General features: G+C 71.2%; 52 protein-coding genes. 29 read left to right on the forward strand and 23 right to left on the reverse strand.

The window, feature by feature from the left end; all coding sequences use genetic code 11:
- The first annotated feature begins 357 nt into the window (after positions 1 to 357).
- Positions 358 to 747: a VOC family protein gene (locus tag AB0M46_RS35450; protein ID WP_363343400.1), complete on the forward strand. Its 390-nt coding sequence runs from the start codon at positions 358 to 360 to the stop codon at positions 745 to 747.
- A gap of 7 nt (positions 748 to 754) precedes the next feature.
- On the opposite strand, the gene AB0M46_RS35455 is transcribed toward AB0M46_RS35450, so the two are convergent.
- Positions 755 to 2,671: a hypothetical protein gene (locus AB0M46_RS35455; RefSeq protein WP_363343402.1), complete on the reverse strand. Its 1,917-nt coding sequence runs from the start codon at positions 2,669 to 2,671 to the stop codon at positions 755 to 757.
- Between the two features lie 186 nt (positions 2,672 to 2,857).
- On the opposite strand from AB0M46_RS35455, the gene AB0M46_RS35460 reads away from it, so the two are divergent.
- The 4 genes from AB0M46_RS35460 (at position 2,858) to AB0M46_RS35475 (ending at position 7,233) form a co-directional block, all read left to right on the forward strand.
- Entirely contained in the window at positions 2,858 to 3,517 is a 660-nt protein-coding gene (locus tag AB0M46_RS35460; RefSeq protein ID WP_363343495.1) for a class I SAM-dependent methyltransferase, read from the forward strand.
- A 254-nt stretch (positions 3,518 to 3,771) separates the two neighbouring features.
- A complete protein-coding gene (locus AB0M46_RS35465) occupies positions 3,772 to 5,526 on the forward strand; it encodes a hypothetical protein (RefSeq protein WP_363343404.1) in 1,755 nt (584 codons plus the stop codon).
- A gap of 64 nt (positions 5,527 to 5,590) precedes the next feature.
- Positions 5,591 to 6,304: a hypothetical protein gene (locus AB0M46_RS35470; RefSeq protein WP_363343406.1), complete on the forward strand. Its 714-nt coding sequence runs from the start codon at positions 5,591 to 5,593 to the stop codon at positions 6,302 to 6,304.
- Positions 6,301 to 7,233: a nucleotidyl transferase AbiEii/AbiGii toxin family protein gene (locus tag AB0M46_RS35475; protein ID WP_363343408.1), complete on the forward strand. Its 933-nt coding sequence runs from the start codon at positions 6,301 to 6,303 to the stop codon at positions 7,231 to 7,233. The genes AB0M46_RS35470 and AB0M46_RS35475 overlap by 4 nt, the downstream gene beginning before the upstream one ends.
- Positions 7,234 to 8,349: 1,116 nt before the next feature.
- Here AB0M46_RS35475 and AB0M46_RS35480 read toward each other — a convergent pair.
- Complete coding sequence (locus tag AB0M46_RS35480) at positions 8,350 to 9,327, reverse strand: hypothetical protein (RefSeq protein WP_363343410.1); 978 nt, start codon at positions 9,325 to 9,327, stop codon at positions 8,350 to 8,352.
- A gap of 310 nt (positions 9,328 to 9,637) precedes the next feature.
- On the opposite strand from AB0M46_RS35480, the gene AB0M46_RS35485 reads away from it, so the two are divergent.
- A complete protein-coding gene (locus AB0M46_RS35485; protein ID WP_363343412.1) occupies positions 9,638 to 10,897 on the forward strand; it encodes a hypothetical protein in 1,260 nt (419 codons plus the stop codon).
- A gap of 530 nt (positions 10,898 to 11,427) precedes the next feature.
- Here AB0M46_RS35485 and AB0M46_RS35490 read toward each other — a convergent pair.
- Together AB0M46_RS35490 and AB0M46_RS35495 are read right to left on the reverse strand one after the other, a co-directional pair.
- Complete coding sequence (locus AB0M46_RS35490; RefSeq protein WP_363343414.1) at positions 11,428 to 11,979, reverse strand: DUF4304 domain-containing protein; 552 nt, start codon at positions 11,977 to 11,979, stop codon at positions 11,428 to 11,430.
- A 213-nt stretch (positions 11,980 to 12,192) separates the two neighbouring features.
- On the reverse strand, positions 12,193 to 12,708 hold the full coding sequence (locus tag AB0M46_RS35495; protein WP_363343416.1) for a hypothetical protein: 516 nt from the start codon (positions 12,706 to 12,708) through the stop codon (positions 12,193 to 12,195).
- Positions 12,709 to 12,963: 255 nt separating this feature from the next.
- Between AB0M46_RS35495 and AB0M46_RS35500 the strand changes: the two genes are divergently transcribed.
- The gene (locus tag AB0M46_RS35500; RefSeq protein WP_363343418.1) at positions 12,964 to 13,479 is read left to right on the forward strand and encodes a hypothetical protein; all 516 of its coding nucleotides are present in this window, start codon (positions 12,964 to 12,966) and stop codon (positions 13,477 to 13,479) included.
- A gap of 212 nt (positions 13,480 to 13,691) precedes the next feature.
- A complete protein-coding gene (locus tag AB0M46_RS35505; protein WP_363343420.1) occupies positions 13,692 to 14,210 on the forward strand; it encodes a hypothetical protein in 519 nt (172 codons plus the stop codon).
- A 180-nt stretch (positions 14,211 to 14,390) separates the two neighbouring features.
- On the opposite strand, the gene AB0M46_RS35510 is transcribed toward AB0M46_RS35505, so the two are convergent.
- Together AB0M46_RS35510 and AB0M46_RS35515 are read right to left on the reverse strand one after the other, a co-directional pair.
- Positions 14,391 to 14,951 (reverse strand): SMI1/KNR4 family protein, encoded by a 561-nt coding sequence (locus AB0M46_RS35510; RefSeq protein ID WP_363343422.1) that lies wholly within the window; start codon positions 14,949 to 14,951, stop codon positions 14,391 to 14,393.
- Entirely contained in the window at positions 14,948 to 15,376 is a 429-nt protein-coding gene (locus AB0M46_RS35515; protein ID WP_363343424.1) for a helix-turn-helix domain-containing protein, read from the reverse strand. The genes AB0M46_RS35510 and AB0M46_RS35515 overlap by 4 nt, the downstream gene beginning before the upstream one ends.
- A 66-nt stretch (positions 15,377 to 15,442) precedes the next feature.
- Here AB0M46_RS35515 and AB0M46_RS35520 point away from each other — a divergent pair, with 66 nt between their 5' ends.
- Together AB0M46_RS35520 and AB0M46_RS35525 are read left to right on the forward strand one after the other, a co-directional pair.
- Entirely contained in the window at positions 15,443 to 16,318 is an 876-nt protein-coding gene (locus AB0M46_RS35520; RefSeq protein WP_363343426.1) for an SDR family NAD(P)-dependent oxidoreductase, read from the forward strand.
- A 415-nt stretch (positions 16,319 to 16,733) separates the two neighbouring features.
- Positions 16,734 to 17,375: an HNH endonuclease family protein gene (locus AB0M46_RS35525; protein WP_363343428.1), complete on the forward strand. Its 642-nt coding sequence runs from the start codon at positions 16,734 to 16,736 to the stop codon at positions 17,373 to 17,375.
- Here AB0M46_RS35525 and AB0M46_RS35530 read toward each other — a convergent pair.
- Positions 17,362 to 18,936, reverse strand: a complete 1,575-nt coding sequence (locus AB0M46_RS35530; protein ID WP_363343430.1) for an alkaline phosphatase D family protein — start codon at positions 18,934 to 18,936, stop codon at positions 17,362 to 17,364. The genes AB0M46_RS35525 and AB0M46_RS35530 overlap by 14 nt on opposite strands.
- A 71-nt stretch (positions 18,937 to 19,007) precedes the next feature.
- On the opposite strand from AB0M46_RS35530, the gene AB0M46_RS35535 reads away from it, so the two are divergent.
- Positions 19,008 to 19,904 (forward strand): ribonuclease Z, encoded by an 897-nt coding sequence (locus AB0M46_RS35535; RefSeq protein ID WP_363343432.1) that lies wholly within the window; start codon positions 19,008 to 19,010, stop codon positions 19,902 to 19,904.
- 12 nt (positions 19,905 to 19,916) lie between these two features.
- Here AB0M46_RS35535 and AB0M46_RS35540 read toward each other — a convergent pair whose 3' ends face one another.
- Complete coding sequence (locus AB0M46_RS35540; protein ID WP_363343497.1) at positions 19,917 to 20,210, reverse strand: DUF4193 domain-containing protein; 294 nt, start codon at positions 20,208 to 20,210, stop codon at positions 19,917 to 19,919.
- Positions 20,211 to 20,525: 315 nt separating this feature from the next.
- Between AB0M46_RS35540 and AB0M46_RS35545 the strand changes: the two genes are divergently transcribed.
- Positions 20,526 to 23,018 (forward strand): FAD-dependent oxidoreductase, encoded by a 2,493-nt coding sequence (locus AB0M46_RS35545; RefSeq protein ID WP_363343434.1) that lies wholly within the window; start codon positions 20,526 to 20,528, stop codon positions 23,016 to 23,018.
- Here AB0M46_RS35545 and AB0M46_RS35550 read toward each other — a convergent pair.
- Positions 22,946 to 24,670 (reverse strand): VanW family protein, encoded by a 1,725-nt coding sequence (locus tag AB0M46_RS35550; RefSeq protein WP_363343436.1) that lies wholly within the window; start codon positions 24,668 to 24,670, stop codon positions 22,946 to 22,948. The two genes, AB0M46_RS35545 and AB0M46_RS35550, sit on opposite strands and share 73 nt — an antisense overlap.
- 160 nt (positions 24,671 to 24,830) lie before the next feature.
- Between AB0M46_RS35550 and AB0M46_RS35555 the strand changes: the two genes are divergently transcribed.
- Genes AB0M46_RS35555 through AB0M46_RS35570 form a run of 4 tightly spaced genes read left to right on the forward strand, consistent with a single transcriptional unit; the run spans position 24,831 to position 29,662 of the window.
- Positions 24,831 to 25,658, forward strand: coding sequence for an ATP-grasp domain-containing protein (locus tag AB0M46_RS35555; RefSeq protein ID WP_363343437.1), 828 nt, complete (start codon positions 24,831 to 24,833; stop codon positions 25,656 to 25,658).
- Positions 25,651 to 26,241, forward strand: coding sequence for a phosphoribosyltransferase family protein (locus AB0M46_RS35560; protein WP_363343439.1), 591 nt, complete (start codon positions 25,651 to 25,653; stop codon positions 26,239 to 26,241). Before AB0M46_RS35555 ends, AB0M46_RS35560 begins: the two co-directional genes overlap by 8 nt.
- A gap of 50 nt (positions 26,242 to 26,291) precedes the next feature.
- Positions 26,292 to 28,682, forward strand: a complete 2,391-nt coding sequence (locus AB0M46_RS35565; RefSeq protein WP_363343441.1) for a glycoside hydrolase family 2 protein — start codon at positions 26,292 to 26,294, stop codon at positions 28,680 to 28,682.
- Between the two features lie 56 nt (positions 28,683 to 28,738).
- On the forward strand, positions 28,739 to 29,662 hold the full coding sequence (locus tag AB0M46_RS35570) for an aminoglycoside phosphotransferase family protein (RefSeq protein ID WP_363343443.1): 924 nt from the start codon (positions 28,739 to 28,741) through the stop codon (positions 29,660 to 29,662).
- A gap of 73 nt (positions 29,663 to 29,735) precedes the next feature.
- On the opposite strand, the gene AB0M46_RS35575 is transcribed toward AB0M46_RS35570, so the two are convergent.
- The 3 genes from AB0M46_RS35575 to AB0M46_RS35585 all read right to left on the reverse strand — a co-directional run bounded on the left by AB0M46_RS35575 (position 29,736) and on the right by AB0M46_RS35585 (position 31,721).
- Positions 29,736 to 30,677 (reverse strand): methyl-accepting chemotaxis protein, encoded by a 942-nt coding sequence (locus AB0M46_RS35575; protein WP_363343445.1) that lies wholly within the window; start codon positions 30,675 to 30,677, stop codon positions 29,736 to 29,738.
- A 114-nt stretch (positions 30,678 to 30,791) separates the two neighbouring features.
- Positions 30,792 to 30,995 (reverse strand): hypothetical protein, encoded by a 204-nt coding sequence (locus tag AB0M46_RS35580; protein WP_363343447.1) that lies wholly within the window; start codon positions 30,993 to 30,995, stop codon positions 30,792 to 30,794.
- A 108-nt stretch (positions 30,996 to 31,103) separates the two neighbouring features.
- Positions 31,104 to 31,721, reverse strand: coding sequence for an L-threonylcarbamoyladenylate synthase (locus AB0M46_RS35585; protein WP_363343449.1), 618 nt, complete (start codon positions 31,719 to 31,721; stop codon positions 31,104 to 31,106).
- A 28-nt stretch (positions 31,722 to 31,749) separates the two neighbouring features.
- Between AB0M46_RS35585 and AB0M46_RS35590 the strand changes: the two genes are divergently transcribed.
- Positions 31,750 to 32,103, forward strand: a complete 354-nt coding sequence (locus AB0M46_RS35590; protein ID WP_363343451.1) for a nuclear transport factor 2 family protein — start codon at positions 31,750 to 31,752, stop codon at positions 32,101 to 32,103.
- Here the strand turns inward: AB0M46_RS35590 and AB0M46_RS35595 are convergent.
- Positions 32,100 to 32,711 (reverse strand): hypothetical protein, encoded by a 612-nt coding sequence (locus tag AB0M46_RS35595; protein WP_363343453.1) that lies wholly within the window; start codon positions 32,709 to 32,711, stop codon positions 32,100 to 32,102. The genes AB0M46_RS35590 and AB0M46_RS35595 overlap by 4 nt on opposite strands.
- A gap of 214 nt (positions 32,712 to 32,925) precedes the next feature.
- Entirely contained in the window at positions 32,926 to 33,774 is an 849-nt protein-coding gene (locus tag AB0M46_RS35600; RefSeq protein ID WP_363343455.1) for an NAD(P)H-binding protein, read from the reverse strand.
- 93 nt (positions 33,775 to 33,867) lie between these two features.
- Here AB0M46_RS35600 and AB0M46_RS35605 point away from each other — a divergent pair, with 93 nt between their 5' ends.
- The 3 genes from AB0M46_RS35605 to AB0M46_RS35615 all read left to right on the forward strand — a co-directional run bounded on the left by AB0M46_RS35605 (position 33,868) and on the right by AB0M46_RS35615 (position 35,881).
- Positions 33,868 to 34,410, forward strand: a complete 543-nt coding sequence (locus tag AB0M46_RS35605; RefSeq protein WP_363343457.1) for a TetR family transcriptional regulator — start codon at positions 33,868 to 33,870, stop codon at positions 34,408 to 34,410.
- A gap of 251 nt (positions 34,411 to 34,661) precedes the next feature.
- Positions 34,662 to 35,030 (forward strand): hypothetical protein, encoded by a 369-nt coding sequence (locus tag AB0M46_RS35610; RefSeq protein WP_363343459.1) that lies wholly within the window; start codon positions 34,662 to 34,664, stop codon positions 35,028 to 35,030.
- A gap of 275 nt (positions 35,031 to 35,305) precedes the next feature.
- Positions 35,306 to 35,881: a transglutaminase family protein gene (locus AB0M46_RS35615; RefSeq protein WP_363343461.1), complete on the forward strand. Its 576-nt coding sequence runs from the start codon at positions 35,306 to 35,308 to the stop codon at positions 35,879 to 35,881.
- A gap of 59 nt (positions 35,882 to 35,940) precedes the next feature.
- Here AB0M46_RS35615 and AB0M46_RS35620 read toward each other — a convergent pair whose 3' ends face one another.
- Positions 35,941 to 36,357 (reverse strand): hypothetical protein, encoded by a 417-nt coding sequence (locus tag AB0M46_RS35620; protein ID WP_363343463.1) that lies wholly within the window; start codon positions 36,355 to 36,357, stop codon positions 35,941 to 35,943.
- Between the two features lie 90 nt (positions 36,358 to 36,447).
- Between AB0M46_RS35620 and AB0M46_RS35625 the strand changes: the two genes are divergently transcribed.
- Positions 36,448 to 37,053 carry an MBL fold metallo-hydrolase gene (locus AB0M46_RS35625; protein WP_363343465.1) on the forward strand — a complete coding sequence of 202 codons (606 nt, stop codon included), beginning with the start codon at positions 36,448 to 36,450 and terminating at the stop codon, positions 37,051 to 37,053.
- A 140-nt stretch (positions 37,054 to 37,193) separates the two neighbouring features.
- On the opposite strand, the gene AB0M46_RS35630 is transcribed toward AB0M46_RS35625, so the two are convergent.
- The 3 genes from AB0M46_RS35630 to AB0M46_RS35640 form a co-directional block, all read right to left on the reverse strand.
- Positions 37,194 to 38,420: a DUF6596 domain-containing protein gene (locus tag AB0M46_RS35630; protein ID WP_363343499.1), complete on the reverse strand. Its 1,227-nt coding sequence runs from the start codon at positions 38,418 to 38,420 to the stop codon at positions 37,194 to 37,196.
- A gap of 59 nt (positions 38,421 to 38,479) precedes the next feature.
- Entirely contained in the window at positions 38,480 to 38,815 is a 336-nt protein-coding gene (locus AB0M46_RS35635) for a YciI family protein (RefSeq protein ID WP_363343467.1), read from the reverse strand.
- A 101-nt stretch (positions 38,816 to 38,916) separates the two neighbouring features.
- Entirely contained in the window at positions 38,917 to 39,441 is a 525-nt protein-coding gene (locus AB0M46_RS35640; protein WP_363343469.1) for a phosphoribosyltransferase family protein, read from the reverse strand.
- Between the two features lie 61 nt (positions 39,442 to 39,502).
- Between AB0M46_RS35640 and AB0M46_RS35645 the strand changes: the two genes are divergently transcribed.
- Complete coding sequence (locus AB0M46_RS35645) at positions 39,503 to 39,916, forward strand: PLD nuclease N-terminal domain-containing protein (RefSeq protein ID WP_363343471.1); 414 nt, start codon at positions 39,503 to 39,505, stop codon at positions 39,914 to 39,916.
- On the opposite strand, the gene AB0M46_RS35650 is transcribed toward AB0M46_RS35645, so the two are convergent.
- Positions 39,913 to 40,803 carry a dihydrodipicolinate synthase family protein gene (locus tag AB0M46_RS35650; RefSeq protein WP_363343473.1) on the reverse strand — a complete coding sequence of 297 codons (891 nt, stop codon included), beginning with the start codon at positions 40,801 to 40,803 and terminating at the stop codon, positions 39,913 to 39,915. The genes AB0M46_RS35645 and AB0M46_RS35650 overlap by 4 nt on opposite strands.
- 70 nt (positions 40,804 to 40,873) lie before the next feature.
- Here AB0M46_RS35650 and AB0M46_RS35655 point away from each other — a divergent pair, with 70 nt between their 5' ends.
- Positions 40,874 to 41,749 (forward strand): LysR family transcriptional regulator, encoded by an 876-nt coding sequence (locus tag AB0M46_RS35655; protein ID WP_363343475.1) that lies wholly within the window; start codon positions 40,874 to 40,876, stop codon positions 41,747 to 41,749.
- Positions 41,750 to 41,852: 103 nt separating this feature from the next.
- Here the strand turns inward: AB0M46_RS35655 and AB0M46_RS35660 are convergent, their stop codons facing one another.
- On the reverse strand, positions 41,853 to 42,338 hold the full coding sequence (locus tag AB0M46_RS35660) for a pyridoxamine 5'-phosphate oxidase family protein (protein ID WP_363343477.1): 486 nt from the start codon (positions 42,336 to 42,338) through the stop codon (positions 41,853 to 41,855).
- 15 nt (positions 42,339 to 42,353) lie between these two features.
- Entirely contained in the window at positions 42,354 to 43,787 is a 1,434-nt protein-coding gene (locus AB0M46_RS35665; RefSeq protein ID WP_363343479.1) for an MFS transporter, read from the reverse strand.
- Positions 43,788 to 43,899: 112 nt separating this feature from the next.
- On the opposite strand from AB0M46_RS35665, the gene AB0M46_RS35670 reads away from it, so the two are divergent.
- On the forward strand, positions 43,900 to 44,379 hold the full coding sequence (locus AB0M46_RS35670) for a helix-turn-helix domain-containing protein (RefSeq protein ID WP_363343501.1): 480 nt from the start codon (positions 43,900 to 43,902) through the stop codon (positions 44,377 to 44,379).
- A gap of 157 nt (positions 44,380 to 44,536) precedes the next feature.
- Positions 44,537 to 44,962, forward strand: coding sequence for a hypothetical protein (locus tag AB0M46_RS35675; protein WP_363343481.1), 426 nt, complete (start codon positions 44,537 to 44,539; stop codon positions 44,960 to 44,962).
- A gap of 320 nt (positions 44,963 to 45,282) precedes the next feature.
- On the opposite strand, the gene AB0M46_RS35680 is transcribed toward AB0M46_RS35675, so the two are convergent.
- Both AB0M46_RS35680 and AB0M46_RS35685 read right to left on the reverse strand, forming a co-directional pair.
- Entirely contained in the window at positions 45,283 to 45,819 is a 537-nt protein-coding gene (locus tag AB0M46_RS35680; RefSeq protein ID WP_363343483.1) for a chaplin family protein, read from the reverse strand.
- A 262-nt stretch (positions 45,820 to 46,081) separates the two neighbouring features.
- Complete coding sequence (locus tag AB0M46_RS35685; RefSeq protein WP_363343485.1) at positions 46,082 to 46,636, reverse strand: DedA family protein; 555 nt, start codon at positions 46,634 to 46,636, stop codon at positions 46,082 to 46,084.
- Between the two features lie 35 nt (positions 46,637 to 46,671).
- Here AB0M46_RS35685 and AB0M46_RS35690 point away from each other — a divergent pair, with 35 nt between their 5' ends.
- From AB0M46_RS35690 to AB0M46_RS35705, 4 genes are all read left to right on the forward strand, one after another.
- The gene (locus tag AB0M46_RS35690; RefSeq protein WP_363343487.1) at positions 46,672 to 47,061 is read left to right on the forward strand and encodes a DUF1992 domain-containing protein; all 390 of its coding nucleotides are present in this window, start codon (positions 46,672 to 46,674) and stop codon (positions 47,059 to 47,061) included.
- A gap of 1,157 nt (positions 47,062 to 48,218) precedes the next feature.
- Positions 48,219 to 49,367, forward strand: a complete 1,149-nt coding sequence (locus tag AB0M46_RS35695; RefSeq protein WP_363343489.1) for an ROK family transcriptional regulator — start codon at positions 48,219 to 48,221, stop codon at positions 49,365 to 49,367.
- Positions 49,368 to 49,561: 194 nt separating this feature from the next.
- Positions 49,562 to 50,863, forward strand: a complete 1,302-nt coding sequence (locus AB0M46_RS35700) for an ABC transporter substrate-binding protein (RefSeq protein ID WP_363343491.1) — start codon at positions 49,562 to 49,564, stop codon at positions 50,861 to 50,863.
- Positions 50,864 to 50,869: 6 nt separating this feature from the next.
- A partial coding sequence (locus tag AB0M46_RS35705; protein WP_363343493.1) for a sugar ABC transporter permease occupies positions 50,870 to 51,363 on the forward strand: 494 nt, incomplete at its 3' end.

Raw genomic sequence — 51,363 nt, forward strand, 5'->3', positions numbered from 1 at the left:
ATCCGCGCGCACCTCCCGAACCCGACCTCGCCCCAACAACAAACGCGGGCTGACCGGCGTCACCAATCAGCCCGCGTTTAGCACCAGTCACCTAGCCGTCGTCGGGCCGGAGATGCCGGAGAGGCTGGAGGGCCGTAGGGCCTCACGATAAGTCGGGCGCTCCGCGCCACGACTTATCGGATTTTTCGCCTGGCAGAGTTTATGTCCGGAATGCCCTGTGCCTTCCCCTCTCCCTCATGCCGCCTGTCGGGGGATACATCCGACAGGCTTGCTCGGATGCCCGGGTTTGGTCTTGGGGTTGGCAGTGGGGGCGGATTCGACATACGGTGTATAGAGTTTTGGTGTGAGGGAGGGATTTTGCGGGTCAGTGCCTCTGCTGTGTCGTTCAACGTCCGGGATGTTGCGGCGTCCAGCCGGTTTCTGCAGGAGTGGTTCGGGTTTCGGGAGGAGATGGCGGCGGACGGGTTCGCGGCGCTGAGCCGGGAGGACGTCGGGCACAACGTGGTCTTCTTGCGCCAGGGGTTGGGGACGCTGCCCGAGGATCAGCGGGACGTGCACGCCGCCGGGGTCATCCTCGCGTTCGTGGTCGACGACCTCGAAGGGGAGCTCGCGCGGCTCGAGCAAGGGGGAGTGGCGATCACGATGCCGCTGACCGTGGAGGAGTGGGGGGAGCGGGCGTTCCAGGTGCGCGATCCCAACGGCGTGATCGTGCAGCTCGTGGACTGGAACGGGCAGCCGGGGCGGTGATGCCGGGTCAGACCCGCCAGATCCAGACGTCCATGACGTGCTCGGCGGGGCCGAAGAGCCGGTCGCCGGCCTGGTGGATGGCCTCGCTGTTGCCCTGGCGGTCGGGCAGGACCACGAAGTCGGCCTTCCAGTAGTCGGCGTCGGCGCGCGCCTGGGCCTGCTGCTCCGGGGTGATCTGCGGGACGTTGCCGTCGTTGCCGACGCTGCCGAGGAGGCTCAGCGTCGGGCGGCCGACGGCGCCGTACATGGCGGTGCCCTTTGGGTCGTTCGGGTCCGGGGCCAGGAAGTAGCCGCCGACGATCTTGATGTTCAGGCCGGTCTCGGTGGACCACTGCATCGCGTCCAGGGCGGTGTACCAGTCCAGCGGGACCGGCACGACCGTCGAGTTGGCGGGGATGGTCTTGCGCCAGGCGCCGCTGGTGAAGAACGCCGGCACGGCGTCGCGCTCGCTGGCCGGCTGCGGGGTCGGGATCAGCGGGAACAGGGCGACCGCCAGGGCCACGGCCCACAGCCAGCGGGCCGCGGGCGTGGTCTCCTCGTCGTCCGGCTGGGGCCGCGCCTCGAGCGTCGCCGCCGCGCCGGAGCTGTCGGAGATGGCGGCGCCCATGCCGCGAGCGTGGTGAGCGGGTTCCGGGGAGACGGGCGCGCTGCCGGCGTGGGGGAGATCGGTGGCGTCTGAGGGGTGCGTGGACGCGACCGGCGCGGCGGGGGCGGGGGCGGGGCGTGGGCCGACCACGTAGCGGTCGATGAGCAGGGCCAGGAAGACGCCCAGCAGGGGCGTGACGACGAGGGCCAGGCGGGTCGGCACGACCGAGTCGAGCAGGGGCAGCTCGTGCATCCAGCGCCACGGCCCGGTCCAGCCCGTCTCCTCGCCCTGGTACTTGACGTCCGAACCCAGGGAGAGGGCGGCGAAAGCCAGGGCGGTGATGATGACCGCGCGGGCGGCGCGGACGCGCACGAGCGCGACCGCGGCGGCGGCCAGCAGGCCGACCAGGGGCAGGCCGAGGAAGGTGTTCTCCTCCGTGCGGCCGCCCATCTTGTCGGTCCAGTCGACCTTGTCCGGCGCGAAGATGGACCGGCTGCTGAATCGGGTGAATGACGCCAGGTCGGTGCTGAAGGTATGCACGAAGTCCGGCAGGCCGTGATAGGCCTGCGGGCCGGCGAACTGGTGGTACAGCGGGTAAGCGAGCAGTACCGCGGTGAACGCCACTGCGATGCCGAGGGCGGGCGCGGCGTTGCGGATCGCCGCGGCGTAGTCGCGCGGGTGGAGGTACGCCAACAGGAAGATCAGCAGGGCGACCGCGGTGAGGAACAGGATCTCCTCGTTGATGAAGCATTGGACGAGCACCACCGCGCCGAGTGCGAGTCCTCGTCGCAGTGGGGGGCCGGGGTCGCGCAGGCGCAGGACGTTCCACACGATGAACGGGATGAGGAACTGGCCCGCGATGTTCGGGTGCGAGGTGCTCTGCGAGATCATCGATGGGGCGAAGCCGCAGAACAGGCCGCCGACGTATGCGGCGATGCGGGAACCGACCACGTGCCGGGAAAGGACGAAATACCACGCGCCGGCCGTGGCCGCGAGCGCTATGGTATCGATTAGCACAAATGTCGTACCGGCGCCGAACAATAGCGTGATCGGGGCCAGGGGCAGACCGAGCCCGAGCACGGAAGTGTTCGCCATGAGATTGACGCCCAGCGGTGCGTTGAGCTGGTCGGTGAAGAACGGGTTGTCGCCGTGCGTGAACAGTCGCGCCGCGTGGGTCAGCACCCATTCGAAGAACACCTGGTCCTGGCCGTTGTCGGCCATCAGGCGCCGTTGGGGGGCGGCCCAGAGGTGCTGGAGGACCACCACGGCGAACGCCACATAACTCAGCAGCGCGGCCGCCAGGTGGCGGCGCTCGGCGGCCTTGTCCCCAGGATTCACCGTGTCACCATAGACGCTGCTCGTGGCCGATCCCAGGAGTGGCGTGGGGACTATCGGCGCCGATACACTACGCCAGTTCCTGCCAGACACGATCGGCTTTCACGTAGGGGTGCGACAGTGCCGGACCCGAACGCGGCCATCCTAGGTGATCAGGGCATCCAGTCGGAGGTGCTCGAAGGCCTCGCGATGGCCAAGAACCACCGGAAGTGGTTCGTCGCCTTCGCGACGCCGTACCTGGGCGACGACCCCATCGAGGTCAGCGCCGGTCTGGGCGACTACGCCGCGGAGTGGCTCGAGCACACGTCCCGCATGACGCTCACCGAGGCCGACGCGGGCCGGATCGTGGCGCTCAAGGAGCGCTTCGCCGACCACCCCGGGGTCACCGTGCGTGAGCTGCTGCTGCCCGGCGAGGTCAGCGGCGAGCACAGCGCGGCCATCTCCTACAACGTGCTCGAGCACATCGACGACGACATCGGCGGCCTGCGCACCATGCGCTCCCTGGTGCGCCCCGGCGGCCACCTCGTCATCGTCGTGCCGGCCTTCCCGTTCGCGATGGGCCCGGCCGACATCGCCACCGGGCACGTGCGCCGCTACACGAAGAAGACCATGCGCGAGGCCCTCGGCGCGGCCGACCTGGAGATCGTGAAGCTGCACTACGCCAACTCGCTGGGCCTCATCGGGTACTACGTGTCGACCTGCCTGCTCAAGCAGATGCCCGGCCCGGGCGCGATGGTCAAGTTCTACGACACCACGGTCGCCCCGCTGACCCGGCTCATGGAGCGCGGCTTCCGCCCGCCGTTCGGCCAGTCGGTCATCGCGATCGCCCGCCGGCCGCTGGACTCCTGACCGACCGCACGTTGCAGGCCGTCACCCGTCGGGCCGACCCCTGTGGTTCTGGCTGATGGACCCGGGCGACCTGGCCCGCCCTCCGGAGCCGGTCGAGAGGCCATCCGCAGTCCGCGGGCGAGATGGACGGCGGGCGGGGCCATTCGCAGTCTGCGGGCGAAACGGAAGGCGGGCGGGGGCATCCGCAGTCTGCGGGCGAAATGGGCGGCGGGCGGGGCGGAGTAGTCGCCGCGTGCCGGGGTAGCAGCGGCCGCGTGAAGACTGGAGCAGATGGCCGGCCGGGCGAGGACCGCCGGCACCGGGTGAGCGTGGCCGCGCAGGCGCAGCCGGACCGCTGCTGGTTCGGCTTCGGCGAGCCGACCGAGCCGGTCGGACCCGACGGGACGTGCCGCGAGGGTGGCGTGTTGCAGACCACGCAGCAGTACATCTGGGCCTTCACCGCCGACGACCGCGGGCGCAGCGTGTGGTGGGGCACCACCTCGAACGCCACCGGCGCCGGGATGGCCACCGTCTCGCCGGACTTCGCCGCGGCCGGCCTGTCGACGCTGACCCGGCCCTTCCACGACCCGGAGCACGTGACCGTCGAGTTCGAGGGCTCCTACAACGCCGTGCACCACGTCGGGCCCGCGCAGGGCATCGTGGGCGAGGCGATGCCGGTGCAGGTTTGGCAGTACGACATCGAAACCGGCGAAAGCGTCGAGCGCACCCCGACCCGGGCCGAGTTCCCGGGCATCGACGACGTCGTCGGGCTGCGCGCGGCCGGCTCGCTGGGCGACGTGGTGTTCGTCGGGGGCATCGAGACCGCGCTGGACCAGGGCGCGCAGGCCGGCGGCACCGTGGTGCTGCTCGCCTACCGGGCCCACGACGCGAAGTTCCTGGGCTGGAAACGGTTCCCGGAGTGGGACAACCTCAAGAACTTCGTGGTGGCCGACGGCCGGCTGTACTTCGGCGTCGGCCTGGCCCACCCCGGCGACCCCGGCACCGGCTCCGGACCGAACCCTCCGACCGGCGCCGTGCAGCGCTGGACCGGCGACCCGCGCGACCCCTTCCGGTTCGAGGAGGTCGGCCGGCTGGGCAACCAGCCCGCGTACTTCACCGTCCACCATGGACGGCTCGTGACCGGCACGTGGGCGGGGACCGGCAGCGAGGAGGCGGCCGGCGTGTACGTCAGCCCGCCGCTGGAAGACCTGTCCACATCGAACAGTGCGAAGTGGACGCTCGTGTTCACCGCCGCCGGGTTCTTCCCCGACCCGATCACCGCGGGCACCATGGTCTCCTTCGCCGTCACGTCCTACGAGGGCTGGGTGTACGCCACCTTCGGCGTCCCCAGCGTCGAGCCCGCGATGACGCACCACATCGCGAAGTACCCGCAGATCCCGAAGCACACGCTGCCGCATCTGGCGCTGGCGTACCTCAAGAGCTCACCGGCCGGCGTGGTGTACCGGATCCGCCGCCCCGGCGAGGCCGACCAGGAGATCGAGCTGCTCTACGGCGAGCGCAAGTACTGGGTCTACGACCCCGCCACCGAGGGCTGGACCCGCCAGGACAACCTGCTGCACCAGGACCCGAAGTTCGGCGCGGGCGGGTTCGACGACCGCTGGAACGAGTACGTCGGCTGGGGCGCCGCCGTGTTCCGCGGCAAGCTGTACATGGGCACCTTCCACACCGCCCGCGTGCTGCGCGACCTGACCCTGAACCCCGAGACCCACCTGCTGGAGGAGGTGCTCGGCCACCAGGTGTCCAACGTGGAGCTGCAGCTGCTGCGCCGGTTCGCCTTCCCGGACGAGCGCGCCGCCGGCCAGGTATGGGTCTTCGACGACGCCGACAGCCCGGCCCACCCGCTCACCACAACCGGCTTCAACAACGCCTGCAACTGGGGCGTGCGCGGCGTACTGCCGATCGGCGACGAGTACCTCTTCTTCGGCACCAACCAGGGCTGGCAGTACCCGGCCGAGCCCCGCGACGACCCGCCCCGCCGGGCCGGCTGGCAACTGCTCAAGATGACCTGAGCACCAGCCGCCGGTAGATCTCCTCGGCCCGCCGCAGGTGGACAGGCCGCCGAGCAGGCGCAGGGTGAGCGCCACCCGGGCCTGGAGGCGGCGTACGCCGAGCCGCGCCTGGCTGTTCACCTTGTGTGGTTTGCGGGGGATGGCCGCCGGTTGGCCTGTCGAGGGGGTTAGCCTCGCTGGCGTGCTTGACGGGGACTTCGAAATCCATCTGACGCTGCTGGCCGATCCGCGGCTCGCCGGTTTCGCCGTGGCGCAGGGGCTGAAGTACACCCGTATCGTGCTCGACCGCGGTGTGACTCCCGACCAGCCGATGCTGACGCTGCGCACCCGCGGTCGGCTCGCCGTCGTGGCCGCCGAGGCGCACGGCTGGGAGGAGCGGCTGGCCGGGGACGGATTCACGGTGGTGCGGGTGAAGGTGGAGGCGTCGCCGTTCAACGTTGGTGTGCTACAGCTCGATGCGGAAGCCCCACCGGACCGATACTTCGAGCACCACGTCAAGCTGGTCGTCGATAGAGCCGGTATCGATCTGGCCCGGCGAATTAGCCTGCGGCACACCGCGCATGTGTCCCGCAACGCCCGCCGCGGTGACCCCGACGGGCACCATGAGCGGTTCGTCACCCAGCGTTGCCGCGGCTGTGGCCGCCCGGAAGCACGCCGCCGCCTCGACGCACTGCTCGCGGAACTCACCTCGGCCGGGCTCACGATCGTCGAGGTCGAACAGGAGTACGTCGTGCTGGACAGCAACCCGGCTGTGGACGCCGGCTGGATATCCGCATGAATCCGCACCGCTCGGCGATCGATCACATCCTCGCCCTCATCGGTGACTCGCCCCTGGCGGATGCGCTGATCCTGCGCGGCAGCGTCACGATGCTGGCGTGGGTGGGACCGCACGCGCGCGAACCTGCCGACCTCGACTGGATCGTGCGGCCGATAGCCGTCCAGCCCCAGGATCGCTGGTGGCCGTACCCGTATGTGGACGGGCTGCACCGCGTGCGTAGCGCGCCGGAGACCGTGCACCGCAGGCCACGAGACGAGCTGTGGGCGGCACAGGACTACGATGCCGAGGGCCACCGGCCACGCCTGCCGCCGGACGGGTTGCGCTGGCTGCGCGCCGACGATATCGAGCCCGACCGGCCGCACATGGATCTGCTCGAACTGCTGGAAGCTCATCCGCTGACACCCGACGGGGTGCGGCTCGACCCCGCACGAGCCGAGTTCGACGCCGCCTTCGGCTACAGCTATGAGACGACGGGATACGACGGGACGGGCGTGCGTGTCATGGTGCCGTTCGACGGCGGTGCGGTACAGATCGATTTCGCCTACGACGAGACGCTGCCCGAGCCCGCGGTGCTGACCGCGATCCCGCGCATCGACGGCACCCCCACCGCACTCTGGACCGCGAGCGCGGCGCTGTCACTGGCCTGGAAACTTCAATGGCTCGTCGCCGACCACGCCGATCGAGGCGACGGCGACGGCAAGGACCTCCACGACGCCGTGCTCCTGGCCGAACTGCCCGGGATCCGGCTGTCGCCACGGCTACGCCGGATGCCAGGCGTTGCAGAACTCGACCCGGCGACGGTTAGGACCTGGACCGTCACGAACCACCCCTCCATGCAGGAGGCCACCACAGACTGGCTCGACCGCCTCGCCCGCGCCCTCGAACCGCTCTTACCCGGTCGCCACGACCCCGACGCCAACCACCCCTAACGACCCCCGACTGCCCCTCCAGCCCGCAGGAGGACGCGCCACTTCGGCAACGTCGCGAGCCTTGGTCGGGAAAGACGGCCATGTATCACCGTACGTCACCGGCGGGGATGAACGCCAGAGCGCTCTCGGCGGCATGAGCGTGCACCATTTGACATTGTCGTTACCGTTCGGGGCGGTGATTCTGGGCGAGGTAGGGGATAATAAATCTCATGGGGCAGCTGTCATTCTTCAGTCGCACGGAATTGGCTGCCATGCGTGACCGGACCAGGTCTCGGCGCTATTGTCCGGCGACGGAGCAGTTCCGTCGGGAACATGAGCGGCATCGAGCGTGGGGCCTTGCTCAGAGGCACGCCGAGAAGCTACGCCGCATCCATGGTGGCGTCCCGCCGGTGACCGCGGCCGACGATCAGCGGCCCGACCCGGCCCCCACGCAGGTCCCGCCGACGCTACCGCCCGAACAGGCCGAGCGACGGCCGGATCAGGGGGTTGCCGGCGGTCACCTGGCGGCGGCCGAATGCCGCGAAGACCCCGCCGACCGGGTCGTCGCCGACCACGCCGATCCCGCACCGGGCCGCAAGGGCGGCACGGCAGCGTCCGGGCGCGCCCGCGCGGGCCGTCGCGCACCAACACCACCGCCGCCGTCACGCCGGCCCGCCGGTGCGGCAACGCGTCGCACAATCGGTCGCCATCCGCGCTCACCGGCAGCGTATCGCAGCCGGTTCTTGCATCTGCCACGTCCGGCCGGCTGTCAATTCCGCCGAAGCCTGCGAAAGGTCGAGCGCCATCCCAACGCCCCACCGGCGGAGCATTGCAGTGAATACGTGCTCATCGGCAGGACCGAGCGCCGGCGCAATCCGGCGAAAGGCACGGAGCGTGACCCCGCGGCGACCGCCGCCTCCTGCTCCGCCGTCACTCGCCGCCATTGATGGGTCGAACGTTCGATCATGGCCGACAGCGTAGGCGGCCCGCGAAGGGTCCTGGCGCCCCACACCGCGCCGGGGCGGTATCAAATGCGGGAAGGCCACGCCGACCGGAAGCACGCCAGGACGGAGCTAGCTCCAGGCCACGGCTCGCACGGACGGCGGCAGATCAGGACGCCCGGATCATGAGAGTTCATCACTGGGCAAGCTGGCGGCAGGCATCCCGGTCGCGTGGTAACCCGGCCTCCTTGAATACCAGCCCGCAGCTCCCGTTCTTCGGATCCCAGAGTTGGTCGTTGACGACCAGAGCCCGAAGGAGCGCACGCTGTGAGTCGGTCAATGGCCGGCCCGGGCCGTACGGCTCGGCAAACGCAAAGCGCACTATGGCGCCCCACCCGTCGTCGAACCCGGTCCAACTGTCCCGCCTGGCAACCTCGCAAGCGGCCGTTGCGATCCTGTCGAAGTCGGGGGCGATGCGGATCGCTGCGGCGACGAGTTCAAACTGGTGCAGGCTTGGAGGCGGCGGCCCCGCCAGTGTGGCAAGGACCAGCTGTTGGCTCCGCGGATCGTCCTCGTGGGCAAGCGCGGCCCGCAGCCGGACCGCGGGGTCTGGGTCAAAGAGCAGGTCGCGGAGATCCACGCCCAGCTGGCCGAGGCAGCGGACCCAAGGGGCTCGCGGTCCGGGGCCGCGTTGCAGCCAGTCGCTGACGACGGCAGCGAGGTCCTCGCGCCGGTCTATCAGTGGCGCCATCCGGGCGATCGCCACGAGATTTTCCGCATAGAACAGAGCGCGGTCAGGCACCGACGTTTCCAGCAGCGCAAGCACCACCGGGTATGCCGCTGCCACGGCATCGGCGACGTCTGGCAGTTCCTCGGCGAAGTGAGGGTTCCCTGCCAGGTCGGTGACGCTCGAGGCCGCGTCACCCAGAAACGCTACGAGCGAATCGACCGTGTCCGGGTGCGCCCGGCCTTCGGCGAGCAGCGCGGTCACGGCCCGGACGGCCGGCGCAGTCGCGGTCTCGGGGAAACCCTGATGCAGCACCGCGACTTGGAGGTGCCCCAGCGCCGCCTCGCGGGCCTCGGCATCGCCGAACTCCAGCGCGCGCAGATGCTCCGGGGTGTCTATCGCCCGGCCGTACGCGTGCCGCAGCTGCCACCAGTCAACCGTCATCATGGACGCTCCGCTTCACTGAGGAGACACCGATGATGGCAGGGCCCGCTTCAACCACACCACGCGATTGGCTGAGCCACATGATCGATTGCAGGCCCGGTGGGCTCGATGACGCGCAGTGATGCGTTCGGCTCCAGCTCCGCCCCGGTCTCGTCACACCAGGCGACCACCGCAGCCCAGAACAGTCCCACTGCACACCCTCGATCACGTCGACGCCCGACCCGTCACGCTCGGTCGCATGATCATGCCAGCAGCCTGGGCGGTGGCGTGTGCGGGCAGCGCGCAGCGGGCGGGTCACCTATTGTTTCCCGCCGTGACTGACGCTGCTGAACCGGCCTCGATCGACGAGCCGGTCGCGATACAGGAAAAAGAGAGGCCGGCCGCGGGCCAGGAGCCGGCCGCAGCGGCCGCGGACGAGGAGGCGTTCGCCCCCGCAGAGCGGGCCGCCCCGGGCTCCGCCGAGGAGCCGGCCGCCTCGGATGACGACGATGACGACGAGCCGGGCGGCGAGCCCGTCCCGTCCCGCGGGCGGGGGCGCCTCGCGCTGATCGCCGCGGCCGTGCTGCTCGTAAGCATCGTGACCGGCGGCGGGGCCGCCTGGTGGCTGCTGCATCCCGACCCGCGCGGCGTGGCGGAGGACTACTTCGCCCGCCTGGCCGCGGGCGACGCCTTCGGCGCCCTGCGCGACGTCGACAAGAGCTCGCTCGCCGCGGAGCTGCCCACCGCGGACCTGTTGCTCAGCGGCGCCGCCCTGGTCGACCCGGCGTCGCGGCCCCAGCACATGAAGGTGATCCACGTCGCCCAGTCCGGGGACAGGGCCACCATCACGGTGCAGTACCAGGCGAACGGCGCGACGGTAACGCAGACCCTCGACGCGCAGCGCCGCGGACGGCAGTACCAACTGGAAAATCCGCTTGTCAAGCTGTCCTTCACGAACCTGTCGGACGCGGAGAAGCTCAAGGTCAAGGTGAACGGCGTCGCGGTCGACCCGGCCAAGAACGGACCCGCGTTCCCGGGGGCGTACGCCGTCACCACCCCCGCGAACGAGCTGTTCGACGGCCGGTCCGTCACGGTCGTGCCGGCGGCGGACGACGTTGCCGTGATCACGCTGCCGGCGCCCACCATGTCGGCGGACGCCAAGCCCAAGGCCGACGCGGCGATCAACACCGCGCTGCAGACCTGCTTCGGCGCCGCCTCCCCGCAGTTCGTGGTCGCCGCCGGTACCCCGGGCACGCCCACGTCCTGCCCGGCCCTTCCCGGGACGTTGACCTCGATCGACATGATCGGGAACCCTCCGCTCGAGGCGCTCGAGGGGATGACGATGACGCCGGGGAGGATGGTCGCCACCTCCGGGGCCACGCTGACGATCACCAAGCTGCCCACCATTGCGTATACATCCGGGGCGGGCGGCGAAATGCGCTTCACCGGCAGTGACACCGTCGTGCGCTGGTCCGTCGTCTGGACGCTGTCGGACGGCCGCAAGTTCGACGGCAAGTCCGGCGACATCACCATCCAGCCGAAGGGTCACGTCGGCCTCGACGCCTCGAGCAAGATCAAGGTCACCTTCGACTGACGCGCCGCTTCCCGACGCCGCCGTCGGCACGACGGCGGCGCCCGGCGACCCGGACGGCCAACATCCTGGACGGTATCGGCTGCCGGCGCAGATCTTGACGGCGGCAGGAGTCGAGACGATGGGCGCGGCGAGGCGTGGCGGTGCGAGGCGTGGCGGTGCGAGGCGTGACGGCGGTGGGCGCCCGGCGGCGGACGCGGCGATGCCAGGTGCGGCACCGGGCGACGAGCTTCGCCAAATTCGGCACGACAGGAAGCCTTGGCCTCGTCGTGCCGGTCACCCCCTGTCACGCGCACGGCCGGCTGGCGCGCACCAACGGCGGCATGAGCGGAAACCAAGATCACCGTCCAAAGATCGGTAGGCACGACTGCGGTCCCCTACGGGCACGATCCTCGGCGCGACGGACCGGCTGCTGGGGCGCACCGCTGCACACTGCCTCCGGCAAGCTCGCCACCAGCGAGGTAATCGTCGGACCGGGTGCGGCGTCGTGACCATCGAAGCCTATGACACGCGACCCTTACAGAGCACGTCGCTTAGGGTGCCCGGCCGGCCCGCAGCCAGGCGAAGTAGTTGTCGAGGTGCTGCGGGTACATCATCCGGTTGACGACGCCGCGCCACCGCGGCGGCTCCTGGCCGGGCGTGCCACGACCGGCCGCGTCCTCGAGGGCCGCGTTGTACTCCAGGTGCGCCGCCAGCCGTGGGAACACCACCTCGTCGAAGGTCCGGCACACCCCGGCACCGTGCTCGGCCGCCGCCTCCGGCGTCCGCAGGCTCCACATGTCGGCGCCAGGAGCGAAGGCGAACTCCGGCGGCGGGTCGATGCGTCCGGACAGCTGCCCGAGGCCGTCCTCGACCCTGCCGCCGGACCACGCAATCCAGCGCTTCGTGCCCGCGCCGAAATTGATGTAGTACGGCGCAAGCCCGGGATAGTTGGAGTTCTGAAACCACAGAGAGGCCGCACCGACGCCGTCGACGACGCGCAGGAAGCGCCCCTTCTTCTGGTCCTGGAACCCGTGCCCGCGCAGAAACGGCCCGACCTGCCCAGCCATCATCTGGTTGAACGCCCGCCGCACCTCCGACACCACGCAATCACGGTATATCGAACGCAGACCGAGGACGCGGACCCTGAGGGGGCACGGCGCGTGTATCGATCTTGAGCGACCAGCGCTCACGCTCGTCGCAGGACCGAGCGCGGCAGCGTGATCGGTTCGGAAGACACGGAGGGTGACGGCGGCGGGCGAGGCCGGCGCGCGCCCTCAGCGGCAGATCAGTGCACGTGATCTTGACGGAAGTCGGCTTCAGTGGTCCCAGGCGCGGATCCGGGCGACATCGCTGTCGTCGAGAGGCCGGGCGATCCACGTGCCGTCGACTGGTTCGCCGTTCTCGTCTTGCGGTTCGTTCAGGCACGTGTACACCTCGCCGTGTCCATCGTGGACGACGACGTACGCGCCGTGGTGCAGTAGCAGGTGCTGCCGCTCGATGTCTGCCATGGTCTGCGGATGGCGAAGTCGGATGCCGCCGAACTCGTCGCGGTCGGCCAGGTCGGCGAAGATCCTGATCATCCGCTCGCACGGCACATAGGTGCGGTACTGCCCGTCACCGGCCTTGTCCCACATGATTGCTTCGCAGTTGGGGCAGGAGTACAGGCGGCTCAGCGCCGCCTGGCGCAACTGCCTTACCTCCCACTCTTCCGTTGTGGTTGCGTCCGCGTACAGCAGCTTGTCGGTTGCCCAATCGGGGAGGACCTGGAATCCGTCGTCGGGAATCGGCGACAGGTTGTGGATGTACCCGCAGCGGCAGGCCAGCTTTGGCATGGCCACATGATCGCCTCCCGGCCCGGCGTCACGCGACCTCAATGGACACTCGGTCCTGGGACCGCGGCCGTTTCGGCCACAGTTCCTGACGATCGGTGACCGCCCGCGCGCACCGGTCGCGGCATGTGCGCGCATCCGATCATGGTGTTGATGCTCGGGGTGTCCTCGGCGGCTCCACTGCCTCGACGTCGATGTCCCGCCTCGGCGAGAATGGACACCGCGAAGCCCAACTAGCCTCAAGGAACTCGCACGCTTATGATCGCACTCCTTGCTGAGGACACAGACTTCGAGCCGTCGTCTCCGTATCTGTTTGAGCCATCGCAGCGCGGGTCGGGCGACGTGCTGAGCGAAACGGACCTGCACTACACGGTCTTCCGCTCGTACGTGACGCTGGCCGTGGCCGGCACGGCTGTCATCGGTCCTCGCCGCCGCGTCCCGCTGTTCGACTTCCTCGTCTCCGTCGCCCGGCTGATCGCTGCGCTGCGCGCGGATAGGGCGTACACACTGACCTTCACCGAGGCGGCCGACGTCGTCGAGTTCCGCCCCGTGGCCGGCGAGCGAGTGGAGGTTGCTGCCATTGATCCATACCGCTGCGATGACCATGGCGTCCGACCCGCGGACCCTGAACCGGATTGCTTGGCCCAGGTGGACCGGCCCGAGTTCCTGGAAGCCCTGACAGGATTTCTTTCGTACGGCCGGCAGCAATTGCTTGACAACGTTCCCGGGCTTGATCGCAGCCCGTACGCCGGAGAGCTGTTCGTCCAGGAATAGTGTGTTCCAGCCCGGCACTGGCGGCCGAGCAGGTCATCAAGCGACACCAGTCAATGCAACTTCGGTTACCGCCAAGGAGCCGTGCACGCTCATTGGCATGTCCGGAAGCCGGGCAACCCAGTCTGCCGTGACGCTCCGTAGCGATCGGATCGCGGCATGTGAGTGCACATGATCTTGTCGGACTTGGTGGCTCCGGGCCATACCATCGTCGAGTGCGGATCGAGTTCACGTACAGCCGAAGTCGGCAGTATTTCCGGGCGCAGCTGCGGGCTGGCGCGTGGCGTTCGGTCCGCTCGGCGCTGCTGCTGTCCGGGGTGCTGGCTGTCGGCGGCGCGTTCGCCTCGCTCGGCGGCAGTGGCTCCCGGGTCACCGCCGTGGGAATCGTGGCAGTCACCGTGGCGGTACTGATGGCACTGGGGGCACGTCACCGGTTCGTCGATGCCGTGACCGTCCCAGCAGCATGGCATGCTCCCCGCACCTGGGTGATCACCGAGGATGTCCTCGAGTCCAGCACGGATCTAACCTGGCAGCGATGGACTTGGCGGGCTGTTCGCCGCGTCGAGGAGCGGCCGGAGGCGTACCTGTTCTGGCAGGACGGCCCGCCCGTGTTCGACCTGCCCCGAGCGCCGCTGACCGCCGCCCAAGAAGCCGACCTTCGAATGCGCCTTGTTCGGTGCGGGCTGTTGTGGCCGACCGACGAACCCGATCATCCGACGCTTCGGCGATCCTGAGCTGCTGCCGCGCTCGACCGCCAGCTTTACTACCTCCAGCAGTTGCGTATCATGGCCGCCGCCGTGCTCGCCAAGACGGAGGCGTAGGCGCGCGGTCGGCCATGAGCGTGCGGCATCGCTGGAGACGATGGCTCGGCGCCGCGACCTGTCGTCGATGTTCGCTGAACCGTGTGGATGGATTCAGGGAGCATCGAACCATGGTTTGCCGGCCGCCCAATGCCGGACCCACCCGAGAAATCCGGACGTGCCGGTGGTGTGACCGAATTCGGCGCCGAAGGGGACGGCTCCCTCGCCGCTGATGTTCCAGATGTGGCCGCGATGCGGGCCAGTCACGATCAGGTGCCAGTACATCCCGCAGCCATCCGTGCCGAGCACGATCGACCCGTGGTAGAAGACCGGATCGAGCAACGGTTGCAGTTCCTCGTACGGTCGGGGGTCTTCCTCCCACAACCATGCCTCGGTCAGTGGGAAGTCAAGGCTCAGGATGCGTGCCAGGCGGTCGTCGCCCCAATCGTCGGGCACCTCAGCGACGCTGAGGAGGCCGTAGTCCGGTGGCCCGGAGAAGGACCCGTCCGTGATCTCGGCGACGAGGGTGCGGTAGGGCTCCGGCAGCACGATGCCATGTTCGGCTTCGAAGGCGTAGACACCTGACCAGCCCAGCGCCGACTCGCCAGCGTCGTCCACGTCAAGGGCGACGCGAAGTTCGGCAAGCTCGTGCGGGTCGGCGTGGTCGGTGTTCATGGTGCCTCACCGTGGCCTCGCTGCTGTTCCGGCAGTTCGGCGGAGCGGGAGTCGTAGTCGGCGCGGGCGGTGAGCACGTCAACGAGGTTGTCCTGGGCCCAGTCGCGGATGGAGCCCAGCAGACCGGCCACCCGGTGACCGAGGGGGGTCAGCGCGTAGTCCACCCGGGGTGGGATGGTCGGATACTGCGTCCGGCTGACGAAGCCGTCGCGTTCCAGTTGGCGCAGCGCCTGAGTGAGGCTCTTCTGGGTGATGCCGTCGAGCCTGCGTCTGAGCTCACCGAAGCGTAGCGGACGGTCGATGAGCGCCGGGACGATAAGCACCGTCCATTTGCTACCGATCACGTCTAGCACGCCACGGGACGGGCAGGACCGCAGATAGACATCCGCGCCGCCGAACTGGCGCAGGTCAGCGATAGTATCCACGAGGTACCTATATACCCTGAAGGTGCCTGGTTGTCATCCGGTACCGCGGTCGCGAGGCTCGTAGGCATGGCAACATCATCAGCAACGACCGCGCTCGTCACGGGAGCATCCGGAGGCCTGGGCAAGGCGACAGTGCACGCTCTGGCCCGCGCCGGGGTGCGGGTGCTCGTCCACGCCCGGACCGAGGAACGCGCTGTGGCGGCAGCCCGCGAACTGCACGGTGTGCCGGTGTGGGCAGACCTCGGTTCCGTGGCCGGTGTGCGTGGCCTGGCCGAGCAGGTCACCGCCGTGGCGGAAGGTGGACTCCACGTCCTGGTCAACAACGCCGGCGGCGCGGCGGCGCGGCGGGACCTCTCGCCGGAGGGCGTGGAACGCACGATCGCGGTCCACCACGTCGCGTCGGCCGCGCTCACCGCCTTGCTGCTCCCCATGCTGCGCCGCGGCGCCATCGCTTCCGCGCGGCCGGCCCGGGTCGTCAACGTGTCGTCCACGGTGGAGCGCCTCGGCCGGCGGCTCACCGACTGGTCCTACCCGGAGCGGTTCAGCCAATGGCACGCGTACTGCGACGCGAAGCTACTCAACCTCGCGTTCACCTATGCGCTCGCGCACCGGCTCGACCATCGCGAGATCACCGTCAACGCCGCCAACCCCGGCAACGTCGCCACCGGATTCGGACGCAACGGCGGCGCGTTCCGGTTCTTCCAGGGGTCGGCCCGGTTTCTGCTGTCCAGCCCCGAACGTGGCGCCAGTACCGCCGTCAGGCTCGCCAGCGATCCCACTCTGGACACCGCGACCGGAGGCTACTACACGAAGGGCCGGCCGGTGCTCTCCTCCGCCGCATCCCGTGACCCCGCATACGGCGAACAGGTGCTGGCGATGACGGCGCGGCTGCTCGCTCGGTCGGGCGTCGGTCCCGATCCGTTCGCCGGACGCGCCGGATGAGCCCGCTGCGGCCACGAAGCAGGCTTGCTCGCGCCGTGGGCCAGTGTCTCTGACAGCAGGAACATCCGCGCGGTCATCGCCACCCCGACCGCTCGTGGCCGAGGAGTGCGAACCGGTCCTCGGCCGGGGCGGCCGGGGTCACGCCCCCGGCCGCGCACGCCCGCCGCGATCGCGAGCCCCGCCGAGCGCGGCGCCGGCGATCAAGGCATTGAGGAACCGCGCCCCCGCTGCTTGGGGACGGCGCCGCGTGGCCGCCGGCCGGGGCGCAACCGTTAACCGCGCCCCCGCTGCTTGGGGAAGGGGGAAGGCAGGGCGCACTTTACATTCTAGATCTTCAATGCCGAGTCACTCGGGCTTCCCGGGTCGTTCAACACCGAACGACAGCGTGCTCTCAACGCTTCGAAGGGAGACACGCATGTCGATCGGTCGGGTCGGGCGGGTGCTGGCCGCCGTCGTGGTGGCCGGGGCCGGGGCCCTCACACTGTCGCCGGCCGCGCCGGCCGGGGCGACGCCGCCCGGGATTCCGTCCAAGGCCACCGCGCAGACGCAGCTCGACGCGCTCACCGTGGCGGCCGAGGGGTCGATGAGCGGGTACTCGCGCGCCCTGTTCCCGCACTGGATCACCATCAGTGGCTCGTGCGACACCCGGGAGACCGTGCTCAAGCGGGACGGCACCTCCGTGGTCACCAACAGCTCCTGCGCCGCCACCTCGGGGCGCTGGTACAGCCCGTACGACGGGGCGACCTGGACAGCCGCCTCCGACGTCGACATCGACCACGTGGTGCCGCTGGCCGAGGCGTGGCGCTCCGGGGCGAGCGGCTGGACGACGGCGGAGCGGCAGAGCTTCGCCAACGACCTGAGCCACCCCCAGCTCATCGCGGTCACGGACAACGTCAATCAGGCCAAGGGCGACCAGGATCCGTCGACGTGGCGGCCGCCCTTGGCCTCGTACCGTTGCACTTACGCGAAAATGTGGATCAATGTGAAGTACACCTGGGGCCTGAAACTGCAGTCGGCCGAGAAGTCGGCGCTGCAGGGCATGCTCAACGCTTGCTGAGCGTGCTGGTCCCGGCCTCCACCACGTAGGACGCGCTCGTCGACACCGGAGCCGTGCGCTCGGCGATGGTGTCGACGGTGCGCGCGTCGGTCTGCCAGAGGTCCTTGGCCACCTCGACGCGCAGGTAGCCGCGCTTGGCGCCGTCGAAGTACTTCACGTGCGGGTTCAGCACCGGGTTGACCGCCTTCAGGGGCGCGTCGAACGCGGCCGGGAAGTCGGAGCTGACCGACGTGGCGGTGAACTCGACCGCGACCGAGGGCTGCTCCGGGCGGTCGAAGTCGAGCTTGAGCTCGCTGAACCAGCTCGAGTGGATGTCGCCGGCCAGCACCACCGGGTTGGCCACCTTGGCGTCGGCGAGGTGCTTGAGCAGCCGGGTGCGCTGCGGGGCGTAGCCGTCCCACTGGTCGAGGTTGGCCAGGATGGCCGGGAGGCCGCCGGTCGGGTTGGGCAGCTTGGTCCGGCTCATCATGACCTGCTGGGCGATGACGTTCCAGCGGGCCGGCGAGCGGTCGAGGCCGGCCAGCAGCCAGCGCTCCTGGTCCTCGCCGGTCAGGGTGCCGTTCGCGTTGCCGGTGCCGGCCTCGGGCAGGCCGAAGTCGCCGGGGAAGCCGCCGGGCTGGTCGGTGCGGTACTGCCGGGTGTCCAGCACATTGATCCGCGCCAGCCGCCCGAAGTCGAACCGGCGGAAGATCCGCAGGTCGGCGCTGCCCGGGCGCAGGTTGGCCCGGATCGGCATGTGCTCGTAGTACGCCTGGTAGGCCGCGGCCCGCTGGCGCGCGAACTGCTCGGGCGACTGGTGCTGGGCGCCGGTGTCGTCGATCTCGTCGACCAGGCCGGCGTAGTTGTTCTCGGTCTCGTGGTCGTCCCAGGTGACCACCCACGGGAAGGCGGCGTGCGCGGCCCGCAGCGCCGGGTCGCCCTTGTACTGCGCGTGCCGCGCCCGGTAGTCGTCGAGCGTCTGCAGCTGGTCCAGGCCCGGCGTCTGCGGCGTGGTGTGGTTGCGGTCGGCGAAGGCGCTGTGCGGGTCGTACTCGTAGATGTAGTCGCCCAGGTGCAGCACCACGTCGAGGTCCTCGGCGGCCAGCCCGGTGTAGGCGGGCCAGTAGCCGTTCTGGAAGTCCTGGCAGTTGACGATGCCGAAGCGCAGCCGGCCCCCGTCCAGCCACGGCGGCGGGGCGGTCTTGGTGCGCCCGACCGGGCTGATCTCGCCCAGGGCCCGGAAGCGGTAGAAGTACCCGTGGCCGGGCTGCAGGCCGCGCGCGTCCACGTGCACCGAGTGGCCCAGCTGCGGCCGGGCGACGGTGTGCCCGGCGCGCACTACCCGGTGGAACCGCTCGTCTAGGGCGACCTGCCACTCGACCTCGACCGGGCGGGCCGACAGCGGTCCGGCGGCGCGCAGCAGGCGGGTCCACAGGATGACGCCGTCGGGCAGCGGGTCGCCGCTGGCCACGCCGAGCGTGAAGGGGTTGTCGCCGCGGGGCGACCCGGCGGCGGCGGGCTCGGCCGCCGCGAGGGGGAGCGCGATGGCGCCGGCGAGCAGCAGACTACGTCGCGTAAGCATGGGGCTCACTCTCGCGGCGACGGCTGTCCGGGCGAGCAACGGCGGGCGAACAACAGGCGTAGGCTCTGCCGATGTCTCCGCGCGAGCTCGTCGTGCTCGGCACGTCCAGCCAGGTCCCGACCCGGGAGCGCAATCACAACGGGTACTTCCTGACGTGGGACGGCGAGGGCATCCTCTTCGACCCGGGCGACGGCACGCAGCGGCAGATGGTCCGCGCGGGGGTGGCGGCGAGCGACATCACCCGGATCTGCCTCACCCACTTCCACGGCGACCACTGTCTCGGGCTCCCGGGCGTGATCCAGCGGATCTCGCTGGACGGCTCGCCGCACGACGTGCAGGCCTACTTCCCCGCTTCCGGCGAGGTGTACTTCGACCGCCTCCGCCACGCGTCCCCGTTCTACGACGCCGCAGTCATCACGAAACGCCCGATTGCGTCGGACATGTTCGTGGAGCAATGCGCGCGATTCTCGCTGGAGGCTCACCGCCTCGACCACGGCATCGAGGCCTACGGCTACCGCCTCATCGAGCCCGACGGGAGACGCATGCTGCCGGACCGGCTGCGCGAGCGCGGCATCGCCGGGCCGGACATCGCGGCCCTGCAGCGGGCCGGGGAGCTGAACGGGGTACGGCTGGAGGACGTGAGCGAACCCCGCAGGGGCCAGCGGTTCGCATTCGTGATGGACACGCGGCTCTGCGGTGGCGTCGAGACGCTGGCCGACGGAGCCGACGTGCTCGTGATCGAGTCCACCTACCTCGCCGAGGACGAGGGACTGGCCGTCGCGCACGGGCACCTGACCGCTGGGCAGGCGGCGAAGGTGGCCGCGGAGTGTGGGGTCGGCACGCTCGTGCTGACCCACTTCTCGCAGCGCTACGACGACCCGTCGCGCTTCCGGCGGGAGGCGGAAGCGTTCTTCGACGGCGAGGTTGTGGTGGCCGAGGACCTGACGCGGGTCAGGATCCGCGGATAGGGGTAAGGACGGTCAGCTGCACTCGGTGCAGATCGGCGCCCCGTTGCGCTCCCGAGCCAGCTGGCTGCGGTGGTGCACGAGGAAACAACTGGAGCAACGGAACTCGTCGCCGCGCATGGGCACGACGGGAACGGTCAGTTCCTCGTCGGCCAGCTCGGCGCCGGGCAACTCGAAGCCGAGGTCGTTGTCGTCGACGTCGACCGAGGCCGACTGACCGTTCGCCCGGCGCGCCGTGAGCTCCTCGAGGCTGTCCTCCGCGAGGTCGTTCCCGGCTGGGTGGCGTGGCGCGTCGTAGTCGGTACTGATGGCCATGGCGTTCACCCTCTCTTGGTGACTTGGTTGTGTAACGAACGCCGCCGGCCTCGGATGTGTTCCCGACCGACATGAATGAATCCAGGTGTGTCCCGGCTCACGCCGGCTCACTCGAATCCAGGCCCGTTCTGCTCCACTGTGGACATATCAACAGCGGCAGCGCCCACGAGGCTACCTCGCCGAGTCGCCTGCGTGCGCCCTTTTGCCATTCTCGGCCGGCATGTTCCTATGACTTCCGTAACGCCGCAGGTCAGCGGCCCGGCGCCGACTGTTCGGGGGAACGCCCCGGTGGCGGCTACAGTGCTCGGCATGGACCTCCCCGAGCGGGCCCGCGTCGTGGTCGTGGGCGGCGGCGTCGTCGGCACCTCCGTCGCGTATCACCTGGCGAAGATGGGCGTTGCCGACGTCCTGCTGCTGGAGCGCAACCGGCTCACGGCCGGGACCACGTGGCACGCGGCCGGGTTGATGGTCACCTTCGGCTCACTCTCGGAGACCTCGACCCGGCTGCGACAGTACACCCGCGACCTGTACGCCGGTCTGGAGGCCGAGACCGGCCTGTCCACCGGCCTGCGCCAGTGCGGGTTCATCGAGCTGGCCGCCGACGAGGGGAGGCTGGAGGAGTACCGCCGGGTGGCCGCCTTCAACCGTCACCTCGGCGTCGACGTGCACGAGATCTCCCCCGCCGAGGTCAAGGCGCTCTTCCCGCCGGCCCGCACCGACGACGTGCTCGCCGGCTTCTACGTGGCCGAGGACGGGCGGGCCAACCCGGTCGATGTGACCATGTCGCTGGCCAAGGGGGCCCGGCAGCGGGGCGTGCGGATCATCGAGGGCGTCCCGGTGACCGGCACGCTGCGCAAGGGCGGCACCGTGACCGGCGTGCGCACCCCGTTCGGCGACGTCGAGGCCGAGATCGTGGTGAACTGCGCCGGCATGTGGGCCCGGCAGCTCGGCGAGGAGGCCGGGGTCAGCATCCCGCTGCAGGCGGCCGAGCACTACTACCTCATCACCGAGCCGATCGAGGGCGTCAGCGCCGACCTGCCGGTGCTGGAGGATCCGGGCGCCTACGGGTACTTCCGCGAGGAGACCGGCGGCCTCATGGTCGGGCTGTTCGAGGGCGCGGCGGCCCCGTGGAGCGTCGAGCGGGTGCCCGACGACTTCGCCTTCGGCACGCTCCCGCCGGACTGGGACCGCATGGCGCCCTACCTGGAGGCGGCGATGGCCCGCATCCCGGCGACCGCGACGGCGGGGGTGCGGACCTTCTTCTGCGGGCCGGAGAGCTTCACCCCGGACCTGGCGCCGATCTTCGGGGAGTCGCCGGAGCTGCGCAACTACTTCGTGGCCGCCGGGATGAACTCCATCGGCATCCTCACCGGGGGCGGGATCGGCCGGGCGCTGGCCGCGTGGATCGCCTCCGGGCGCCCCGACGTCGACGTGACCGGGATGAACATCGACCGGCTGCAGCCGTACCAGCGCAACCGCGCGTATCGCGCCTCCCGCACGGTCGAGGCGCTGGGGCAGGTCTACGCCACGCACTTCCCTTCCCGCGCCTTCACCTCGGCCCGGTTCGCGCGCCGCTCGCCACTGCACTCGGCGCTGTCCGATCTGCGGCCGTACCTCCGCGACGTCTCAGGCTGGGAAATGCCCGACTTCTACCACTATTCCGGAACTTTTGCCCCCTCATGGGGTAGACCGGACTGGTTCGGGCAGTGGGCGGCCGAGCACCGGGCGGCGCGCGAGGACGCCGTCCTCGTGGATATGTCCTTCATGGCCAAGTTCCTGGTCCAGGGCCGCGACGCGGCGGCCGCGCTGGAGGAGCTCTCGGCCAACCGGGTCGCCAACCCGGGGCGGGTCACCTACACCCAGTGGCTCAACGAGGCCGGCACTATCGAGGCCGACCTGACCGTCACCCAGCTCGACGAGGACCGCTTCTGGGTCGTCGCCTCCGACACCGCCCACCGCCACGCCTTCACCCGGCTGACCCGGCACCTGGACGGGAGACACGCCTTCGCCGCCGACGTCACCTCCGGCTGGGCCCAGATCAACCTGCAGGGCCCCCGCTCGCGGGAGATCCTGGCCGCCGCGGCCGACGCCGAGATCACCCTGCCCTTCCGGGGCGCCGCCGAGCTGGAGATCGGCTTCGCCCGGGTGCTCTGCCTGCGCATCACCTACGTCGGCGAGCTGGGCTACGAGCTCTACGTGCCGGCCGAGCAGGCGGTCCACGTCCACGAGCGGCTGGTCGCGGCCGGCGCCGGCCGCAGCCTGCACCACGCCGGGCTGAAGGCCCTCGCCAGCCTGCGCATGGAGAAGGGGTACCGCGACTACGGCCACGACATCGACAACACCGACGACGTGCTGGAGGCCGGCCTGGGCTTCGCCGTGGCCCTGGACAAGGGCGACTTCATCGGCCGCGAGGCGGTGCTGGCCCGCAAGGCGCGGGGCCCGCTGACCCGCCGCCTCGTCCAGGTCCTCGTCACCGACCCGAAGGCGCTGATGTACCACGGGGAGGTCGTCCGCCGCGACGGCCGGGACGTCGGCTACGTCCGAGCCGCCTCCTACGGCCACACCCTGGGCGGCGCCGTCGGCCTGGCCATGCTCGACGCCGGCCCGGAGCCCCTCGACCAGGCCTGGCTGGACGCCGCCCCGCTGACCGTGGAGATCGCCGGCGCGCCCTATCCGGCCCGCGCCTCCCTGCGCCCCTTGTACGACCCCACGAGCGAGCGCGTGCGGGTTCAGGTGGAGGGGTCGGGGCGGCTCGACGGGGGTGGGGGCGGGCCGCAGACGAAGCGGGGCTCCGGGTCGTAGCGCCACGCGAACCGCTCGCGGCGCAGTTCCTTGCCGTTGTGCTTGAAGACGCGGTAGGCCTCCTGCGTGAAGCCCTCAGCCCCGTTCGTCGGGTTGCAGTCGGACTCCTCGAGGTACACCGTGCGGGGCTGGGCGACCTTCGTGCGCGGGCCGTAGTCGGTGGAGATGTCGTAGCGCTTCGTGCCGTAGAGGGTCACGGTCACGGCGTCGTCGGTGGTGGCCGTGTCGATGAGCAGGGCCGTCGGGGCGTCGTTGCGCAGGCGGAGGTCCAGGGCGCCGTAGACGACGGTGGCCTCGATCACCGCGGGGTAGCGGTCGAAGTAGTAGCTGTGCGGATGGTGCTCCACGTCCTGCATGCCGGCCAGGTAGCCGGCGTTGAAGAGCGTGGTGGCGACCTGGGAGACGCCGCCGCCCGGCGTGTTCTTGATTTTGCCGTCCTCGATGCCGGGGGCGTCGACGTAGCCCTTGGCGTGGGTGCGGTCGCCGACGCGGGCGTTGAGGGAGAACGTCTCGCCGGGGCGGATCAGGGTGCCGCGCAGGGCCTCGGCCATGGTCCGGATGTTGACGACCCGGGGCTCGCCCGGCGTGAACTTGGTGGTGAACGTGGCCACCGGCGCCGCGACGCCGAGGTTTTCCAGGACCGCCGCGGTGGTACCGGCCTTCGCCGCCACCATCGGGACCGTGACCCGGCGCGGGGTGGCGGTGGAGCGCAGGGCGTCCAGCAGCGCCGGGAAGGACAGGTCGATGCGGCTGCCGTCCGTCTGCGGGCGGATCACGGGACGACCGGCGGCGACCTCGAAGCGGGCGTCCGTCGGCGGGATCTCGACCCTGGCGAACGCGGAGGATGCCGCCTTGCGCAGGGCGTCGCCGTCGACCGACGGGGTCAGCAGGCCGTCGGGGTCGGACTCCAGGCGCAGGGCGCCCGCGATGGCCGTGGCCGGGAGCGTCACGTCGCCGCGCGGGGTGCTCAGGACCAGCGGGGCGGCGACCGCGGGGGTGGCCAGGTCACGCACGAGGCGGTCGACGTCGGCCCTCGACGAGCGCGGCACCAGGTCGACGACCGGGAACTCGATGACCTGGCGGCGCAGCCAGCCCGCCGTGGCGATGGCGCCGATGGCGCGGCGGTCCAGGCCGCGGCCCGGCTCGGGGTACACCGGCACCGGGCGCAGCTTGTCGAAGCGCACGGCCGGCATGACCGGGGCGTCGCCCTGCGGGCCGAGATGGCCCATGAGCGCCGTGTAGAGCCGGGCGGGGTCCACGGTCACCACCGGGTCGACGTCGGCGTGCAGGAGCGGGACCGGGCTCGCGGCGGCGGCCCGCTCGACGGTCGCGGGGACGTCGACGGCGAGGCCGACGGCCAGGGGCAGCAGCACGGCCGGCTCGGTGCCGACCTTGGCCGTGACCGGCTGGCGCAGGCGCTCGGCCAGCCCGGCGGTCAGCGCGCGGGCGGCGTCGGCGCGGGAGCGGCCGCCGACGTCGACGCCGAGCACGCGGACGCCGCGGGCGACGTCGTGCGAGTAGGCGCGCAGGGTCACCACCGTCGGGGTCAGCAGGAGCAGCGTGACGGCGATCACCAGGCGGCGGCGCTGCGCCGCGCGCTTGCGGCGCGTCATGGGCGGGACGAAGGGCCGCGTCCGGAGCACGGTAGCCATGACATTACCGTGCCCGATTTGTTACTTTCATACCAAACCTCGAACTGAATGTCCCCTAAAGTGTCAGTGTGACTACTGTTGGCGAAGTCCGACGGGCCGCGGTATGCCGTCCCCTGCCACCGGCAACGACACTGACGAGGCTCGCTGGCAGGATATGAGGGTGCGTCAGTTCCGGACCCTGGCATTGCGCGTGCGCTCCCCCGAGGCGAGCGCCGCGCTGACGCACGCCGCCCAGCGCATCGGCCTGCCGGTCGCGCAGCTGCCGGGCGATCCGGCCGAGGTCAACGGGCTCCACTCGGCCGACGGGGTGGCGTGGCGGGCCGCGGGCGGATACCTCACGACGCTCATCGCCGGGGGCGCCGACGTGTGCCTGTCCGGCGCCTCCCCCACGTGGTTCGCGGCCCTGCCCAAGAACGTCACCGGGCGCGACATCCGGCTGGTCAGCGTCGGTGAGGCGCCCGACGTGGTGGGGCCCCGGCCGGCGGTGGCCAAGCTCGCCGACGAGAAGCACCCGGCGTTCTCCGCGGCCTGGGTGCGCAACGCCGACGACCTGCGCAACCGGCTGCGCACCGCGCGGCTGCCGGCCGACAGCACGCTGATCATCATGGACCACTGGCTGGACCTCGCCTCGGAGTACCGGGTGTTCACCATCGGGCGGCAGCCGGTGGCGTGGTCGCCGTACCTGGTGGAGGGCGAGGAGTGGAGCCCCTCGCTGCGCATGCACCGGGCGTCCTGGCATGACGAGGCGGCCGCGTTCGTCGCGCTCATGCTCGCCGACCTGCCGGCGGCCGACATCCCGCCGACCGCGGTGATCGACGTCGGGCGCACCGACGCCGGGCAGTTCGCGGTGCTCGAGGTCAACAACGTGTGGAGCTCCGGGCTGTACAGCTGCGACCCCGACGGCGTCCTGAGGGCGGTGCTGGCCGCGAACGACCCGGACTGCGACCCCCGCTGGCGGTGGCAGCCTGCCCCCGCGCTCGGTGCCTGACCTGCCGACCCGGCTCCGCGTCGGGTTCCACTGGCGCGGCGGCCCGGACGTGGCCTACGCCGACATCACCGAGTGGTGGCGCGATCCCGTGGTGCTGCGCGACCTGCCGCCGGCCCTGGCGGCGCTGTTCGAGCCGGCCCCGACCGTGGTGCTCGGCCCGGCCTCGCGGGGCACGCTGATCGGCGCGCTCGTCGCCGCGCACCTCGGCGTCGGGCTCGTCGAGGTGCGCAAGAACGACCGGGTGGCGGCGCACTCGCCCTTCCACATCGGGCGCGACCTGCCACGGCAGATGACCCTGAGCTTCCGCCGCGCGCTCGTCCGCCCGCACGACCGGGTGCTGTGCGTCGACGACTGGGTCGAGAGCGGCGCACAGGCCCTCGCGATCCGGGACATGGTCGAGGAGATCGGCGCCGAGTGGCTCGGGCTGGCCTGCGTGGTCGACGACCTCCAGGACCGCGACGACGTGCGGCGGCGCCTCGACGCCCGCGCGCTGCTGAGCGCCGAAGGGCTGGTCGACACGGAAGTGATGACCGCCGCGGAAGCTATGCTCGACGCGGAAGTTGCACCCCGGACCGACGGCTGAGCGCTGGGCTGCATGGCAACCTGTCCGGTTCAGTAGCTCGGGAGCAGCACATGTCCGACCCGCGTCCCCTCCACTCCGGCTGGACCGTCCGCGCCGAGGGAGACGGGCAGGAGTTCCCCGCCACCGTGCCCGGGTGCGTGCACACCGACCTGCTGGCCGCCGGCGCGATCCCCGACCCGCTGCTGGACGACAACGAGACGCGGCTGTCCTGGATCGGCCGGACGACCTGGTGTTATTCGACGGTCTTCGACGGCATCCCCGGCGAGCGGGTCGACCTGGTGGCCGAGGGGCTCGACACCGTGGCGTCGGTCGAGCTCAACGGGGTCGAGGTCGGACGGACCGCGAACATGCACCGGGGGTACCGCTTCGACGTCGGCCACCTGCTGCAGCCCACCGGCAACCGGCTCAGCGTGCGGTTCTCCTCGGCGTACGAGTACGCGCAGGGCGTGCGGGACGCCGTCGGGGCGCGGCCGAATGCGTACCCAGAACCGTTTCAGTACATCCGCAAGATGGCCTGCAACTTCGGCTGGGACTGGGGCCCGACCGTGGTCACCGCGGGGATCTGGCAGCCGATCGGGCTGGACGCCTGGTCCACCGCGCGGCTCTCCCGGGTGCGCCCGGTCGTGACGGTCGACGGGGATCGGGGGCTGGTGGACGTACACGTCGAGGTGGAAAGGACGCGGGAGACGGCCCTGCAACTCCGCGCGGAGATCGCCGGACGGACCGCGTCGGTGCAGATCCCGGCGGGCGCCCGTGCGGCGACCGTGACGGTGGAGGTGCCGTCGCCGCGGCTGTGGTGGCCGCGAGGCCTGGGCGCGCCCGATTTGTACGATCTGACGGTCACGCTCGGGGAAGGCCTCGACACCTGGCAGCGCCGGATCGGGTTCCGGACCATCGAGCTGGACACCACGCCGGACGGGGGCGGCACGCCGTTCGTGCTGAAGGTCAACGGGCGGCCCGTGTTCGTGCGCGGGGTCAACTGGATCCCCGACGACGCCTTCGTGACGCGGGTCGACCGGGCCCGCTACGCCGAACGGATCGGCCAGGCGGTCGAGGCCGGCGTGAACTACCTGCGGGTGTGGGGCGGCGGGCGGTACGAGAGCGACGACTTCTACGACCTGGCCGACGAACTCGGCGTGCTGGTCGGGCAGGACTTCCTCTTCGCCTGCGCCGCCTACCCGGAGGAGGAGCCCCTCGCCGGCGAGGTGGCCGCCGAGGCCCGCGAGCAGGTGGTCCGGCTGATGCCGCACCCGAGCCTGGTGCTGTGGGTCGGCAACAACGAGAACATCTGGGGCCACCGCGACTGGGGCTGGGCCGAGCAGTTGCAGGGGCGGACCTGGGGCGAGGGCTACTACCTGCGCGTGCTGCCCGAGATCGTGGCCGGGCTCGACCCGTCCCGGCCGTACTGGCCCGGCAGCCCCTGGTCGGGCGACCCGGCGCTGCACCCGAACGACCCCGCGCACGGCACCACGCACATCTGGGACGTGTGGAACACCCACGACTACCGGCACTACGCGACCTACCGCCCGCGGTTCGTGGCCGAGTTCGGCTTCCAGGCCCCGCCGGCCTACGCCACCCTGCGCCGGGCCGTGTCCGACGAGCCGCTCGCCCCGGACTCCCCCGGCGTGCTGCACCACCAGAAGGCCGGCGACGGCAACGGCAAGCTCGCCCGCGGCCTGCACGGGCACTTCCCGCCCCCGGCCACGTTCGACGACTGGCACTGGGCCACCCAGCTCAACCAGGCCCGCGCCATCGCCTTCGGCATCGAGCACTTCCGCGCGCTGTCGCCCTACTGCGCCGGCACCATCGTGTGGCAGCTCAACGACAACTGGCCGGTGACGTCGTGGTCGGCGATCGACGGCGACGGCCGCCGCAAGCCCCTCTGGTTCGCCCTGCGCCGGGTGTACGGCGAACGCCTCCTCACCATCCAGCCGCGCGACGGCTCGCTCGCGCTGGTGGCCGTCAACGACGCCGCTTCCGCGTGGCGGGCCGAGGCGCAGGTCCGCCGCCTGGGCTTCGACGGCACCCCGCGGGCCGAGGCCACGGTGGCGTTCGACGTCCCGCCGGGCACCGCGGTCGCCGTCCCCATCCCGCCGGACGTCGCCACGCCGGTTGACGCGGCCGGTGAACTGCTCGTGGCCGGCAACGCCTTCTGGTTCTTCGCCGAGGACGTGGACCTGCAGTACCCTGCCCCGCGCTACCGGATCGCGGCGTCTCCCACGGCGGACGGTGTGCGCCTGGAGGTGACCGCCGCGTCGCTGCTGCGCGACCTGACGGTCTTCCCGGATCGGCTGGACCCGGCCGCCACCGTCGACGAGCAGCTGGTCACACTGCTGCCCGGCGAGACGGCCGTCTTCCAGGTGCGCGGGGTCTGCGAGACCGACCCCGCGGTGTGGTCCACCGTGCTCCGGACGGCGAACGACCTCATCGTCCGGGACTGACGCACCCTGCCGCCGTTCGGCGGGGCTGTTTGCTTGACGTCGAGTATGGTCCGGGAGTGATCACCGAGGAGTTGGCCCGTAACGTCGAGGGGGCCTGGGGTGATGACGGCGTCCGATGGCTCGCCGATCTGCCGTCCATCCTGCGGGAGCTGGCCAACGACTGGGAGCTCACGGTCGGTTCGCCGTACGAGCTGTCCTACCACTACGTCACCGCGGTCACCTGCGGGGACGGGATGCCAGCCGTCCTCAAGCTCGGTGTGCCGACCGGCACGTCGCTGGCCGAGGAGGCGCCGGCATTGGCAGCGTTCGCGGGCTGCGGGGCGGTGCGGCTGCTGCGGGCGGACCTTGACCGTGGCGCGTTGCTGTTGGAACGGGTCACCCCTGGTTGGCGTGCCCGCGACCTGGTTCCTGATCGGGACAGCGAGGCGACATCCGCAGCGGTTGGTGTGATGCGGCGTTTGCACGTGCCGCCACCGCCCGGCTGCGCGATGCCCGAGGCCGTGTCCCAGGCTGCGGCGTTCGACAACTACGTGGCCGTTCACGGCGACGCCGGACCGCTGCCGCTCGACCTTGTCGTGCGCGCCGGCGCTGTGATGCGCGAGCTGTGCGTGTCGGCCACCGAACGCGTTGTCCTGCACGGCGACCTGCACCACGACAACATCCTGCGGGCGGCCCGCGAGCCGTGGCTGGCCATCGACCCGCACGGCATCGTTGGCGATCCCGGCTACGAGGTCGGCGCACTGCTGTTCAACCCCGATCCAGCCAACCGCGACGAGGCATTGACCGCGCTGGTCCCGTCGCGGGTGGAACAGCTTGCCGACGAACTGGCGATCCCGGTGGACCGGGTGGTGGCATGGGGGTTCGTCAAGGCGGTCATGTCCGATGTGTGGTCGGCCGAGGACTGGACTCCCGCTGCGGACTGGTCCCCGATCAGCCGCGCTCTGGACGTCGCCGGCCTGTTGCTCCCTCGCCTGCCATAGTCCGGCACCGGCTGGCCGCGTCGCGGGGAGCCACCCCAACGCTCTTGAGCGATGGGTCAATCGGCGCGGCCCTTCAGCGGTGGTGTGGCACCGAGACGCTCTGTTCCCGCACGAGCGAGTCGACGGCCTCCTGCGTCGAACGCAGTCGCTCCATGGTCGCGTTGATCTGCTGGATGCTCTTCACGGCTTCGCCGGTCTGCGCCCGGATCTGCTTGATCTGCACCCCGATCTGCTCGGTGGCCTGGCCGGTTTCGGTGGAGAGCTCCTTGACCTCGCCGGCGACGACGGCGAACCCCTTGCCGGCGCTGCCGGCCCGGGCCGCTTCGATGGTGGCGTTGAGGGCCAGCAAGTTGGTCTGCGCGGCGATGCTGGTGATCAGGTTGCCGACGTTGCCGATCTCGGTGCTGCTGGCGTCGAGCTTGCCGATCGTGGCGGCGGCCTCGTTCGCCCGCGCGGCGGCCGCCGTCACGGCCTGTCCGAGGTCCTGACTGACCTGCCCGAGCTTCGCCGCGGAGGCGGACAGCTGGGCCAGCTGGCGCTCCGCGGTGGCCATCAGGTTCTTCTCGTTGTCGATGTCGAACAGGGCGCCGGCGACCCGCAGCGGGACCCCGCTGTGGTCGCGTTTGGTCGCCCCGGTGGCCCGGAACCAGCGGTAGCTGCCGTCCTTGAGCGCCAGCCGGTACTCGATGTTGTACGGGATGCGCCCGGTGCGATCGTTGAGGTGATTCATGAACGCGGTGACCACTCGGTCCAGGTCGTCGGGGTGCAGGCGCGAGGACCAGCTGGACAGGATGTCCGGGAAGTCGCGCGCATCGGTGAAGCCCAGCATGCGGCGGAAGTCCTGGGACCAGTTGAACGTGTTGTTCGGGTTCACCGGGTCGTCGGCCACGACGTCCATGTCCCACAGGCCGATCCCGGCCGCGTCGGTCATCAGCTGGAAGCGCTCGACGGCGGCGGATTCGGTGCCCCGCAGCGACGCGATCTCCGCCCTGAGCGCGTCACGCTCGGCGGTCACGGCCGCCAACTGCCCGCCGTCCGTCGACAGCTGCCGAGTTACGGCTGAATCCTTCGATGCCCGTCCCCACGCCATGCGCCAACTCCAATTGCCGATCGCGCCCTCACGTCACGCCTATCGGCCACGCTTGCACCGAGCTGACCTTTCTTGCCGGCGCCGGTCAGCGGTGGCGAGGGCGCCCACCAGGGGGCCGGCGTAGGAGGGGCGGGTCGCGGGCGCCGGGGCGTCCAGGGCGGTGGTGTAGCGGTCGGTGTCCCGGTGCCACTTCAGCAGCGTGGTGGAAAGGCTGAGCCGCGGCCGCTCGGCCTCAGTTCTCACGGCCGATTTCCACATTTTTACGCGGTACCGCTAGCGCCCGTTTTTCATGCACGCAGCCCTTTCGGGCAAACGGCAACCGTCGGGCCGGCGGCTATTGAACTCGAGTGCTCACGCAAAGCGGCCGGGGTCGCCGGCGCCGACGCGCAGGATCTGCGGCTCGTCGTCCGAGAGGTCCACCACGGTGGTCGGCTCGACGCCGCACTCGCCGTCGATGACCGCGTCGAGCTGGTGGTCGAGCAGCTCCTTGATCTCCCAGCCCTGGGTCATCGGCTCATCCTGCCCGGGCATCAGCAGCGTGCTGGACAGCAGCGGCTCCCCCAGCTCGGCCAGCAGGGCCTGGGTCACCGTGTGCTGCGGGATGCGCACGCCAACGGTGCGCTTCTTCGGGTGCAGCAGCCGCCGCGGCACCTCCGGGCTGGCCGGCAGGATGAACGTGTAGCTGCCCGGGGTCGCCCCCTTGACCAGCCGGAACACCGCGTTGGAGATCTGCACGAACTGCCCGAGCTGGGCGAAGTCGCGGCACACGAGGGTGAAATGGTGCCGGTCGTCCAGGCGGCGGATCTCCCGGATCCGCTCCAGCCCCGGCCGGCTGCCCAGCTGGCAGCCCAGCGCGTAGCAGGAGTCGGTGGGATAGGCGACCAGGCCGTCCGCGCGCAGGATCGTCACGATCTGCTGCAGCAGCCGGGGCTGCGGGTTGTCCGGGTGCACGTCGAAGTACCTCGCCACGGTTCCAGCCTACGTGTAGGAATAGCCCATGACGGATCTGGAGGCCGTGACCCGCTGGGTCGAGGGCTACGTGCGGGCGTGGAGCAGCAACACCAGCGACGACATCGCGGCGCTGTTCGCCGAGGATGCGGCCTACTACCCGGCGCCCTACGCCGACCCGTGGCGCGGCCGGGACGCCATCGTGGCGGAGTGGCTGGCCCGCGGGGACGCCCCCGGGCACACAGCGTTCTCGTGGTTCCCGGTCACGGTGGGCCCGGACCTGAGCGTCATCCAGGGCACGACCAGCTATCCGCACGCCACCTACAGCAACCTGTGGCTGATCCGCCTCGACGGTGTGGGCCAGTGCCGGGAGTTCACGGAGTGGTGGATGGAGCACGTTTAGTACGGCGGCGGGATCACCGGTTCGCGCGGGTTGAGCCGGCGCCAGACGACCACGACGAACGCGCCCAGCAGCACCAGCATCACGATCCGCAGCGAGGCGAACATGATCGCCGTGTGGTTGACGGCCAGGGCCTTGGCCACGAAGCCGGCCCGGTCCGACGGGTGCACCTCGTCCCGCGCCGCCTCGATGAACAGATAGATCACCAGCGGCACGAGGGTGAGCCGCCAGCCGAGGTACGTCCAGTGCCGCAGCACGCTGCGCCGGTCGCGCCCGAGCCGGTCGGAGACCCGCCCGACGACCCCGAACCAGACGGCGAACATCAGCAGCGTCACCCACAGCGCCACGGTGACCGCCCCGGCGACGCGGTCGACCAGCGCGAACACGGCCGTGGTGGAGGGCCGGTCGATGGTGTCGGGCTCGGCCGCGTAGGCCCGCAGCACCTGGTCCTCGCGCCGCAGCACGAGCACGTCGACCAGGAGCAGCACCGCGTGCAGCGCCACGACGACGACGAACAGCCAGGTGTACACCCGCAGCGCCGCAGGCGGGCGGTCCTCAATCTCGTCGAACTCGTCGACCGGCGCCGGCGGGTCGGCCACCAGCGCCGCCACGAACGCCGCGGAGGGCACTCCGCCGTGCCGGAGGCAGAGAAAGGCGCCGCGGGTGTCGTGTCCGGGAGCACCACACGTCACGCAAGGCATCGACACAAGATCGTGAGCCTAGTCGCCCCGACCGCCTCCCGCCTGCCCCGGAACGGCCGATCCACCCGGCTGTTCGGTCCGGATTCAGCGGCGGTTCACCCTGTCGGGCCACGGGCCAGGGCCGCTACCACGCCCAGGTGTCGACCGCCTCCTGCACCGCCGCGCGGGCGATGACCGGGTGACGGCCGAGCAGCCGCGCCAGGTCACCCGTGGGAGTCCCGGCCCACCCTGAGCGGATCGCCGCGTAGAGGTCGAGCAGCTGGTCGGCGGCGTGCTGCGGGAACCCGGCGCGCAGGCATCGGGCGCGGTAGCCGGCCTCCGGCTCCGGGCGGTACTCGACGCCGGCCATCGCGGCCAGCTCGTCCCAGCCGATGGTGTCCGGGCCGGTGAGGTCGTACCGCTTCCTGTCGTGCTCCGTCGTCAGGATTCGGGCGACCGCCTCGGCCTGGTCCGCGGTCGCCCCGACGGCCAGCGCCGCGTTGCCGGCCGGGGCGGTGAGCACCCCGTCGCGCCGCCCGGCGATCACGTCCCGGGCGAGGGCGGCGGCGAGCCCGTACCCGACCCGGACGATCGTCCAGCCGACCGGCAGGTCTTCGACGATCCGCTCGGTCCGCGCGAAGTCGAGCGTCGAGGGGATGGTGCTGCGCCCGGCGTCGGCCCAGCTGGTGACGACGACCCGCCGCACCCCGGCCGCCACGGCGGCGTCGAGGACGCGGCGCATGTGCCCGGCCCGGACCTCCGGCGGCGCCCCGTAGTAGGTGGCGTTGACGAAGACGATCCCGGCGCCCTCGAACGCCTGCGGCAGCGACTCCGGCACCCCGAAGTCCGCCGTCCTGACCTGCACGCCGGCCGGCGGCTCGGCCCGGCTCGCGTCCCGCACGCTGACGGCCATGTCGCCCGCGGGCACGAGGCGGGCGAGGTGCTCGGCCACCAGCCGCCCGAACGGCCCGTTGGCCCCGGTCACGATAATCATGCGCAGTAGGTCCTTCCGGTAATCGGGGCGCCCGCCCCGGTTACCTCCGCACTGTAGCGGGGCGAGCGCCCCGGTTTCAAGGGGTGGTACCGCATGCGCGCCGACGCCGTCCGCAACCGCCAGCGCATCCTGGCCGCGGCCCGCGCCGCGTTCGCCGAGGAGGGCCCGGCCGTGAGCCTGGACGACGTGGCCCGCCGGGCCGGCGTGGGCCCGGGCACGGTGCACCGGCACTTCCCGACCAAGGACGCCCTCTTCGCCGCGGTGATCGCCGAACGCCTGCGGGACCTGACGACCCTGGCCGGCGAACTGGCCGCGAACCCCGACGCCGGCGAGGCGTTCTACGCGTTCTTCCACCGCCTGGCCGCCGAGGCCGCCCAGAACCTGGCCCTGTCCGCCGCCCTGACCGAGACCGCCCCGCTGGGCGAGCCGATCCACGAGGCCGGCGCCGCCCTGGAGGCCGCCATCGCCGCCCTGCTGACCCGCGCCCAGGCCGCCGGTGCCGTGCGGCCGGACCTGACCACCGCGGAGTTGCACGCCGTGATCGCCGGCGCCCTGGTCATGGAGCAGCGCCTGCCCGAGTCCTCGAAGGGCCGAGGCCTGGCCCTGGTCGCCGACGGCCTGGCCGGCAAGGCCTGAACTGCCCCAGTTCGGCCGAATCCTGCCGCCGCCGGTCCGTCTCGACCTGGCGCACGGCGCGCTCAGGGCCGCGCATCAACGCGACGAGCTGGCCAACCGTACGTAATTTCGTCAACTCGTCGCGTTATTGCGCGGCCCTGCCGCCGAAGCTACGATCGGCGTACGAGATTTACCACGGACGATCTCTGTCGATCACAGGGTCGACCACCGGGCCCGGTCATTCTCATTCCGAGCGCACGAATGGTTGACCCATGAAGCTTCGCGCCATCGCCGCGACCGCCATCGCCACCGCCGCCCTCGTGCCCGCGGTGTCGCCCGCCCAGCCGGCCGCGGCCGGCCCGGCCGACTCCTGCTACGGCTTCAACTACTCGTACTCGATCGACAGCACCGCGATCCGGGTGACCGCGACCAACGCCTGCCCGGGTTCGGCCGTCGCCTACCTGGTCCTCGAGCGCTACAACGGCGCCTCCGGCTACCCGTGGGCCTTCGTCGCGTCGGGCAACGGTTCCCTGACCTACCTGTGCAACGGCACCACGCCCACGACCTACCACATCGGCCCGATCTTCACCCCGGGCACGAGCGGCTACACCTGGTACCAGTTCAACGCCAACTGCGGCTGACCCACACCGCGCAGAGCCGCCCCGGGCTTGCAGCGGGGCGGCTCCTGGCACTCGCCGAGCGCGCACCGCAGCCGGTGGTCGAGATCGTTGATCGCCCGACGCGGGCCCCCATCGCTTCCTCCGTGGCAGCTGCGCGGCGCCGGCTAGGGCTGGTGACGGCGGCGCTGAGGCGGCCGGGGCGCCCCGCCTTCCCGCTCGCGTGGCGCTGCCGGGTCGTGCCGCTCACGCTGGAGCTACCCGCCCGGGGCTGGGGCGGTCCGGCGTAGGCTTCGCGCATGCCGGCCGACCCGTACCTCGCCGCCGACGACGTCGTGCAGTCCGACCACCCCGCCGTGCGCGCGGCCGCGGCCCGGCTGCGGGCGGGGCATCCGGGCGACGCCGGGTTCGCCCGCGCGGCGTACGAGTTCGTGCGCGACGAGGTGCACCACTCCTTCGACGCCGAGGACCCGCGGGTCACCGTGACCGCCGCGGAGGTGCTCGAGCATCGGGTCGGGCTCTGCTACGCCAAGTCGCACCTGCTGGCCGCCCTGCTGCGGGCCGAGGGCCTGCCGGCCGGGCTGTGCTACCAGCGGCTCGCGACCGGCGACGGGGGGTTCGTGCTGCATGGGCTGGTCGCCGTACACCTCGAAGGAACATGGCACCGGCAGGACCCTCGCGGCAACAAGCCGGGCGTCGATGCGCAGTTCTCGCTCGACGGCCCGCGGCTCGCGTTCGCCGTCGACCCGGCGGCCGGGGAGCGCGACTACGAGCCCGTGCACGCCGCCCCGGACCCGGGCGTGCTGGCCGTGCTGCGGGCCACGGACGACGTGCTGACCCTGCGCGAGGCGGGCCTGCCAACGCAACCCGCCTAATCCATCAGCCGGAGACGACGTGCTGGCCCGCGCGAGGCGGGCCTACCGGCGCAGCCCGCTTAGTCGGTCAGCCGGACCCGCAGGTAGCCCAGGTCCAGCTCGCCCCGCCGGAGCCGCTCCAGGTCGGTGCGCGGCGGGTCGACCGGCACGACGAGCGCGTGCCGGGTCGCCTCGGCCCGCGCGTCCTTGCGCCGCTTCGCCGCGGGGGCGGCCGGCCGGGTCCAGTGCGGTTCCGGGCGCCCGGCCCCGAGCCGCTGCCGCACGTCCGACCACCGGGCGGCCGGGAAATGCAGCCCCTCGTCGGCCAGTACCAGGTCGAACGGGATGCCGCGGCCGTCACGCAGCGGGAAGGCGACCAGCGTGCGGTCGCCGACCAGCTCGGCCAGGGCCAGCATGCGAAGGGCGGTGCGCCGGCCGGCCAGCAGCTCGCGGTCGTGGGTCAGCACGGCGGCGGGCGTGAAGGCGGGGCGAAACACGCGGTACCCGTACGCCCCCACCCGCACGTCGTCGCGCAGCGTGCGACGTTGCCGGGCGCCGGGCCACGGGACCGCATAGGGTTGGTGCCCATGGTGAGCATCGAGCGGCTGGTCACGTCGGGCACGTTCTCGCTCGACGGCGAGACCTTTGACGTCGACAACAACGTCTGGATCGTCGGCGACGAGCAGGAGGCGCTGGTCATCGACGCCGCCCACGACGCCGAGGCGATCCTGGGCGCGCTCGGCCAGCGCCGCGCCGTCGCCATCGTGTGCACCCATGGTCACGACGACCACATCGACGCCGCGCCCGACGTCGCGCTGCGCACCGGCGCGCCGATCCTGCTGCACCCGGACGATCTGCCGCTGTGGCACATGAGGCACCCCGCTCTCGAACCGAACACGCACCTTACCGACAACCAGTCGATCGCCGTGGCCGGCGTGGAACTGCGGGTGCTCCACACGCCCGGGCACAGCCCCGGCGCGGTCTGCCTGTACGCCCCCGAGCTGGGCGTCCTGTTCTCCGGCGACACGCTCTTCGAGGGCGGCCCGGGCGCCACCGGCCGATCATTCTCGGACAAGCCGACGATCCTCGCCTCCATCCGCGAGCGCCTGATGACCCTGCCGCCGGAGACCGTCGTGCACACCGGCCACGGCCCGGACACGACCATCGGCGCCGAGGCCGGCAACATCAAGTAATCCGCATCGCCCGCGCAACCAGGGGCCGCTGCTCCCGCCGGCGCCTGGTCCGGGCCGAGCGGAGCGAAGCCTCATCGAGCCAGACCGGGCGAACGGGTCGGCCCTGCCAGCGCCGCCGTGCCAGGCCCAGAAGCCGGTGTTCAGTCGCCGGGCGGGGCGAGTTCGGCGGCGCGGTCGAGCAGCGCGGTCCGCTCGGCCTCGCTGTGCGTCAGCTCCGCCGCCCGGCGGAACAGCGCCGCGGCCCGCGCCGGGTCGCCCGCCCGCCCCGTGAGGTCGGCCTCGGCGGCGAGCGCGTGCGGGTAGTCCTCGAGCGCGCCCCCGGCCCGGGCCTCGGCGAGCAGTTCGAGCCCGGCCTGGGGCCCGGACGCGAACCCGTGCGCCACCGCCCGGTTCAGCGCGATCACCGGCGTCGGCTGCAGCCGCCACAGCTCGTCGTAGCACCGCGCGATCCCCGGCCAGTCGGTCTCCCCGGCCGACGGCGCCGTGGCGTGCCCGGCCGCGATGCGCGCCTGCAACGTGTACGGCCCGTTGCGCCCCCCGAGCCCCGCGAGGATCGACACCCCCTCCGCGATCGCCGCGCGATCCCACCGCGACCGGTCCTGCCGGTCGAGCGTGAGCAGCCGCCCCGCCTCGTCCCGCCGGGCGTCCCGCCGCGAGTGCTGGAACAGGAACAGCGCCAGCAGACCGGAGACCTCCGACAGATCCGATTCGTCCGGCGCGACCCGCGGCAGCAGCGCCACCAGCAGCCGGGCCAGCCGGATCGCCTCGTCGGCGAAGGCGGCCGACCCGTCCGCGTTGTACCCGTTGGTGAACAGCAGGTACAACACCCCGAGCACCCCGGGCAGCCGCTCGGCCAGCGCCGGCCCCTCCGGCACCCGGTACGGGATGCCCGCCTGCGCGATCTTCGTCTTGGCCCGGGTCAGCCGCCGGGTCATCGTCGCCTCGCCGACGAGGAACGCCCGCGCGATGTCGGCGGTCCGCACCCCGCAGATCGTCCGCAGCGTCAACGCCACCCGGGCCTCCAGCGGCAGCGCCGGATGGCAGCAGGTGAACATGAGCCGGAGCCGATCGTCGCCGAACCCACCGGTCTCGATCCGCTCCGGCTCCCCCCGTTCCAGCACCGCCAGCTCCCGCAGCTTGACCCGCTCGACACTGGCCCGCCGCAGCACGTCGATGGCCCGGTTGCGGGCCACCGTCATGAGCCATGCGGCCGGGCTGTCCGGCACCCCGCTGACCGGCCATCGCTGTAACGCCGCGGCCAGCGCCTCCTGCGCGCAGTCCTCCGCCAGGTCCCAGTCCCCGGTGACGCGGATGAGCGCCCCCACGATCTGCGGATGCGCCTCCCTCGCCGCCGTGGCCGCCGCCACCGCGACCGGTGCGCGGACCCCGGGCGCTTCCGCGGCGGAGGCGCCCGGCGGCCCGTCCCTCACTGCCGGAGGTCCGCGAACGGCCGGATCTCGAGGCGCCCGGCGCGCGCCATCGGGTGGGCCCGGGCCACGGCGATGGCCTCGTCCAGGTCAGCGCACTCGAGCAGGTCGAAGCCGACGATAGCCTCCTTGGTCTCGGCGAACGGGCCGTCGGTGACGAGCAGCTCGCCACCGCGCACCCGGACCGTCGTCGCCGCGACCGGCGGGGCCAGCACCGAGCCGAGGATTCGCCGGCCGGCGCCGTCGTGCTCGGCTACCCACTGCTCGATGTCGGGCTCGTGCTCCTTGTCGGTGTCGGGCTCAGGGTCGCTGCAGACAAACATCATGTACTTCATCGCGCTCTCCTCTGCTGGCCGTTCTCAACCCTAGTGACGAACGCCCCGCCCGCGACCGGACCAACCAAGTCCAAGAACTTTGTGTAGTCGCCTGAGCACGATTAGGCGCCGCGAACCAGGTCGGTGCGGGTCAGCAGGGCGGTCAGGGTGATGGACTCGGCGGCGAGGGACTCGCGGCCGCCCTCCTCGCGGTCGATGACGCACAGGGCGTCGGTGATGTCGGCGCCCAGGGCGCGCAGGTCGGCGGCCGACAGCAGCAGCTGGCCGCCGGAGGTGACCACGTCCTCGACCAGCAGCACGCGGCGGCCCGCGACCGGGGCGCCCTCGGCCAGGCGGCGGGTGCCGTAGGGCTTGGCCGCCTTGCGGACGAAGGCGCAGGGCAGGCCGGCGTGGCGGGCTAGCGCGACGACGACCGCGATGCCGCCCATCTCCAGGCCGGCCAGGACCTCCGTGTCCGGCGGGACCAGGGCGGCCATCGCGGCGGCGACCTCGTCCAGCAGGCGCGGATCGGCCTCGAACTGGTACTTGTCGAAGTACTCCGTCGCGGTGCGGCCCGAGCGCAGGACGAACTCGCCGGTCAGGTGGCAGGCGGCGTGTATCCGGGCAGGCAGGTCGATGTCGGGCATCGAAGCATCATGGCAGAGAACGGGGCGGACAGACCCCGCGCGGTCCGGCATGATGTCCGGCGTGATTCGCCTCTACGGACTGCTCTTCCTCATCGACCTGGTGGTGCTCCTGGTCGCGCTGATCGACTGCCTGTCGACGGACGAGCACCTCGTGCGCAACCTGCCCAAGGTCGCCTGGGTGTTCATCATCCTGCTGTTCTCGCCGGTCGGGTGGATCGCCTGGTTCGTGGCCGGGCGGCCGCAGCAGGCGGCGCGGGCGGGGGCGGGCAGCCAGTGGCGGCCCGGCAGCGGCTTCCCCGAGGACCAGCGGCCGAGCCGGCGGTCGATAGCGCCGGACGACGACCCGGCGTTCCTGCGCGAGCTGGCCCGCAACCGCAAGGCCGACGAGGAGATGTTCTCCAAGTGGGAGGCCGACCTGCGCCGCCGCGAGGAGGAGCTGCGCAAGCGCGACGACAAGCCACAAGAGGACAACTAAGACACCAGCCCAGCGTGGCCCGGCACGAACGCGAGCAGGCGCTGAGCCGACGCGAGCGAGTCCGGACCGGCCGGGAGCAGGGGCAGGCGTACAGCGGGGGTCGCGATCCGGCCCTCGGCGTGCAGCACCGCCTTGATCACCGCCGGGTTCGGCTCGGCGAAGAGCGCCGCGGACAGCGCGGCCAGGCCGGCGCCGAGACGGCGGGCCGTGGCGACGTCGCCAGCCCGCCACGCCTCGCGCAGGGCCACGAACGCCTCCGTGGCCACGTGCGCCGAGGCCAGGATGCCGCCGGGCGCGCCCAGGGCGAGCAGCGGGGAGATCACCGCGTCGTCCCCGCCGAGCACGGCGAAGCCCGGCGGCGCGGCGGCCAGCAGGGCGATCGTGTCGCCGGTGAGCGGCCCGTCGGCGAGCTTCATGCCGGCCACGTTCGGGATCGCGGCCAGTTCCAGCAGGGCGTCGAGCGACATGGCCTGGCCGGTGCGGTACGGGACGTGGTAGGCCACGACCGGCGCCGGCGAAGCGGCCGCGACCGCGCGGAAGTGGGCCAGCACGCCGGCCTCCCCCGGCCGCGTGTACGGCGGCACGACCACCATCGCCACCACCCCGGCCGGCAGGGCGGCCACCTCGGCGACGCATGCCGCGGTCGAGCTCCCGCCGACGCCGACCACCAGGCGAGCCCCGCGCGGGCGGCACGCGGCGGCGGCCTCGGCCACCACCAGCGCCCGCTCGGCAGCGCTCAGCGTCGCCGGCTCCCCGGTCGTGCCCAACGCCACCAGCCCCGCCGCCCCGGCGTCGAGCACGGACTCGGCCAGCCCGCGCAGCGCAACGGCATCCACGTCGCCGGACGCGTCGAAGGGCGTCACGAGCGGTACGAAAATCCCATCCATGCCACCAGCGTGCCGGGGTACGACCGTAAGCAAAAGCTCAAATAGCCACCGAAAAGCGTAAGCTGATCTGATGCTCGACGTCCGGCGGCTACGCCTGCTGCGCGACCTGGCCCAGCACGGCACGATCGCCGCGGTCGCGGCCGCGCACACCTACACCCCGTCGGCGGTGTCGCAGCAGCTCGCCACCCTGGAGCGGGAGGCGGGCGTGGCCCTGCTGGCCCGCACCGGCCGCACGGTGGCGCTCACCCCGGCCGGACGCGCGCTGGTGGCCCACGCCGAGGAGGTCCTCGCCGCGCTGGAGCGGGCCGGGGCCGCCCTCGCCGCCGCCCGCGCCGGGCTGTCCGGACCGCTGCGCATCGGCGCGTTCCCGACCGCGATGCGCACCCTGCTGCCGCCCGTCCTGGTCCGGCTGGCCGCCGCGCACCCCGCGCTGGAGCTGAGCGTGCAAGAGCTGGACCCCGCAGTGGTACCGCGGATGCTGCGCGACGCCACCCTGGACGTGGCCCTGGTGCACGACTACGACCTCGTCCCCATCGAGCCGGACCCCGCCCTGCGGACCGCTCCCCTGCTCGACGAGACGATCTTCATCGCCGCGCCCGGCCCCCGCGACCTGGCCGGGTGCCGCGACGAGCCGTGGATCCTGGCCAGCCCCGGCACCCTGTGCCACACGATGACGGTCCGGGCGTGCGAGGCCGCCGGCTACACCCCGCGGGTGCGCCACCACGCCGACGACTTCGTCACCGTGCTCACGTTCGTCGCCGCCGGGCAGGGCGTGGCGCTCGTGCCGGAGCTGGCGGCGGTCGACGTGCCGGCGGGCGTGGTACTCACGCCGCTGCCCACCCGGCGGCGCACGCGCCTGGCGTTCCGGGCCGGCACCGAGCGCCACCCCGCCGTCGAGGCGTTCGCTGTGGCCCTCGGTAGCGGGGTAGCGACCAGAAGCCCATGACCGCCTGCACCCCGCCGCCGGCCCGCTACTGGACCTGCTGCGCCGGGCCACGTCCGGACCGGCCCCGGGTCGATGGACGACGCGGCGCTCGGTTCCCGGAGTGTCAGCTGGCGCCCGGCGCCTGCCAGATGCGGCTGTGCAGGTCCGTGCCGCGGATAACCTGGACGCGCCACGGGGTCAGCCGCAGGACGTGCAGCTTCGGGTCGGCCGGGCTTTGCCAAAAGTTGCCGAGCGGGTACCCGACGCCGGTCGGGCTGGTCCGTTCGTACAACTGCCACACGTACTGCTTGGTCTCGAGGTCGTTCACCCACTCGGCGACCGTGTCGATCGCGACCGCGTTCTGCCGTTGACTCCAGTAGGAGAACGTGGCGTGCGGGTTGTTGGCCAGGTGTGCCGCCTTGACCGGCGTCTTGTACGTCGCCAGCCAGCCCAGCGGCTGCCCATCGATCTGCTCCCACACCGCGATCAGCACCCGTGCCCGGGGGCGGCCCTTGGCGTCGACCGTGGTCATCGTGGCGTACCCGATATCGCGCAGGTAGGCGTTGAACTGGCCCTCGATCATCGAAAACGTCGGAACTCTGGTCGCCATCGTCGCTCCCGGTGATCAGGCTGCTGTGTGGGCGGCCGCCGGCGCCGGGGCCTGCGGCGTCGGGGTCTTGCGGCGCAGGCCGAATGCCGTGACGAGCGCGGCGAGGACGGACGCGGTCACCGGCAGGATCAGGCCGTTGCGGATCGCCTCCAGACTGATGCCGTCACCGCCCTCGCTGACCGTGGCCACGCTCACCGCGGTCACCGCGGAGACGCCGAGGGCCATGCCGAATTGCATTGCGGTGTACAGCAGTCCGCCGGCCAGGCCGTGCTCCTGCTCGTCGACGCCGTCGGTGGCCGCCATGGTCAGCGGGCCGTAGGACAACGAGAAGGCCAAGCCCAGCAGCAGCATGCTCGGCAGCATCGCGGCGTAGGTCCAGTCCGGCGCGACGGGCAGGAACAGCGTGTAGGCCAGCCCGGCGGAGACGATGCCGGCGAAGAGCACCCGCACGTTGCCGAACCGGTTGACCAGCCACGGCGTCAGGGTCGGGGCGAGGATGGTGTCGATGCCGACGATCAGCATGGCGAGCCCGGTCTGCAGCGGGGTCCAGCCCCGCAGCTCCTGCAGGTAGAGCGTCACCATGAACTGGAACCCGGCGAACGAGATCATGAACAGCAGCGCGCCCAGGTTGGTCCGCACCAGCGGAGCCGACCGCAGGATTGCCAGCCGGACCAGCGGGTTGGCCGTGCGCCGCTCGATCAGGGCGAAGGCGCCGAGCAGCGCCACGCCTGCGGCGAAGACGGCCACGGTCGTCCCAAGACCCTGCCCGCCGTGTTCCAGCCGGACCACGCCGTACGCCAGCAGCAGCATGGCGCCGGTGACACTCATCGCGCCGGCCAGATCGAAGCTCCGTGCCTCCGGAATCTCCTGCACGTCGTCCTTCAGCAGCGCAACCGCGGCCAGCAGGATCGCCGCGCCGAGGATGACCGGCGCGAAGAACACCCACCGCCAGCCGGCCGACACCAGCAGGCCCCCGGCGACCAGACCGAGGGAGAAGCCACCGGCGGCCGTGCCGGCGTACACCCCCAGCGCCCTGGTGCGCTGCGGACCCTCCGCGAAATTGCTGGTGACCAGCGCCAGCCCTGCGGGAGCCATGAACGCGGCGGCGACTCCGGTGACGAAGCGTGCCACCAGCAGCATCCAGCCCTCAGTGGCGAAGCCACCCAGCCCGGAGAAGAGCACAAAGACCACGAGCCACAGCAGGAACATCCGCCGCCGGCCGAGCAGATCGGCCGCTCGTCCGCCCAGCAGCATGAACCCGCCGTACCCGAGCACATACGCGCTCACCACCCCGCTGAGCACCCCGGTCGACAACCCGAGATCCTCCCTGATCGTGGGCAGCGCCACGTTCAGCATCGCAACGTCGATCCCCTCCAGGAAGATCGCCCCGCACAACACAAACAACACGCCCCACGTCCGCCCGTCCATGCGGGTGTCCGACGTAGACATCTCGACTCCTCTCGGAGAGCGCCCCGCCCTCCGGTTCTCCCAGCGCATGCCGGTTCCTTCTTGTAACCGACTGCATCGTCAGGCACCATCGGTAGCCATGGAAGACGGAACTTTGCGGTCCCTCGGTTACTGCGGGGATACCGACGCCGACTACGACGTCCTGCAGTGGGACACCCGCGAGGACTGCGAGGTCCGCCAGATCCTCGATCGGATCGCCGACAAGTGGTCACTGCTGGTCATCGCGCTCCTGGACCGGCGCAGCCTGCGCTTCACCGAGCTGCGGCGCATGATCGAGGGGATCAGCCAGCGAATGCTCACGCGCACCCTCCGGCACCTGGAACGCGACGGGCTGGTCACCCGGACCGTGCACCCGACGGTGCCGCCCCGCGTCGACTACGAGCTCACCCCGCTCGGCGCCACCCTCCACACGACGATCCGGTCCCTGGTGACCTGGACGGAGACCCACCAGAACGAGATCGCCGCCGCGCGCGCGGCGTACGACAAACGCGCCGCCGAGGAACAGGCCCAGACCGAACACGAGGCGGCCCAACGAGACGCCATCGCCCACGAGGTCCTCGCCGGCCGCCGATAGCGCACCGTCCGCCGTCCCCAGGGCCAGGCAATATGGGCGACCCCCGATCCCTGCCGGTCCGGTGTGACGCGTGGCACGTTCGGGGGATTCCGCGGGCGCCTACAGACCGTAACGTCGAAAGCGTCGCGGTCTGAAGACAACCAAGGGGGAACACTCCATGAGCGACATCGACGCCGGCTACGACGGCGGTCACGAGGACGTGGACTACGGCCACTACCAGGCCGGTCAGGAGCACGACGCCCTCAACCAGCTGCACGAGGCCCACGGCTCCGAGGCGGACTACAACAACCAGCACGCCGTCTACGAGAACGACCACCACGCCGACACCTCGACCAACTACGAGCACGGCACCCACGTCGAGTTCGACCAGGCGCCGGCCGTGCACTACGAGGCCGACGACCAGACCAGCTACAGCCACAGCGGCTCAGAAGACGACCACGTCTTCGCGGCCGAGGGCAGCGAGCACGCCCACCAGGCCCAGTTCGGCGAGCTCGACGCGCTCGAGAAGCGCTTCGACGCCGCGTTCGCCGAGGGCACCGAGTTCCACGGCGGCGCCGGCCACCCGGGCGTCGCGTCCAGCTGAACCGTCCTGCGGGCACTGCTCCCCAGGGCCTTTGCCGGAGGGCCGGCCGGGCCACTTGCGCGCGATTTGACCACGTCGCGAGGGTCCGGCCGGCCTACCTTCGCGCCGACTCGGCCACCGGGGTCCGGGTGAGCGGCACGGCCGTCCACATCGGATAGTCCATATAGGATGGTTAACGTCGGAGGTTCACGCCGGATGGTTTGCGCCGGACAGCATTGAGCGTTGACCGATGCTGTCCACGCGGAGAGAGCTGAGTTTTCTCCGCGCGGGCATCGGCCAACGCTCAAAAGGCCGTCGGGCAGGCGGTACCCCGGCAATGATCAGCAGCTGGAGGCGAAGCCGATCAGCGCGACCGAGTTGCAGGAGTAGTTGAACGGCGCCTGGTACGTGAACGACGACTGGTTGCCGTTGCCGACGCCGACATTGAAGCCGGAGTTCCAGTCGCCACCGTTGCTGTAGGCGACCGCGCCGCCGGGGCCGTAGGAGTTGTCGTCGGCCGAGTTGACGTTGGCGCCCTTGTTCTTCTTGTGCTTCTTGTGGTGCACCCCGTTGCTCGAGCCGTAGCCGTTGCTGCTGCCGTGGCCGTTGGAGTACCCGGCGCCACTGAGCGCGCCACCGCCGCCGTTGACGGCGACCGCGCCGCCGTTGCAGTTGGCACTGGCGAAGCCGATGATCGCCAGCGAGTTGCCGCAGATGTTCACCGGCGTCTGGATCGTGGTGGAGCTCTGGTTGCCGTTGAACAAACCGACGTTGGGCCCGCTGCTCCAGCTGTCGGCGTGGGCGGCGGTCCCGGTGAGCGCGAGGCCACCCATTGCCAGCGCCGCGATCTGCACCGACCGGATGAGCCAGCGTTTCATGATGACGACCTTTCGACGAGTGATCGACGGGGAACGTCCGTCGCGACCTCCACCTAACCCGAAATACGAGCTCCGGACGGATATTTCACGAAATTCAGTTACGCAATGCACCCGTACGATGACACAACGTGGTGGCGAATTGGCCCTCTGCGGCCGCGGCGCTCGACGCCGATCAGCTCCCGCGGGCTCGGCGCCTGTCGCCTCCCGCGGCCGCGGGACTCAACGCCGATCAGCCCCCGTGGGGCTCGGCGCTCGACGCCGGTCAGTTCCCGCGGGCTCGGCGCTTGATGAGGTACCAGATCAGGAAGCCGGTCGCGACGACACCGACCGCGATGGCCACGGGCAGCCGGTAGCGCTCGATCCGCCCCAGGTTGTTGCCCGCCACCGCGCCCACCGTGACCCACAGCGCGGTCCACAGCACGGCGCCGATCCCGTCGCGGATCGCGTACTGCCCCCACGGCAGCCCGGTCGCGCCGGCCAGCAGCCCGTTGGTCTGGCGCAGCCCGTCGATGAACCGGGCCACCACGATGATGTTGCGCCCGCGGGTGGCGACGAACCGCTCGGCCTTCTCTCCCCGCTTCCCGAGCCGGCGCAGCAGCGGGCGCCCCGCCCGCCTCCCGACCAGGTACCCGAGGTTGTCCCCGGCCGCCGCCGCCACCAGCGTCACCGCGACGACGGCGGTCAGCGACATGTGCCCGTGCGCCGCAAGGGCCGCCGCCGCGACCACCACGCTCACCGCGGGGGTCGGGATGCCCAAGCCCTCCAGGAGCACGAGCAGGGCGAGGGCCGGGTAGCCGTACCGTTCGAAGTGCTGCATCGATCAAGATCCTGCCAGGAGTACCGTTGGGAGCAATGACCAGCTGGTATGAATCCCACATCGACCGGCAGATCCGCGAGGCACAGGAGCGCGGCGAGTTCGACGACCTGCCCGGGAAGGGCAAGCCGCTGCACGATCACGGGGAACTCTACGACGAGGACTGGTGGCTCAAGGACCTCGCCCGCCGTGAGCGCTTGCCGTCGGGCATCCCGCCCACGCTGCGGCTGCGCCGGGAGGTCGAGGACTTGCCGGACAACCTTGTGCGCTTCCGCACCGAGGAGTCGCTGCGGCGGGCCGTGACCGATCTCAACACCCGCATCGAGCGGGCGCGGCGGGGCCTGATCGAGGGCCCGTCGACCATCCTGCGGCCGCTCGACCCCGAGGAGTTCGTCGCGGCTTGGCACCGCACCCGCGCCGCTCACTGATCCGGCCCGCTCGCCAACCCGGACGTTCCGCCGATCCAGGCCGCACGCCGAACCGGACAGCCGACCAATCCAGGCCGCTGCTCTGCCGCCGGCTACCGTCCAGCCAAGGTCACGTGCGCGGATCTGCCGCCATTGATGCGCGGCGGTCGGCCAGCGCCCGTCACAGATGGTGACTGTCTCGGCGAGGCAGAGGCATCCTGTCCTGCCGATGAGTGCGTATTCACTGCAATGCTCCGCCGGTGGCGCGTTGGGATGGTGCTCGACCTTTCGCAGGCTTCGGCGGAATTGGCAGCCGACCGGACGTGGAAGATGCAGAAACCGGCTGCGATACGCTGCCGATGAGCGCGGACGGCGGCCGATTGTGCGACGCGTTGCCGCACCGGCGGGCCGGCGTGACGGCGACGGTGGCGCTGGTGCGCGACGGCCCGCGCGGGCGCGCCCGGACGCTGCCGTGCCGCCCTTCCGGTCCGGCGGCGCGGGATCGGCGTGGTCGGCGACGACCCGGTCGGCGGGGTCTTCGCGGCGTTCGGCCGCCGTGAGCTGACTGCCGGCAACTCCCTGATCCGGCCGTTGCTCGGCCTGTTCGGGCGGTAGCGTCGGCGGGACCGGCGCGGGGGCCGGGTCGGGCGCGGGGGCCGGGTCGGGCCGCCGATTGTCGGCCGCGGTCACCGGCGGGACGCCACCATGGATGCGGCGTAGCTTTGCGGCGTGGCGCTGAGCAAGGCCCCACGCTCGATGCCGCTCATGCTCCCGACGGAACTGCTCCGTCGCCGGACAATAGCGCCGAGACCTGGTCCGGTCACGCATGGCAGCCAATTCCGTGCGACTGAAGAATGACAGCTGCCCCATGTTTTGATTATCCCCGAGCTCGCCCGGAATCACCGCCCCGGACGGTAACGACAATGTCAAATAGTGCAGGCTCATGCTACCGCTGATGCGCGGTGACCGGCCAGCGCCCGTCACAGAAAGTGACATAGGATGAGAGAAGCCCTTCCGCCACGTCCCGGGACAGACCGGCCGTCACGAGCCGCGGGCGGCCGGCACCGCGGCGGGCCCAGGAGGATTGCAACAGATGGCATCCCATTGACATAAACCGTGACGGCCCTTACCTTTCCATAAACTGTTAGTCAGTCTGCCTATTAGTTGAAGGGGCGACAGTGGCGGTCGGCGGATCTTCTAAGCTGCTCAAGGCCCTCAACGAGGCGGCGGCCCTCGGGCACCTCCTCGACCACGGCGAGCTCACCCGGGCGGAGCTGCGCGGCCTCACCGGGCTGTCCAAGCCGACCGTCTCCGAGGCGATCCGGCGGCTCGCCGAGGCCGGGCTGGTGGTCGGGGTCGGGCACGAGACCGGCCGGCCCGGGCCGAACGCCGAGGTTTACGCGGTCAACGCCGACGCCGCGTACGCGGTTGCGCTGTCCGTGCGCGACCACGCCCCGGCGCTGACGGCCTCCCTGCACGACCTGCGGGGCGTCGAGCGGGCCCGGCTCGAGGCGCCCGTCGACTTCGCGCGCACCGACCCGGCACGGGCGGTCGAGGTGGCGATCACGAGCCTGTGCAAGGCGGCCGGCGTGGACCGCGGGCCGATCGCGCACGTGCAGCTCGCGGTGGCCGGGTCGTTCGACCCGCGCGACCGGGTGATCCACCACGTCGACGTGCCGGGCTGGAGCCGGCCGGGGCTCGTCGACGAGCTGCAGGAGAGGCTGGGCACCGTGGTCGGCGTCGACAACGACGTCAACCTCGCCGCGCTGGCCGAGCGGGCACACGGAGTGGCCCAGGGGGCGGAGGCTTTCGCGCTGCTGTGGCTCGGCGACAGCGGCCTCGGCCTCGCCATCGACCTCGGCGGGGCCTGGACCGGGTCATCCGGTGCGGAGCCCCATCGAGCCGGACCGGGCAAGAACCTGCTGCGCGGCGCGCGGGGCGGGGCCGGCGAGATCGGCTACATCCCGGTCGGCGACGGCGACTTCCACGACCTCGTCGGGCCGGACGCGGTCCGGGCGCTCGCCGCGCGGTACGAGACCACTGGTGAACTGCTCAAGGAGCTCGCCGGGCGGATCGTGCTCGGCCTCGCGGCCGTGGTCGCGGTCCTCGACCCGCCGCTGGTCGTCATCGGCGGTGAGCTCGCCCGGGCCTACGGCGAGCCGCTCGGCGAGGCCGTCACCAAGGCCATGTCCCAGGCCGCGCCGCTGGAGACGGCGATCGCGGTCAGCACCGTCGACGGCGACGCACCCCTGCTGGGCGCGGCCGACGCGGCGGTCTCCGCGGTGCGCGAGTCGATCCTCGCGACACTGCGCCAACCCACCCCCTGAGCGACACCGCGCCAACCCACCCCCCCCTGAGCGCGACACCACGCCCAATCCACCCCCTGAACGCGACACCGCGCCAACCGACCCCATAAAGCGGCACGACACCAACCCACCCCCCTGAGCGCGGCACCATGCCCAATCCACCCCGTGAGAGCGGCACCGCGCCGAACCCACCCCCTGGTAGAGGAGTCACCCCCTTGCGTCGTCTCCTTGCAATCGCCGCCGCCGTCGCGTTGACGGCCGCCTGTACCCCGGGGCCCAAGGACAAGCCGATCGCCGACCCCGGCGCGGAGGTCTCCGGCACCGTCGAGTTCTGGCACTTCTTCACCGACCGCGAGGCCGAGGCCATCGACGCGGTCGTCAAGGACTTCCAGGCCAGCCACCCGAAGATCAACGTCGTGGTCAAGTCCGGCCAGGACGATTCGAAGATGACCCAGGCGATCGGCGGCGGGCAGGGCCCGGACGTCGGCCTGTCGTACTCCACCGACATCGTCGGGAAGTTCTGCTCGTCCGGTGCGTGGCTTGACCTGGCGCCGTACATTGCCCGGGACAAGGTGTCGATGGAGGGCTTCCCGGCCACTGTCAAGCAGTACACGGAGTTCAAGGGCAAGCGCTGTGCGATGCCGGTTCTCGCCGATGCCTATGGCCTGTACTACAACAAGAGGATGTTCGCCGAGGCGGGCATCTCCGGGCCGCCGAAGACCCTGGAGGAGTTCGCGGAGGACGCGAAGAAGCTCACGAAGCGTTCGGCGGACGGCACCATCACGACGGCTGGGTTCTTGCCGCTGTTCGGCTTCTACGAGAATGCCCCGTCGCATTTCGGGCCGATGGTCGGGGCGCAGTGGCTCAAGTCCGATGGCTCGTCGGCGATCGGCGGCGATCCGGGCTGGCCGCAGTTGCTGCAGTGGCAGAAGTCTCTTGTGGACTGGTTCGGGTACGACAAGCTGGAGGCGTTCCGGGCTGGGCTCGGCGATGAGTATTCCGACGCGAATGCCTTCCAGAAGGGGCAGGTGGCGATGGCGATTGACGGGGAGTACCGCATCGCGTTCGCCAAGGATCAGGCGCCCGGCCTCGACTTCGGGGTGGCGCCGATGCCGGCGTCCACATCGGACCGCTACGGCGCCGGGTACGTCACCGGCAACGTCATCGGCATCTCCAAGACCGCCAAGAACCCCGAGGCGGCGTGGGAGCTGATCAGGTACCTCACCACGGACACCAAAGCGATCGTCAAGCTGGCCAACAGCCTGAAGAACATCCCGACCACAAAGGACGCCCTCGCCTCACCGGACCTCAAGCTCGACGGCGAGTTCAAGACGTTCGTGGACATCTTCAACAACCCGAAGACCACGACCACGCCCCCGTCCTCGGCCGGCCCGGCCTACCAGGAGACCTTCCAGACGTTCTGCGACAGCTGGCAGAGCGGCAAGCAGAGCGACCTCAAGTCCGGCCTCGCCAACGTCGACAAGCAGATCGACTCCCTGCTGAAGCTGGGCGGCTAGCCGTTCATGAGCAAGAGCTACCGGCTCCGCCACGCGCTGACCGTCGCCTCGTTCATGGCGCCGGCGACGGTCGGCATCGTGGTCTTCTTCGTATACCCGCTGGCGAGTGCGGTGTACTTCTCGTTCACGAAGTTCGACCTGCTCACCACGCCGGAGTGGGTCGGCCTGCGCAACTACCGGCACATGTTCGAGGACTCGTTCCTCAGCACCGCGGTCCGCAACACGCTGTGGTTCGTGGTGTTCATGGTGCCGGCCCGGATGCTCGGCGGGCTCGGCAGCGCCCTGCTGCTCACGAAGTTCAAGAAGAGCGCCGGGTTGTACCGCACCATCTTCTACCTGCCGGCCCTGGCGCCTCCGGTTGCCGCGACGCTGGCCTTCGTGTACCTGCTCAAGCCCGGTGTCGGGCCGGTGAACACGGCGCTGTCGCATCTGGGTGTCCAGGGGCCGTTGTGGTTCAACTCCCCGGACTGGTCGAAGCCCTCGCTGGTGCTGCTCGCGTT

This window comes from Dactylosporangium sp. NPDC051485 (assembly GCF_040682015.1).
Lineage (GTDB): Bacteria > Actinomycetota > Actinomycetes > Mycobacteriales > Micromonosporaceae > Dactylosporangium.

Coding starts and splice junctions, on each gene's coding strand:
- AB0M46_RS35460 (WP_363343495.1), top strand. CDS start 2,858: ATGGCCAAGAACCACCGGAAGTGGTTCGTCGCCTTCGCGACGCCGTAC.
- AB0M46_RS35475 (WP_363343408.1), top strand. CDS start 6,301: ATGAATCCGCACCGCTCGGCGATCGATCACATCCTCGCCCTCATCGGT.
- AB0M46_RS35480 (WP_363343410.1), bottom strand. CDS start 9,327: ATGATGACGGTTGACTGGTGGCAGCTGCGGCACGCGTACGGCCGGGCG.
- AB0M46_RS35495 (WP_363343416.1), bottom strand. CDS start 12,708: ATGCCAAAGCTGGCCTGCCGCTGCGGGTACATCCACAACCTGTCGCCG.
- AB0M46_RS35500 (WP_363343418.1), top strand. CDS start 12,964: ATGATCGCACTCCTTGCTGAGGACACAGACTTCGAGCCGTCGTCTCCG.
- AB0M46_RS35510 (WP_363343422.1), bottom strand. CDS start 14,951: ATGAACACCGACCACGCCGACCCGCACGAGCTTGCCGAACTTCGCGTC.
- AB0M46_RS35520 (WP_363343426.1), top strand. CDS start 15,443: ATGGCAACATCATCAGCAACGACCGCGCTCGTCACGGGAGCATCCGGA.
- AB0M46_RS35525 (WP_363343428.1), top strand. CDS start 16,734: ATGTCGATCGGTCGGGTCGGGCGGGTGCTGGCCGCCGTCGTGGTGGCC.
- AB0M46_RS35530 (WP_363343430.1), bottom strand. CDS start 18,936: ATGCTTACGCGACGTAGTCTGCTGCTCGCCGGCGCCATCGCGCTCCCC.
- AB0M46_RS35535 (WP_363343432.1), top strand. CDS start 19,008: ATGTCTCCGCGCGAGCTCGTCGTGCTCGGCACGTCCAGCCAGGTCCCG.
- AB0M46_RS35545 (WP_363343434.1), top strand. CDS start 20,526: ATGGACCTCCCCGAGCGGGCCCGCGTCGTGGTCGTGGGCGGCGGCGTC.
- AB0M46_RS35550 (WP_363343436.1), bottom strand. CDS start 24,670: ATGGCTACCGTGCTCCGGACGCGGCCCTTCGTCCCGCCCATGACGCGC.
- AB0M46_RS35565 (WP_363343441.1), top strand. CDS start 26,292: ATGTCCGACCCGCGTCCCCTCCACTCCGGCTGGACCGTCCGCGCCGAG.
- AB0M46_RS35590 (WP_363343451.1), top strand. CDS start 31,750: ATGACGGATCTGGAGGCCGTGACCCGCTGGGTCGAGGGCTACGTGCGG.
- AB0M46_RS35600 (WP_363343455.1), bottom strand. CDS start 33,774: ATGATTATCGTGACCGGGGCCAACGGGCCGTTCGGGCGGCTGGTGGCC.
- AB0M46_RS35605 (WP_363343457.1), top strand. CDS start 33,868: ATGCGCGCCGACGCCGTCCGCAACCGCCAGCGCATCCTGGCCGCGGCC.
- AB0M46_RS35610 (WP_363343459.1), top strand. CDS start 34,662: ATGAAGCTTCGCGCCATCGCCGCGACCGCCATCGCCACCGCCGCCCTC.
- AB0M46_RS35615 (WP_363343461.1), top strand. CDS start 35,306: ATGCCGGCCGACCCGTACCTCGCCGCCGACGACGTCGTGCAGTCCGAC.
- AB0M46_RS35625 (WP_363343465.1), top strand. CDS start 36,448: ATGGTGAGCATCGAGCGGCTGGTCACGTCGGGCACGTTCTCGCTCGAC.
- AB0M46_RS35635 (WP_363343467.1), bottom strand. CDS start 38,815: ATGAAGTACATGATGTTTGTCTGCAGCGACCCTGAGCCCGACACCGAC.
- AB0M46_RS35640 (WP_363343469.1), bottom strand. CDS start 39,441: ATGCCCGACATCGACCTGCCTGCCCGGATACACGCCGCCTGCCACCTG.
- AB0M46_RS35650 (WP_363343473.1), bottom strand. CDS start 40,803: ATGGATGGGATTTTCGTACCGCTCGTGACGCCCTTCGACGCGTCCGGC.
- AB0M46_RS35655 (WP_363343475.1), top strand. CDS start 40,874: ATGCTCGACGTCCGGCGGCTACGCCTGCTGCGCGACCTGGCCCAGCAC.
- AB0M46_RS35660 (WP_363343477.1), bottom strand. CDS start 42,338: ATGGCGACCAGAGTTCCGACGTTTTCGATGATCGAGGGCCAGTTCAAC.
- AB0M46_RS35665 (WP_363343479.1), bottom strand. CDS start 43,787: ATGTCTACGTCGGACACCCGCATGGACGGGCGGACGTGGGGCGTGTTG.
- AB0M46_RS35675 (WP_363343481.1), top strand. CDS start 44,537: ATGAGCGACATCGACGCCGGCTACGACGGCGGTCACGAGGACGTGGAC.
- AB0M46_RS35680 (WP_363343483.1), bottom strand. CDS start 45,819: ATGAAACGCTGGCTCATCCGGTCGGTGCAGATCGCGGCGCTGGCAATG.
- AB0M46_RS35685 (WP_363343485.1), bottom strand. CDS start 46,636: ATGCAGCACTTCGAACGGTACGGCTACCCGGCCCTCGCCCTGCTCGTG.
- AB0M46_RS35690 (WP_363343487.1), top strand. CDS start 46,672: ATGACCAGCTGGTATGAATCCCACATCGACCGGCAGATCCGCGAGGCA.